Below are 57,671 nucleotides of genomic sequence, written 5' to 3' on the forward strand. Positions count from 1 at the left end.
TTGCAATTCGGACCTTACACTTTCAATTTGCCTTTCAAGCTCGTTTTTGGTGGTTTTCAATTCAGCTCTAACGCTTTCAATTTTTGCATCAAGTTCAGCTCTTGCGGTTTGCAGTTCAGCTCTAACACTTTCAATTTTTGCATCAAGTTCAGCTCTCGTAGATTGCAATTCAGATCTTACATTTTCAATTTGTCTTTCAAGATCTATTCTCGTGTTTTGTAGTTCAACTCTTACATTTTCAATTCTACTTTCAAGTTCGGTTCGCACTAACACGACATCTGCTTTGCTTGCGAGCTCTTTTGTTAACTCATCTTTGAGTTCAAATTTTTTCTCAATTCCGATAGTTTCAGCTCTATGTTTCATCTCATTGATGAAATCCTCAATCATCTTGGTTATTTCAACCGCTTCATCTCTTCCGAACTTCTTCTCAAGTTTTTCATACAAGCTAAAAGGAACGCTCATTAATATCCTCCCCAAAATTATTTAATTTTTTCCGAGATCGCTTTTCCTTGCAAGAACAATAGCAAGTAGTCAGGACCGCCAGCTTTTGAATCAGTTCCGCTCATATTAAATCCGCCAAATGGATGCACACCAACTATTGCGCCTGTGCATTTTCGGTTTATGTAAAGATTTCCGACATGGAAAAGTTTTTTTGCTTTTTCAATCTTTTTTCTGTTTTTTGTATAAACGGAGCCAGTCAAACCGTATTCAGTATCGTTTGCAATTTCAAGCGCATGATCAAAATCTCTCGCTTTTATAACTGCAAGAACAGGACCAAAAATTTCTTCTTGAGCTATCCTTGCTTTAGGATCAACATCTGCGAAAATTGTCGGTTTTATATAATATCCTTCATCTTGGCGAACTGCTTCACCACCTGTTAATAATTTTCCTTCTGATTTCCCAATTTCAATATATGAAAGAATTTTCTGTTGAGCTCCAGCGTTTATTACAGGTCCAACTGGATAGTTATCTTTCGCTGGTCCGATTTCAAGTTTTTCTGTTTCTGCAACAAGTTTTTCAATAAATTTATCATAAATGCTTTCAACAACAATTGCTCTTGAACAAGCGGAGCACTTTTGACCTTGATAACCAAAGGCGGAAACCACAACACCTTTAACAGCTGAATCAAGATCTGCCTCATCGTCAACGATAATTGCGTCTTTACCGCCCATTTCTGCAATCACTCGCTTAAGCCATATTTGTCCTGGTTGAACCTTTGAAGCAAGCTCGTAGATATGAATCCCAACTTCTTTTGAACCAGTGAAGGCAACAAATCTCGTCTTCGGATGCGCAACAAGTGTATCTCCAACGCTTGAGCCTGGACCAGTTATAAAGTTTAGAACACCATCTGGGAGTCCTGCCTCTTTCATTAGTTCATAAAACTTCGCTCCAATAACTGGTGAGTCACTTGATGGTTTCAGAACAACTGTGTTTCCAGTTACAAGTGCACCAACAGTCATACCGAGCAAAATCGCAAGCGGGAAATTCCATGGTGGAATTACTGCGCCAGCTCCGAGAGGAATATATACCATTTCGTTTTTCTCGCCTGGATATTTAACTACAGGAGCTCCTTTTGCATAATGAAGAGCCCATCTGCTGTAATATTCAAGATAATCAATTGCTTCTGCGACATCAGCATCGGCTTCCGCCCAATTTTTCCCTACCTCAAAAACCTGCCAAGATGCAAATTCAAATTTTCTCTTTCTCAATATCTGTGCAGCTTTTAGCATAATTTTAACTCTATATTCTGGCTTTGTCATGCTCCATTCTTTAAAAGCTTCGTTCGCCACTTCAATTGCCTTGTTCGCAAGATCCGCAGTTCCCTTTTGGAGAATACCTACAACCTGATCTTTCTTTGATGGATTATAGGAATAAAATTTCTCGCTTGTTTTGATTCGTTCTCCGCCGATTATGATATCATATTCTTTTCCAAGTTCGCTCTCAACCTTTGCGAGAGCTTTTTCCATCTTTTTACGATTTTCTGGTTTTGAGAAATCGGTAAATGGTTCGTTTTTGAAGCGAGGTAGCTTCATTTTTTCCTCCTGTTTTATTTTTTGCCTGTTAATTTATTAATTATTTCTTTGGCCTTCTCAAAACCACTTTTGATCACTGCCTCATCTGCACCATGTCTATAATACCCCAAAATATGCAGGTTTTCATAAACCGTGTTGAAAGCGTCAATCAATTTTCCATTTTTGGGCAAGCTTCTTAAAAATTTTCTGTATTCAATTACATTTTCTGGGAATTCATCAGGAGAAAGCCCCCTTCTTAACATTTCGCCCTCTATTGCTCTCAACACTGCAATATATGCAGTTCCACACGCCTCTGAAACCTTTTTTATGTTTCTATATCTACCATTTTCTACAGGGGACTCCGAAAGCGTTTTCAGCGCGTTTCGGTACAATTCATTCGCAAATTCAAAAGCTTCTACAAAAGTTTCCTGCGGCTTAAGGAGTTTTTTTATTTTGTTCCTTTTTCGCATTTGAACAAGTGGTAAAAATTTTGCTTTTTATAAAATTTAAAAATTTTTATCGTCAAAACTCAACTTCTGCGCCCATTAAACTTATCAACTAATGCCTGAACCAAATTTCCTACGATTATTGTTGTTCCAGCGCCAATGAATGTATGCCAAGTCCAGGCTATTTTCGTGTTTAAAATTACATAAACCATCATCAAAACTCCGGATATAAATGCAATCAATGCGCTGTTTTCGTTAACATTTTTAGATAAAACCCCGAGGAGAAATGTCCCAAGTAGTCCGCCATATGTAAATGAAGCAATGCTTAAAGCAAGTTCAACTACTGTTCTTTCTGTCCTCATGAAAAACATCGCTGATCCAACAAGAAGAATTGCCCATATCGCAGTTATTATTCTTGAAACAATTAATTCTTTCTTCTCATCTATATTTTTTCCGAAGTATGGTTTATAGATATCAATCATAGCCGATGAAGCAAGGGAACTCATTGAGCCAGCAAGAGTTGACATAGCAGCTGCAAAAAGTCCAGCTATTATCAAACCGGAGATTCCAGATGGCATATATTTCACGATGAAATCAGCGAAAACCTCATTTGGATTCATATTTGCACCATTGTAAAAGGTATAAAGCATTAAACCGAGAAACAGAAACATGAAAAATTGAAGTGCAACGATGAAACCAGTTGTAATTAACGCTTTTTGACTGTTCTTCAAAGAATCGGTTGTAAGAAGTCGCTGGACAATAAGTTGGTCAGCTCCGTGTGAAGCCATTGAAAGGAAGGCACCGCCAATTAAACTTGCAAGCAATGTATATGGTTGGGAGAAGAAATCTTTTAAAGGTTTATCAAAACCCCAATTTATAATTTTGAATTTTTCCGCTGAAAAACTTAACACTTGTGAAATCCCACCATCAATTTTGCTTCCAAGCACTATGATCGCTGCAATAGCTCCACCTATGTAGATAAACATTTGAACGACATCCATCCATATAACTGCTCTAACGCCACCAATAAATGTGTAAAGAAAGGTCACAAACGAAACGACGGCAATTGAGGTTATGTAAATTTGAGCATCTGACCAATTGACGAATTGTCCTGAATTTTTCAAAATTATCGCAAGAGGTATTGCAGTTGTAAAAAGGCGCACACCATCCGCAGCAAGTCGTGTTACCATGAAAACAATTGAGGCAAAATTTCTTACTTTTCGTCCGAATCTTATTCCAAGGAACTGATACGCTGTTGCAAGTTCCCCACGATAGTAAGCTGGAAGGAAAATGAAACTTACAGCAATTCTTCCGAGAATATATCCAAACGCAAGCTGCAGGAAATTTAAGTTTGTTGCATATGCAACCCCTGGTATGCTTAAAAATGTCAACGCGCTCGTCTCTGTTGCAACGACAGCGAAGCAAACCGCAAGCCATGGAATTCGTCTCGCTCCAAGGAAATAATCCGCTGTGTTTTTTTGCTTTCCGCCAGAAATTATTCCAAAGATTAAAACCCCGAGAAGATAGGCAACAACGATTAACCAATCAATTAAACCGAAATTCATAAAGTTCATTTTTTTGTTTTTAAAGAAAGAGCATCTTCAACAGTAGGTAAGACTTGGAAAAGTGAATCAAGTTTCGTTATTTTTAACAAGTTCAAAATCCTATCGCCCACCCCAGTGAGAATTACAACTCCCTTGTTTTCGCGCATCCTTCTTTCACAAAATAAAAGCGAGCTTAGACCAGAGCTATCGCAATATTCAACTTGAGATAAATCAATTATTAATTTCTTCATTCCACTTTGACATAAAGCCAAAAATTCTGCTTTCAATTCAGGCGCTATGATCGCATCAAGTTTTTTCTCGTTCAACTTGAAAACTAATGTATCTTTGACCGGCTTTAATAGTTCAAAGTTCATAAAATTGCGATTTTTATTAGAATATGCTCAAAGATCCTATCATTCCTGAATAAGCTGACTTTAAATCTGTGTTCTTGCCTATTGCAAGTTGAAAATTATAAAACAGATCCGCGTTGTCCCTTTTGAAACCAATTTTAATCCCAGAGTTGAGGTCTTGACAAAGCCATGCATTGAAAATATCAAAGTCAAAGCTCATATCTATTACAATGTCGTATCTAAAGAGAGCAAGTTTTTTAAGAAAATTACTTTTGGGCAAACCAAAAACTGAAACGTTATCCTCGGTTACCTCAATGAAACGATATCTTTTCGTAGTGAAATATTCCTTGAACTTAGAGAGCGCTATGACGGTTATGTTATATTTCCCAGGAATATCTTTGAGCATTTCATATGCAGTTAAAAACTGCTTCTCTTCCCTTGGCATTATTATAGCAATATATCTTGCCCTTTGAAATGCCTGCGTGAAGTTGACAATTTTTCTACCCCTAACTCCGCTTTTTAACTTTGCGAAAGCTATTATTAACTTTTGAAGTAAAGTTTTCATCACGGATCTATCACTTTGATCTTCTTCCTTTTATAAACGCTTGGCGTATGTATTCTTTGTCATAGAAGTAATAAGAAAGTCCAAGTTTCAAGGCAATGAAGCCGTCTTTATCTTTTGTCGTTGGATCTCCATCAAGATCGCCCTTTGTTGTGAGATTATACGAGGCAGAAAAATCAACTGACAAGAAATGTTTCACATACATATTCAATCCAAGCCCAAATCCAGCAGTTGCTGTGTTCCGACCCATATAATTGCTTATGTTCGGTTGATAATGAATTATCCCGCCAGAAATGAAGAAATAGACATCTGACTTGCTTCTTGGAACAATGTGAAATTCACTTTGCAATTCACCAGATATTATCGTAGTCCAATTCTTTAAGTTTGTATTTTTATCTTTAAATCCAACCCATCCTCCTGAAAATTTGCCAACGATTGAGAGAAAATCAAAAACTCCTAATCTTACTTTCGCATTTCCGATTGATTGAATATCTGGTTTTGATTGACCTTGAAAAATTGAAATTCCAGCATCAGCGCCAAAGCCAAATTTACCAGGTAAAGTTTGAGGCAGCAAGGAGTTAGTAACGATAATTAGCAAGATTATAAGCGAAAAGGCTTTTCGCATTTTTCCCTCCAGTTTATTTTATGAGTTCAAGAAATTCTTCCTCTGAAATTATCTTAACACCAAGTTGCCTTGCCTTTTCATATTTTGAGCCGGGGTTTTCGCCAACGACGACATAATCTGTTTTTTTGCTTACGCTGTTGCTTACCTTTCCACCTAATTCCTCAACTTTTTCTTTTGCTTCTTCACGAGTAAAAGTTTTCAATGTGCCAGTAAAAACGAATGTCTTTCCTGCAAGTTTTTTCTTAGCTTTTTCTTCAGGTTTAACTTCAAAATTCAATCCGGCATTTCGCAATCTTTCAATCAGTTCAAGGTTTCTTTGATCTCTGAAAAATTTATAAACGCTCTCAGCTATCCTCGGTCCGATGCCATAAACTGATTCTATTTGAGATGGGGTAGCTTTCATGAGTTTATCAATTGAATTAAAGGAATCGGCGAGAAGTTTTGCGGTTTCAGAACCAACATATCTTATCCCAAGTGCGTAAAGGACGCGATGAAACGGTTGCTTTTTGCTGTTTTCAATTGAATTCAACAGATTTTGGACGCTTTTTTCACCAAATCCTTCAATTTTAACGAGTTTGGCTTTGTGCTTGTGAAGATCGTAAATATCAGCGTAGTTTTTCAAGAAACCAAGCGTCACAAGTTTATCAACGATTGCTTCCCCAAGTCCTTCAATATCCATTGCGCCTCTTGAGGCGAAATGTTCAATTTTCGCTCTAACTTGTGCTGGACATTCTGGATTTTCGCAATAGTAGTTTGCCTCTCCGGATGGTCTTTCAATTGGACCTCCACAAGCAGGACAGGTTTTTGGAAATTCAAATGGTACTGAATCTGGAGGTCGTTTTTCAAGAACAACTCCAACTATTTTAGGAATGACTTCACCACTTCGCTCAACTATTACTGTGTCTCCGATCCTTATGTCTTTTTCTTTAATATAATCTTCGTTATGAAGCGTTGCCCTCGTTATGATAACTCCACCAAGTGGCACAGGTTGAAGTTCAGCGACAGGAGTTATCGTTCCAACTCTCCCAACCTGTAAAGTGATCCCGAGAAGTTTTGTTTGAGCTTGTCTTGGAGTGAATTTAAAAGCGATCGCCCATCTTGGGCTTTTTGCGATTGCACCAAGGATTTCTTGCTGACGAATTGAATCAACTTTTACAACAATTCCATCTATTTCGTAAGGCAATTCATCTCTATGGTCTTCCCAATATCTCCAAAATTCAATCACTTCATCTATGTTTTCACAAAGTTTCGCATGTTCACAAACAGGGAAACCAAGCCGTTTTAGAATTTGTAGGTTTTCGTATTGGCTTTCAAGTTCAACACCTTCCGCTTCAAGATAATAGGCAAAAAATCGCAGTGGTCTTTGGGCAACTAATTTAGGATCCTGAAGCTTCAAAGTTCCAGCGGTTGCATTTCTTGGGTTTGCGAAGATTCTTTCTCCGAGTCGCTCTCTTTCTTCGTTTAATTTTTCAAAATCAATCTTGTTCATATAAACTTCACCACGAACCTCAATGTTTAGAAATTTTTCATCTGGATTTATCAATCGCAAGGGTATTGAACGAATTGTTTTAATGTTATTTGTTATATCATCGCCTTGAATTCCATCGCCACGAGTTGCGCCGAGGACCAAAATTCCGTTTTCATATCTCAATCTGACAGCAACGCCATCAAATTTTAATTCTGCGACATATCTATATTTTTCGCCTTCAAGAAGTTCGGCAACTCTTCTATCAAAATCTTTTATCTCTTCAATCGTGAAAGCATTATTTAAACTTAACATTGGGGTTGGATGTGTGACAGTAGGAAATTCCTTAGTAGGTTGCCCACCTATTCTTTGTGTCGGCGAATCGGGGGTGACAAGTTCTGGATATTGTCTTTCAAGTTCAATTAATTCTCTCATCAACATATCATATTCAAAATCAGAAATAATTGGCTCTGCGAGTACATAATATCTGTAATCGTGTTCTCTTATTTCTTTGCGCAACTGTTCAATTCTTTCAATGATCTTCGGGTCTATTTGCCTCATAGTTTTATATAGACTCAAATTTTGTTTTAACTTATCGTGGGGAGGAAATCGTTTTTAATTTTTCTCTATCAATGATATAATTGCGCACAACTGCCCCCTTTCTACCAACTGGTTCAAGTTCGTATCCATTCAGAATAAATTTTATCCCTCCCGCATTTCCAATTGTGAAATTAAAGTTATTTTTCGCTCTTAAGGTTAAACTTGAATTTGGCAACATTAGAAATTCCTTGACTTGGGCGCTGTCAATTATAACGCTGAACCACACAGAATCGTTTGAAATGATTCTCAAGTCAAGACTATCAATTTCAAATGTCGCCTTGCGTTCTATGTTTTCTGGACTTCTAACTTTTGAAATTTCTTCAACTGCTGTTTCAAATTTTTTTCTCTCAATAGGTTTCTTCTCTTCTGAATCAACTCCAATGAAGACAAAAATTAGCACAAGGATTGTAACGATTGCGCCAATTATCCATAAAACATTTTGAGAGATGAACGAAGCAAGATCAATTTGGGTTTTAATTGTTTCCTTTTTTTCGGTTGTTGGCTTGAGGGAGGCAATTTCGTTTTCAAACTCTTTTATGACATCGTTCGGGTTTAAGCCCACCACTCTTGCGTAGCTTCTGATGAAAGCCCTCACATATGGCTCTGGAGCGAAATCATAGACCCCGCTTTCAATTTTCTCAAGGAATTTTTCACTTATTCTCGTTTTTTTGGAAATATCTTTAAGAGTTAAATTGCGACCCTCGCGTGCTTGTTTCAGGATTTCAGCAACGCTCATTTTTTTCCTTTTTAGTTTTCAGAAAATAATCTAACAAAATTAATCTTTTTAATCAAAATATGCCTTGGGAAAGCACAATGCAGGGTAGCGATTTATCAGAAAGAGAGAATTTAGGAGCTCGTCAAGATTGGAAGTTTAAAAATGATAAATTGTGGGCGCTGCAGGATTCGAACCTGCGACCTCTACCGTGTGAAGGTAGCGCTCTGGACCAACTGAGCTAAGCGCCCCAATGGTTTATATTAATTTAAAAACGAAAAACAATAAACGCAAAATCTAAACTCGGGAGGCGAGATGATTATGAGCGAGCGACTTTATTCTTGATTTTACAGCTTCGTCTGCTGGATTGCGCTCAAGAAGTACTTCATAACACTGAAGGGCTTTGTGAATATCACCTGCGCCTATGTAAGATAAAGCAAGAACTTTAATAGCATCATTAAAAAATGGAGATTCTTTGAGGTTCAAAAATTCTTTCAAAACATCAATTGCCTCGTTGAATTTTCTTAAACCAACAAGGCAAGTTCCGAGGTTGTATTTTATTTCGTCATCGTCCTTAAATTCAAGAGCGAATTTCAAAGTTTTAACTGCATTTTCAAGATCACCCTCAATTTGTTGAATTCCAGCAAGTATCTTAAAAACATCAAATGATGGTTTAACCTCCGCAATATATTTTATGATCTGCACAGCGTTTTTGTTTAGCGATTTGTATTCAGCGACAAGGAAATCAAGTGCCAATTTATAAAATTTTTCACTTGTCAATATCCGCAAAATATACTTTTTTGAGTTTTGAAAGTTCCCGAGTTTAAAGTAGCATATCATCAAGTTAAACATTATAAGTTCGGGTTCAATGAAATTTTCAAGTGCTGTTTCAAGAGGTTTGCCTTTGGATAAAGCGTATAAATTTTTGAGCGCTTTTTCAAGGAAGTTTTTTGCAAATATGAAGTTTGATTGTTTCATATGCGCAAGTCCAGCGGAAAAATAAGCTCCTACTTGATGTGGCGCAATTTTTATTGATTTGACAAAATAGTTGAGCCCCTGCGATATATTACCTTTTTGAATTTCATATTCGCCGAGAGTGTGGTAAATGACAGCTCCAAGAGAATCACTTAAGTTGGAAATTTCCCGTGGAATCTGAATTGATCTTTTTAGATATTCAATCCCTTCATCTTTTTCTCCTTTTAAGATCTTCGTGATACCAATATGATAACATGTGTAAGCATTGTTTGGATTTTGTTTAAATTGGTCAAGCAAAATTTGCAAGTTCCTTTCATATTTTTTGTTCATTATTTCATCGCTTTGACCATAGCCAAGATGAGTAATTGTTATATCTGTCTTTGCTAGTTTCCCGCCACTTCTTAAAATTGATGGTGATATCTGTTCATGTATTTTGCCCTCAAATTTGAATTCATCTTTCCTTCTAAATAATCTCGGATACTCATTTATTACGGAGGGTTTGCCTTCTTTGTCAAGATTTATAACTCGGACATAGAGGCCATCAAAATTTAAATTGATATATTTCTTTATCTTTTTTTCCTGTCCTTGATTTAATCGTTCATCTGCGTCAAGGACTAAAATCCAATCACCAGTTGCGTGTTTTATTGATTCATTTCTTGCAGATGCGAAGTCGTTTTCCCATTTAAAAGAAAAAACCTTAGCATTGTAAGAACGAGCGATATCAATCGTTCTATCGGTTGAACCTGTGTCAACTATGATTATCTCATCAACTATATTTTTCACGCTTTCTAAACATTCTGGGAGAAATTTTTCCTCATTTTTAACAATCATGCAAAGTGAAATTTTGGGCATTTGTGAGGTTCAAGTTTTCTTTTCTTAATAAGATTTATCGGAATAATTTGGAGACTCTTTAGGGGAGCGTGTGTTTCTCTGCTTTTATGTTTTAAGATTAAAGTAACTCGGGATTGAATCCGATAAATAAAAGTGAAATGTCAGGGCAAGGAAGCCCTGACGAATGTAAAACAAACAAAAAACAAGGAGGTTATAAGCCATGGCATTCTCACAGGGAACCCGCATCAACACAAACATCGCAGCGATGAACGCCTACAACGCTCTCAACGATATCAATCGTGAATTGGGCGTTCATCAACTCCGTCTCGCAACGGGGAAGAAGATCAACTCCGTCGCCGATGATCCCTCTGGTTACACGATTGCAAAAAAATTGCAAGCAAGAAGCCGTGGGCTTGCACAGGCAATAAACAATGTCGGCGACGCGAAAAATGTTCTTTCAATTGCTGAAGGCGGTTTGCAGAAAATTAATGACTTGCTTGTTTCAATTAAGGAGCAGGTAACAAGAGCTGTAAACGGTGGCTTGAGCGAAGATGAACTTCAGGCGATTGCTACACAAATCAATGATTACCTTGCTGAAGTTGATGATATCGTGAAACAAACAAAGTTCAACGGAATGCAATTGCTCAGAGGAGCTGGTGGTGGTGACTGGGTTGCAGGTAGAGATTTCCAAGTCGGAAGCGATAATGGCGACACTCTCACAGTTAAATTTGACATAACCGTTGATAGCACACTTGTAAAATCAGGCGCTGTCGCCACATCTGACTTGGTGACCTCGTTTATCACCACAGTTGATAACGCAATAAAGACAGTTACACAGCAACTTCAATATGTTGGTTCTTTAATTAATCGTCTTGATGTTAAAGAGGCAAACTTGATAGTGTCAATGACCAACACTGATGCAGCTGCAAGCAGAATTTTTGACGCCGACATCGCTAAAGAGCAGGTTGAAGTTGCGAAACTTATGATACTCCAGCAAACAGCCACAGCTCAACTTGCTCAAGCAAACGCTGCTCCGCAAGGAGTGCTTGCATTGTTTAGATAATCTTTGGAGACGCTGAACGATAGATAAATGAATCTGGGGGTTGCCTTCAGCGCAACCCCCATTGCGTTTAAAAATAGAAAAAGTTTAACAATGCCAGAAAAAAATAGCTACATAGAAAACGAAATTCTCAACCTTTCACCAGTTGAACTGATCTTAAAAATCTATGATGTTGCGATCGTTAGCTGTAAAAGAAAAGACGCAGAGAGAGCAAACAAAGCTATTACTGAACTTATCGCTTCGTTGAACTTTGATTATAAAGAAATTTCTTTGAGTTTATTTAAACTTTACCACTATTGCCAATACGAGATAAGGCAAGGTAATTTTGATAACGCTGTTAAGGTTTTAAAAGAACTTCGCGATGCGTGGGCGAAAGCTTTCAATTTAAAATAGGAGTTGCAAAATGTCGTTTTATTTCAATACAAATAACAACATTAACCCTATAGATAACTTACTGCAAATATTCAAACGAGCCGAAAGCAATAAACTCATCAAGCCAGTTGAAACACAAAAAGATCTAACCCAAGCTAAAAACTCGGTATTTCTGGAACTAAAAACAAAATTAAATTCACTTCTTTCAATAGTTAAAGATCTGTCAACAAGAGGGGTAAATTCAAGATTTCAAGTTAAAACAGCTGAAGTCTCAGATCAAACTGTTTTATCAGTAAATGTTGAGCCGGTTGCGACACCTGCAAACCATACGATTTTAATTCAACAACTTGCGAAAGAGGATTTAATTCTTTCCTCAAAATTTTCAAATGACGGAATGGAAATTTCAACAGCAGAGGGAACAGGAATAAAAACGATAAGAATCACGGTAAATGGGGTTTCAACTGATGTAAATATCACAATAGGAAACGAAGATACAAATAAAGTGATTTTAAATAAAATTGCATCTGCAATAAATTCTGCTGATTTTGATGTTAAAGCAAGCGTTATATCTGATACTGCATCAACTTCGCGACTTGTTATAAAAAGCAAACATACGGGAAGTCAATACGCAATTTCTCTTGCTGATATTCAAGGAAACTTGCTTGCAAACATTGGGCTTGATTCAAATGTTATTAGCGGTCGCATCACTGCAGGCGATACAACAGGTGGATATCTTTACAATGATATCAATTCGCTTGATGCAAAACTTATCGTTGACGGTATAAATATAATTCGTGGATCAAATAAAATAAACGATGTAATTCCTGGCGTCACAATTGAACTAAAGAAATCTCAAAATCCAAACGATAACCCAGTAACTGTCGCAATTAAAACTGGTACTGCCAGAATTAAAGAGACAATTGATTCGTTTGTGCAAATCTACAATGATTTGATAAAGTTCATAAATGATAAAACGAAAACCACATCGGATGGAACTCGTTCTATTTTAAGTGGTGATTATGTTCTATTAAAGTTGAAAGCAGACCTGCGGCTTATAGTAAGCAGTCCTGTTTCATCAGGAACTTTAAAATTTTTAAGTGATATCGGAATCAAGATTAATCCTGACGGAACGCTTAAGATTTCTGATAACTCAAAACTTGATAAGTTGATCTCTACAAATGTTTCACAGGTAGAGGAACTTTTTAACTCTTCAGACGGGATAGCGATTAAATTAAAGGAATTTATAAATCCTTTTGTCCAAATCGGTGGGGTAATTGAGCAAAGAATTAACTTTGGAAAGGAACAGATAAAACGGTTTGACGAGAGGATAAAATCTTTGAACAAAATCATTGAACAAAGAGCCGAAGATTTGAGAAAGCAATTTGCCCAACTTCAATCTCTTTACACTGCTTTTGCAAGGCAACAAGCAATAGCTCAACAATTAATGCAGATGTTCCTGTCATGATCCAAGAAGTAAAAAACATAGCGACAGTACAAACAATTCACCAAAACAAGCACGATCTGAACGATGCGAGAGTTATACAAAATGAAGATGAAGTTACGCAAAACGAGCGTAAAATCTCAATGGAGGAAGTAGAGAAAATAATAAAAGAATTAAATCAGTTTATTCAAATTTTTAACACCAAGATCACTTTTGAAATTGACAAGGAAGCGAGGAAAACCGTTTTGAAGATCGTTGATGTGGAAACAAACGAGATAATTCGCCAAATCCCACCAAAGGAACTTTTGATAATTTCAAAGCGAATTAGTGAATTACTTGGATTGATAATCAATGAGAAAGTATAACTCAAATACAAAGTTAATTCAATTGATTTTTGATGAACTTCGCGAGACATTAAAGATTACGCTTTTGATTCGGGAGATGATCTCCAGAGGTGAATTCACGAAGTTATCCGAACACCTATTGAAGCGAGAGCAAAAGCTTAAAGAAATGTTCAATCTCTTGGAAAACTTTGAAAAAGTGAAAAATGAAATCCCAGATTTCCAACAAATCAAGTTTGAGGTTAAATCAATTCTTAATGAGATACTAAAGATTGATAGGGAAAGTGCCGATAATATAAAGGAGAAAATGAGAGAAATTTCGGAAGAGCTATCAAAGTTGATTGAACGCAGAAAAATTTTAAATTATTTGAGGTAAAAATGAGGATAAATGAAATAAGCGGAAAAATACCGCTGCCTGAAGAGAACAGCGGGCGGAAAACGCAAAAAACGGAGGAGAAGAAAGATAAAATTGAGATTTCAAGTGAAGCAAGGGAAATCTATAGATTGAAAAGAGCGGAAAGAATTGAAGAAGTTAAAAAGAAGATTGAAACGGGCTTTTATAACTCTGATGATGTGATTGATAAAGTCGCAGAGAAAGTATACAGTCTATTTAAAATAGGCAAGTAGATCCCGTGATCTATCAACCATAGCACCTCCCCCCGCCGTAGTTCAGTGGTAAAAAAACCCGAACTGTGTGTTCGGGTTTTTTTGTTTTGTTTGAAATTTTAAATTATTCCATCTATATTTTTACTGGTTTAGCAAAACGCAACAAATTTTTGATCTTAAATTGCGCGTATACCTTTCGGGCGGAATGGAATATGCAAATGAAAAGATCTTCGTATGGAGATTTGAAATTGAAAGATGGTTGAGGGAAAATTTAAATCATTTCGTTTTTAACCCCGTGATAGAGACGCAAAAGTTTCTTGAGGAGAACTATCCTGATATTTTAAACTTCAGAGAGTTAAAGGTGACCTCGCCAGAAAAGTTTACGGAAATAATTAGACGAATTGTTGAAAAAGATATTGAGGCGGTAAAACAATGCGATTATATCATCTGTTTTTGGGATGAGAGCGCTGAAAAGGGAGCTGGAACCCAAGGTGAAATTACGCTTGCAAAGTTTCTTAACAAGCCTGTTTTCCTTGTATCAAAATTTGAGTTTTCAAAAATTCCGTCATGGATCATAGGTTGTGTGGATAAAATTTTTTACGACTTTGAGCAATTGAAAGATTTCCTTTACAAAAAATTTAAACCTTCCAATGAGAGCAACGAGAGCGGAGATTGACCTTTCTGCTTTTGAGTTTAATTTTAAACAAGTAAGAAAACTGGTGGGTGGGGGCATTAAAATAATGGCCGTTGTGAAAGCAAATGCCTACGGTCATGGTGCAATTGAAATATCAAAATTAGCTATATCGCTTGGTGCTGATTACCTCGCTGTTGCAATTCCTGAGGAGGGAATTGAATTAAGAGAAAATGGAATTGATATACCAATTCTTGTTTTCACCCCAGCGTTTGAATATCAAATGGAACTTTTCTTTAAATATGACTTAACAGCGACAATAACTTCGCTTGAAAGCGCACAGAAATTTAATGTGCTCAGCGACAAATTTGGGAAAAAGGCAAAATGTCACATTAAGGTTGATACAGGGATGGGAAGAATTGGAATAGATTATAAAAACGCATACGAATTTGTTAAGAAGATTTATTACGACTTTAAAAATCTTTACATTGAAGGGATTTACACTCACTTTGCAACATCCGATGAAAGAGACAAATCCTTTGCATATCTTCAATTTGAAAGATTTATTAGCATCATAAGAGAGATCAATATGTCTGGGATTGATATACCACTAAAACATTGTGCAAATTCTGGGGCTATACTTGATATGCCGGAGACATATCTTGATATGGTTAGACCAGGGATCATGCTATACGGTTATCATCCATCGCTTGAGGTCAAAAACAGGATTGAACTAAAACCAGTTATGACATTAAAATCAAAAGTCGCATTTGTTAAAGAGGTTGAGCCTGGGACAAGCATTAGCTACGGACGAAGGTTCATAGCGAAAGAAAAAACTAAAATAGCAACGATACCTATCGGATATGCAGATGGCTTTAGACGCTCACTTACAAATCTTGGGAAAGTTGAAATAAATGGCGTAATTTTCCCAGTCGTTGGAACCGTAACAATGGATCAGATCATGGTTGATGTGGGCTTAAGCACAGATATAAAAGTTGGGGATGATGTAATTTTATTCGGTAATGGAAATATAACAGCGTGGGATGTAGCGAGTTTGCTTGGGACAATACCTTATGAAATCTGTTGCGGTATTTCTTCAAGGGTTCCAAGAATTTATGTGAGAAATTAAAAACAAAAAGGGTTAAATCATGTCAAAAGCATTTGCGGTGATAATGGCAGGTGGCGTCGGCTCAAGATTCTGGCCCAAAAGTAGATCAAGAAAACCGAAACAATTTTTAAACATTCTATCTTCAAAATCTTTAATTGAGCAGACAATAGAACGAATAAATCCACTTATCCCAGAGGAGGACATACTTATTGTTTCAAACAAAAATCAAACAGCCGAACTTGTTCAGGTGTTACCAAAATTTCCAATTCAAAACATAATCCTTGAACCGCTTTCCAAAAACACAGCACCTTGCATAGGGCTCGCAGCTTTGTTTATAAGAAGACGTCAACCTGATGCAGTGATGGTCGTTCTACCATCAGATCATCTCATAAAAAATGAGGAAAAGTTTCTCAACACATTAAAAATAGGGATTGAAACAGCGTATAAAACAAATGGTTTAATAACGATAGGAATTCAACCATCATACCCATCAACTGGCTATGGTTATATTCAATTCATTGAGGATGATGAGAGCGAACTTTCAGAAAAGGGAGTTTATAAAGTAAAAACATTCGCTGAAAAGCCTGATTTAGAAACAGCTAAAAAATTTATAGAAAGCGGAGATTTTCTTTGGAACAGCGGTATGTTCATATGGAGAGTTGATGTGATACTTGACGAAATTCAAACACATTTGCCAGATATATATGAAGAATTAATGACAATTGACAAAACAATTGGAACTGATGAATTCAAAACTGTCCTTGAACAAGCGTATGGAAGAATGAAATCAATCTCCATTGATTATGGAGTTATGGAGAAGACAAACAGAGCCTATGTGATAAAAGCAAATTTTGAATGGAGCGATGTTGGAAGTTGGGAAGAAGTTTATAACCTTGCACCAAAAGATAAAGATGGAAATTATATCTCTTCAAATCCAGAAAATGTAGTTTTAATTGATGTCAAAAATTCACTAATTGAAGGGAACAAAACCTTAATTGCAATGATTGGGGTTGAAGATTTAATAGTTGTCAGCAGCGAGGATGCAATTTTGATTTGTAAGCGTGATAGAGCGCAAGATGTAAGAAACATAGTCAATTACCTTAAACGAAAAAATATGGAAAAGTATCTATGAGGATCTTGAAAACTTCAATCTTCATTTTGATATTTGCCTTTAACTCCTGCACGAGCGCTGTCCGTTATTCAACTCAAGAAACATTCAGAATCTCTGAAAAAGTTCAAATCGGTGTTGCTTCATATTATGGATTAGAATTTCACGGTAGACCAACGACAAGTGGTGAGATATACGATATGAATTCCCTTACAGCAGCTCATCCAACTTTGCCACTTGGGACAATTGTTAAAGTCACGAACCTTGCCAACGATAAAAGTGTCATCGTTAGAATAAACGATAGAGGACCTTTTAAAAAGAATAGAATTATTGATGTTTCGTATGAAGCAGCTAAACAACTTGGTTTTTTAAATGACGGAACAGCACTTGTGAAGATTGAAGTCATAAAACTTCCCGAAGATGAAAAATAAAATCGGATTTGATCGTGAAAAATAGAAAAAGAATAAAGCCACCAGCATTGAAAAAGGGGGATGTAATTGGAATCGTCTCCCCTGCAAGCTCCCCAGATGATTTTTCAAGAATTGACAAAGGAGTTGCTTACCTTGAAAGTTTGGGATATAGGGTTAAGCTAGGTAAACATATCTACAGACGAAATGGGTATCTTTCTGCGAATGATGATGAAAGAGCTGAGGATTTAAATGAAATGTTTTCGGATCCGCAAGTCCGTGCGATAATTTGTGTAAGAGGTGGATATGGCACGCCGAGAATTCTTGATAAAATCAATTACAGCGCGATCCGAAAAAATCCAAAGATTTTCGTTGGCTATAGCGATATAACTGCGCTTCAACTTGCGATTTTCAAAAAAACTGGGCTGATAACTTTCTCAGGTCCGATGCTTGCGGTTGATATTTATTCCGATTTTGATCCATATGCTGAGGAATTTTTTTGGAGAATTTTGACTTCAAAATCGGACAAAATTCAAATAAAAAATCCTGACGATAAAGACATCAGCGTTTTAAGTCATGGAAAATCAACGGGAATCCTGCTTGGAGGAAACTTATCTCTATTGGCTTCGGTAATTGGAACTAAATTTCAACCGGATTTCAGTAATTCGGTCCTTGTAGTTGAGGACATTGGGGAAGAGCCGTATAGAATTGATAGATATTTCTCTCAACTGAAAAACTCGGGAGTACTTAGCAAAATTAAGGCTTGTGTTCTCGGACAGTTTACAGATTGCGCCCCTAAGGAGCCAGAGAAAAGTTTGACCCTTGAACAAATTTTTCAAGATTATTTAGGCAATCTTAAGATTCCTGTTATAGCAAATTTAAGTTACGGGCATATCCCAAAGAAAATCACTCTCCCGATTGGAGCCAAGATAAGAATTGATACAAAGAGAAAAATGATAGCAATAGTTGAAAGCGTTGTGTCTTAAAATAGTGATCTTCATGATTTTAACCTCAACTTTGTCATCGCAAAATCTGCTTCAGTTCAAGTTTAATCGCGAATTTTCAAACTTTTATTGGAATGGTCTTTTAAATTTTCACACATCAAGAGGTTCTTTTGACATTTATATTTACGAGAAGTTTTCAGAAATGATAATAAAAACGGACAGAAAATTTGTTCGTGACGATAACGATTTCAAGTTTAGATTTCATAAAAGCATTTCCTCTCGTTTTAAGATATCGCTTCTTTTAAACTCTGTTTCATTTGTTGATGATAAACTTGTGGGATTCAGCAGGGCATCTTCAACTGATCTATTATCTGGTATTAAGGTGATGCCATTTTCAAATTTCGGTTTTTCTTTTTTAAGTGGATATAAACTTGATTATCAAATGAAACAAAAAGACGATGGCTGGGTTTACAGGATTTCTTCTGATACGACGGATTTATTGATCTCTGATTATCATCTAAAGACAAATATAGAGCACCAGGAGGATTTTATTAAGCCAAGAAAAAACATAACTTCATCGCTCAATCTAACCGTATGGCGAAAATTTACCGCTGATGTTGAAAGCAAAGCGGAAATTTTTATCAAGCGCGTTAAGCGTGACTTTTATTTCTATGCTGATTCAAATATACAAAAAACTTACGGTGTTAATTTAAACATTGAGGGAAGAGATGAGAGGGCAATAACAGGAGTTTTGCTTTTGGACTATCCATTGATCAATAACTTAACTTTAAATTTAAACTTTGCTTTAAACAGACGAAACATAGCGAAGATGGTGCGTTATAAAACGCCTTCGCTTTATGATTCAGATATTGAAGAATTTACACTTAACATGAGCACGGGTTTATCATATTCAACGGAAAAATTTAAAACAAAATTTGAAATAGGATACTCCGAGCGAAACGAAATTCACAAACCTAAAAAACATGAGTTAACAACCGAGAGCATGTTTTTGAGGATAAAACAAAGCGAAGAGCAGAAAAACAATAAAAGTTTGCGGAGGATTGTAAATGGTGAAATTTCTTTTGATCCTTTGGATTGGTTAACAGTAGGCGGGATGTTTTATGTTTCGCTTTTTAGATACGACACACCAAGTGCTTTAAATGATGATGATAGAGATGAGCTCTTACAGATTTTCCGCGTTTTTCTGAAATTAGATATCTCAAGAGAAATTCGGATGGAGATACCGCTTGACCTAAATGGACAACATCTTGTTTATATCTTTGCAACAAGAAGCGTGAATAACAATTGGAACAGAATAATTAAACTTTCCCCTTCAATTATTTTTGAAAACGAGCGCTTGAGGAACAGAGCAAGTTTTTCAGTCCTTGCGAATTACACAGTTTATGATTTTGAGACGATCACACCTATGGTGAAAAGTTATGTTTTCAGACAATTTTATTTTAATGATTCAATTTCCTTTCCAGTGTTTAGTAGGTTGAGTTTTAGCGGAAATTTGCAAGTGATACTTTCAGAAAGCGGGAGATTGAAATGGAGAGAATTTAAAACAAAACCAGTAATTTTTATAAGCAACAGCGAATATAGTTTTAAATTAAACTACTCCTTGAATAAAAGTGCAAGATTTTCGGTAGGTTATCGTTTCTTTAACGAGAGAAGATATAGATTCGTTGAACTTAACAGAGTTCCTGATACGAGGATAATTGCGTCAGGTCCTATATCAGAAATTGAGATAGCAAATGAAAAATTTAAATTAAACTTTGACGGTTGGATGGAGCGTTTGAGGTTGGGTGGCAAGGTAAGTGAAGTGCCAATTTTGAATTTAAATTTGACAATAAACTTATGAAGAAATTTCGTTTCAAGTCCGATATCGCAAGCTTCCCATCCAATATTTCATCTTTGAAAAAGTTTGAAAAATTTCTTGAGAGATTGAAGAAAAAACATAAAATTTCTGATGAAGATTTTTATAGAATTTCTCTCGCTTCAAGTGAGGCTTTTATAAATGCAATTGTCCACGGTAATAAGCTTGATTCTTCCAAAAAGGTAACCGTTAAGTTCAGAGCTTTTAAAAAAAGTTTTGAAATTGAAATTCAAGATGAGGGCGAGGGATTTAAAACTACCATTTTTTTAGATCCAACATCAGCGGAGAATTTGCTTAAAGAGTCCGGCCGTGGAATTTATATCATGAAATCTTTTTCTGATGCTGTAAAATTTTACAAAACTAAAAAGGGTTTCAAAGTAAAAATAAAAATAAAAAAGCGATCGGGCGTCCCTTGAGGGATCGCCCAATCGCCAACGGAGGTGCTACGGCGGGGTATCAATCTAAAGAACGACATTTCATAAAAGTGCTTGTCAAAGTGCTTATTCAGGTGCATCTCTCAATTAAAAACTTATGCAAATACTATGCCAAATCAAATTTGCCGTGTTTGTTAAAATTTCAATAAATTTTTAGCGAATTTTTATAAGTTAAAAGTCATAATTTTGGACAAAAAGTGACAAATTTGACCAATGATCACAAACTATCATACTTTAAAAAACCTGGTTAAGGAAATAAAGTCAAGAATTGAAGGCACAACCATAAATGAATCCTTTACTCAAGAAAAAGATACACTTCACATAAATCTTGAGGGGGAGAATGCTTTTACACTTGAATTAAATGCGACGGGGCAAGGGTATATGTTTTTGCGTCCGAAGCTAGAAAGGGCAAGAAAAAATTCGCTTGATATCTTTCCGGAAATCCAAGGGGATAAAATAGTTAAAATTGAAATTCATAAAGCGGATAGAATTATTGAAGTCCTTCTTTCATCAAAGCATAAACTTCTTTTCCAGTTTTTCACTGGCAAAGTTAATTTCTTTCTTACAACGATTGAAAACGAGATCATAGCTTCATTTAAAAATCCGAAGGAAAACATCGGGAGAAAATTTGAATTTGAAAAGGTTGAAACAAACTATGATGTAATGATAAATAATTTTGAGGTATTTAAAAGTTTTTGGGAGAGTTCAAATGTTGACGAGCCGATATCACGACTTATTAAAATTGTTGATACTATTGATATGTTAATTGCTCGGGAAGTTGTTCACAGATCCGGTGATGCAAATGTTGAAAAAATTTGGCTTTGTTTGAAAGAAATTGATAAAGAGCTTAACAATCCAAAGCCACGAATTTATTACGATGGTGTTTTCCCGAGACATTTCTCAATTATTGAACTTACACATCTGAACTTTAAGAAAGTTGAGTTTGCCGAAATAAATGAGGCTATAAGAAGATTTGTAATTGAGACGAGAATAAACAGGGATTTCTACAACGAGAAAAAATCAATTTTGGAAAAACTTAAACACTTGCTTGATAAAACTATTAGAACCATTGAGAAAGTTGAAAAGGAAATCAACGAAAATCAAAGAGCTCGGATGTATGAGATTTACGGCTCAATTTTGATGGCTAATTTAAATGCATTACACAAAGGTATGAGTGAAGTTGAACTTTTGAATGTGTTTTCGGAAAAAAATGAAAAAGTAAGGATTAAACTTGATCCATCGCTTTCACCTGTTGAAAATGCCGAGAGATATTTTGAAAAGGCAAAGAAAACAAAGGCATCATTGAAAATTGCGGAGGAGCGATTGGAAAGATTGAAAGTTAACAAGGAGAAACTAAACAGTTTGATTCAGAAAGTTGATAAGTGTGAAAATCATAATGATTTGAAAAAATTTAAGGATGAAAACTTTCAAGATTTGAAAGCATTTGGAATCATAAAAGACAAGGTTGCTGAAAAAATCGGAAGCAAATTTAGAAGATTTGTCGTTGATGGCGGGTTTGAGGTTTGGGTTGGGAAAGATGCTAAAAGTAATGATTTGCTAACTTTGAAATTTTCTGATAAAGAAGATTTATGGTTTCACGCTCGTGGTGTTCGTGGGGCACATGTGGTCTTGAAAACGGGAAGAAGACAACCTAGTAAAAAGGCAATTGAACAGGCTGGGGGTATCGCAGCATATTTTAGCGAAGCGAAGACATCCTCGCTTGTCCCTGTTATCGTGACAAAGCGAAAATATGTGAGAAAGCCGAGAGGAGCACCTGAGGGAAGTGTGATAGTTGAGCGTGAGGAAGTCATAATGGTTGAACCAAAATTACCATCGGAAGAAATTGAATGAAGCACATTAAAAATAAACTTATTAACACAATGAAAAAAGAAATACCGCTTGAGAAAGCAAATCGGATTTTAAACATTGGCGGAGTCGTTCTCGTAACAGCTAAATATGAAGAGAAGGACAATATCACGCCGATCGCTTGGAATACTCCTGTGAGTAAAGAACCGCCCCTCGTTGCTGTTGCGATTGGACCAGAGCGATTTATTTATAAGCTGATCCAGAAAAGCAAAGAATTTGCGGTTAACCTTCCAACGCTTGAAATTTTGGAAGAGGTTTATTTCTGTGGGAAAAATTCTGGAAGAGATGTGAACAAATTTGAAAAGACAGGATTAACAAGAGAAAAAGCAAAATTTATTTCAGCACCGTTGATAAAAGAATGTATCGCAAACCTTGAATGTAAAGTTGATGGAATCTATCCAACAGGAGATCACCACTTAATAATCGGCAGAGTTTTAAGAGCGATCGTTGAAGAGGAAGTATTTGATGAATATCTGAAAGTAGATCTTAAAACAGCGAAGACGATACATCATCTCGGCGGGAGTATGTTTACGATTCCAGAGAGAATAATTGATGTGAAGAATCGCTAAAATTTAACGGTTAAACCGATCTGGTGTAGAGAGCCAATTTTACCGAGCGATGTTAATGAGTAATCAAATTTATATTTTTGAATTTTTATCCCGATGCCGAGCGAGAAACCAGTTAAATCAAGTGTCGGTGCTATCTTCATTTCTTGTCTTCTTTCGTTGTTATATCCAAACCTGAAATCAAAATTTTCCGATATGTTGAATTCCCCACCGATTGTGAAGTTTTTAATTCTGTCGTAGACTTTAGGTGTTTCTTCATTTATTTTATTCAAACCGATATTCAAGCGGAGTGGAAGATGTTCAAGTTTTTTTGAAATTGCAAATTTTATCTCAAATGGAAGGTTTTCTTTAAGTGAGATATAGCTGTTTATCTGGGTCCCGATATTGTTTAGCGTAAGCGCTATGTTAAGGTCTTGTTCTTCAATTACATACATTCCGCCGATGTCAAAAGCGATGGCAATTGAGCGAGCACCAGCGATTGATGAATAAATTAGTTTTGAATTAATGCCATATTTAATTTTTTCATATTCTTTTGAAAATCCTGCAACAATTGCGAGTTCACCAGCTGAAAAAGAGCCTAGTTGATTTCCGTACCGATCAGTTTGATTAAAGTTGCCGTAATTTATATAGATTAAGCCAAAACCGATGTTTCCAAAGTTTTCAAGTTTTGTTGTGTAAGCAGAGTAACCGAGGTTTATATCAAGTAAATGTTTAAAGAAGCCAATGCTTGCGTAGGTATTTTTGAGTGTTGATAAGCCAGCTGGGTTGTAGAAAAGTAAGTTTGGGTCATCAAGCATAGCGATGAAATTTCCGCCGATCGCAGAAGCCCTCGGGCTTATGTCAAGTCGTAAAAATTCATATGTGGAGTTTCCACCAGCGATTGAAAACGAAGACAAAAAGATTATAAGCAGAAAGACGCGTTTCATTTTATCATTTTTCTTTTTTCTTTCTGTGTTCAAAAATAGCAAAAATTTAGAAAAGAGCAAATTATTTTGGGCTTGTGCATTTGTATTTGAAAAATTTGTTTCAATTTATTAAATTAATAACGCCATTCGTGAAGCTCTTTTTGGGGCGTCGCCAAGCGGTAAGGCAGCGGTCTTTGGAGCCGCCATTCGGAGGTTCGAATCCTCCCGCCCCAGCAAAAACTTTTTTGTTTATGTTTGGTTAATTTGTAAGTTTTTTTTATCTTTGCTCTTGACTTGATGAAGCGATGGAAAAGTAATAAATAGAATGAATGAGTCAGCTTAAGATTTTCTCTGGTAGGTCAAGTAGAGAGCTTGCTGAAAAAATAGCAAGTGAGATAGGAGAACCGCTTGGAAGCTGTGAGATAAGGAATTTCAGTGATGGTGAAATTTGGGTTAAGTATCTTGAAAATATCCGTGGAAATGATGTATTTATTATCCAATCAACTTTCCCGCCATCGGATAATCTGATGGAGCTTTTAATAATGATTGACGCTGCAAAGAGGGCGTCAGCACGGAGAATTACAGCAGTTATACCTTATTTTGGTTATGCAAGGCAAGATAGGAAAGATCAACCAAGGGTTCCGATAACATCAAAATTAGTCGCGAATTTGATAACAGTTGCAGGCGCAGATAGGATTTTAACAATGGATTTACATGCTCCGCAAATCCAAGGTTTCTTTGATATACCGTTTGATCATCTTTACTCTGCGGTTGTTTTCGTTCCAGCAATAAAAGAGATAGTCGGTGAGGAAGAATTTGTTGTGGTTTCGCCTGATATAGGTGGTGTTAAGTTTGCTCGTGGCTATGCTAAAAGATTGAATGCGGAGCTAGTGTTAATTGATAAAAGAAGATTGCGTGCAAATGAGTCTGAAGTTGTCAATGTAGTTGGAGATGTTAAAGGGAAAACAATAGTAATAGTTGATGACATAATTGACACTGCTGGGACATTTGTTAACGCAGTTAATGCTTTGGTTGATAGGGGAGCGAAGAGAGTTTTTGGCGCGTGCACTCATCCGATTCTGTCAGGCAATGCGATTGAGAAAATTGAAAGCGCTCCAGTTGAGAAAATACTTGTAACCGATACAATTCCACTCAAAAGACAGTCACCAAAAATTGAGGTTCATTCAGTTGCACGAATTTTTGCCGAAGCTATAAAGAGAATTCATTGCAATGAATCAGTGAGTGTTTTGTTTGAAATTGAAAACTAAAAATTCAAAATTTAAAGCATGACAGAGATAACTTTAAATGCAGAGATAAGGAAACCAGGAAAAAGTATCTCAAATCAACTTAGACGTGCTGGGAAAATACCTGGAATTTATTATGCCCCGGGCGATGAACCATTGCCAATTGCTGTGAAAGAAACAGAACTCAAAAAGTTAATTTATACAACAGAGACACATATAATAAAACTGAAATTGGATACCGGGAAGGAAGTTCAGTGTATTTTGAAAGATGTTGAGTTTGATCCTGTGACGGATAAGCCGATTCATTTTGACCTTTATGGGTTGAAGGCAGGTGCAAAAATAACGCTTGAGGTGCCAATTGTTTTAGTTGGTAAAGCCCCCGGGGTTGAAAAAGGTGGAATTATTGAACATCTTCTTCATACTGTTGAAATTGAGTGCTTAAGCGATGCTATCCCAGAGCATATTGAGGTTGATATAAGTAATCTTGATATCGGTGATTCAATTCATGTCCGTGATTTAAATATCCCTGGTGTTAGGATCCTTGAAAGTGAGCTCTCAGTTATTGTTGCTGTTGTTCCACCGAGAGGTGCTGAAATAGCAACTGAAGCTAAGCCAGAGGAAGCTCAACAAGTATCTCAACCTGAAAAGAAATCCGAGTAAAAATAGTTCTTTTAAAAATGATCGCCATCTTTGGGCTTGGAAATCCTGGTTTTGAATATGAGATGACAAGACATAATGTTGGGTTCATGGTAGTTGATGAGATCGCAAAAAGACTTGATGTGAATTTTAAGCCCGGTAAGGGAGAATATCTTATAAGTTCAGGTAAATACAAAGGAAACGAATTTTTGCTCGTTAAGCCGTTAACATATATGAACAACAGCGGATTAGCTGTTAAAGATGTCGTGGAGAGATTTGGTGTTGATCTGAAAGATGTTTTCGTTATATGTGATGATTTAAACTTACCTCTTGGAGTTATAAGGATACGGCAAAAGGGTAGCGACGGTGGACATAATGGACTTTATTCAATAATTTATCACCTGAAGACGATGGAATTTCCAAGGTTAAGATGTGGAATAGGAAATCCTGAAAAGATGAAAAACATGGTTGATTTTGTCCTTTCAAAGTTTGATGAAGATGAGATTGAGAAGCTAAACGAGATGATTAAGCAAGCGGTTGAAGCAACATTTTGTTTTATCTCTGATGGAATTTTGACTGCGATGAACAAGTTCAATAAGAAGGTGAAATTAAAAGATAAAACTCCATGATCCAGGCGTTGTTCCTGGGTCCGAAAAATTTTTAAAAACAAAAAGACCAAATGGAGGTTAATTTAATGGCGAGAAAAATCCCAAAGAATATGATGTCAAGGAGATGGTATGAGACAACATTTTTGATCAATGCCTCGCTTGATGATCCAATAATTGAACAAATTATTAAGAAGTACGAGAACTTTATAAAAGAGCACGGTGGAGAGATAATTTTGATGGAAAGATGGGGCAGAAGAAGGCTTGCTTATCCGATAAACAAGAAGAACAGTGCCTTTTATGTTTATTTTGAATACTTTGCCCCACCGACGATAGTAAGCGAGCTTGAAAGGGCGTTTCAGCTTGATGAAAACATAATGCGATATCTTACTGTTGTCGTTACGAAGAAAGCTCTAAAAGCCAAGGAACAGGAGAAAAGGCGAGGAAGAATCACGATTGAGCATCTTGGGCTTGGAGGCGTTGAATCAGTAGCACAAATGGAAGAAGAGGAAACATTTGAAGAAGGTGAAGAAGAATAGAGTTTCCTTATTTGTAAAAAATTATGTTAAAACTTAAATGGTGGAGGGAACGATCTATGGCAAAAGAACTCAAAATGCCCGAGCTGAACAGCGTTGTTATAGTTGGTAATTTAACTAAAGATCCGGTGTTTCGTCAAACGACCAAAGGGACACCGGTTGTTAACTTTACGATTGCTTCAAATCGCAGATTCCGAGATAGCAAGAGGCAGTGGAAGGAAGATGTCTGTTTTGTAGGCGTTGTTGCGTGGAACAAGCTTGCTGAATCTTGCAGAGGTAGATTGAAAAAATCAAGCGCCGTTCTTGTTGAAGGTGAATTACAAAGCAGAAATTTGAAAACTGCTGATGGTAGAACCAGGACAGTCGTTGAGATCAAGGCAAGAAGAATTCAATTTCTTGATAGGAGAGGAATGGTTTCGGGCAACAATGAAGGTCAATCCTCTTCTTCCCAGAGTCAATCAAATAATTTGAACAAGTATCTCTCAAACGAGGGACCGAAAATTTAACAAAAAATAAATTTTGAATCAGAGCATGATGGAAAATGATGAAAAAGTACTGCGTTTAAGGAAGAAAAAAATATGCCGATTTTGCGAAGCTGGAGAGATCTACATTGATTATAAAGACGAGAAGAAACTTGGGAAATTTCTAACGGAACAAGGCAAGATAATCCCACGCAGGGTTAGTGGAAATTGTGCGATGCATCAGCGTCAATTGACAAGGGCTATTAAACGAGCTAGACATCTTGCTTTGCTTCCGTTCGTTGCTGAAGCAGTGAAATAAGAACAAAATTTAACGGAGAAGGCAAAGATGAAAGTTATATTGCGTCAGGATTTTGAAAATCTTGGAAAATTTGGTGATATTGTTGATGTAAAAGATGGTTATGCGAGAAATTTTTTGATACCGCGAAAAATAGCTCTACCTGCTACACCCGGAAATATAAAAATGATAGAAACAGAGAAAAAGCAAAAAGCGTTTAAACTTGAGAGAGAAAGAGTAACAGCTCAACAACTTGCTGAAAAGCTCGCAGGAGTTGAAATTACAATTGCTATGAGAGCTGGAGAAAATGAACGCTTATTTGGTTCCGTAACAGCGCAAGTGATTGCCAATGAACTTGAAAAACTTGGTTTTGAAATTGACAGAAGAAAAATTTTACTGGATGAGCCGATAAAGATGCTTGGCAAGTATGAGGTGCCAATAAAACTTCATCCTGATATTAGCGCTAAAGTGATGGTTAATGTTGTTAAGTTAGAGGAGGAAGAAAAAAGTAGCGAAAGTTAATTTTTAATGTCCCCGACTAAAGGTCGGGGTTTTTTTATCAAATTTAATGATAGAGAAAGTAAAATGGAAAGCGTTGGATTTTTAACGGCGTTTTTGTTTGGTATCTTGTCATTTCTTTCGCCTTGTGTACTCCCACTTGTTCCTGGCTATATTTCTTTCATATCGGGGCTTTCATTTGAAGAATTAAGGGAACAAGGTGGCTCAAAGAAATTTTTAAGCAAAACTTTTTTAAGTTCTGTTTTTTTTGTAATTGGTTTTTCAATTGTTTTTATTGCCCTCGGGGCTTCGGCGACAGCGATTGGCAAGTTTTTATCTGATAATATGAATATAATTTCTAAAGTTGCTGGTGTTATAATTATCCTTTTTGGTCTGCATATGGTTGGGATTTTCAAGATAGGATTTTTGAACTATGAAGCAAAACTTAAAGTGCGAGGAAAACCTTTGGGGTTGCTTGGAGCTTTTCTAATTGGTTTTGCTTTTGGTTTCGGGTGGACTCCTTGCATCGGTCCGGTGCTTGCAACTATCCTTGTCCTTGCGTCACAGCAAGAGACGATCAAGCAGGGAATTATGCTTCTTACTGTGTATTCCCTTGGTCTTGGGATACCATTTATCATAACAAGCTTGAGTGTTAATTTCTTTTTCAAATGGTTTTCAAAGGTAAGGAAATATTTGAATGTCGTTGAAATAATAAGTGGGGTGATTTTGATTATACTTGGCGTTTTGATTTTCACGAATTCGCTCGGGGTGATTTCATCCTATATTATGAAAGTTTTCCCATTTTTGAGTAAATTTTCTTAAAAACAAAAACCTTTTGAAAAGATGTCGGTTAATGGAAAACTAAACGATATAGTTGTAAGGATTGGTGGGGAAGGTGGAGAAGGTGTGATGAGCGCAGGAGAGATACTGACATATTCTGCAGCGAGATCTTCATACCGTGTTTTTACATTTAGAACTTTCCCTGCCGAAATCAAAGGTGGGCTTGCAATGTATCAATTTCGCGTAAGCCCACACGATATTTATTCAATGGGTGATAAGCTTCATATTTTAATGGCTTTTAATCAAGAGGCATTTGATAATTATGCTTCTTTGCTCGCTGATGATGGAGTATTGTTTTACGATCCAGCAGAGTGCAAACCGCCCGAAAGCTTTACAAAGAAGAAATATGAAGTTCCGCTTAAAGAACTTGCAATGTCTGCTGGGACTCATCTTGCAAAAAATATGGTTGCAACTGGGTTTTTAACCGCTGTGCTTGGGATTCCCGTAGAAAAATCAGAATATCAAATTATTGATAAGTTTAAACGCAAGGGTGAAAAAATTCTTGAGCAGAACCTTACAGCTTTTAGAAGCGGAATTGAATATGCGAATAGATATCTTGATGAATTAAGTAGATTTAAACTTGGAGAACCAGAGGGCAAGGATAAAAGGATAATTCTTTCAGGAAATCAAGCAATTGGTTTTGGAGCAATAGCAGCTGGTTGTAAAGTAGCCGTTGGTTATCCGATCACACCTGCATCTCCAGTGCTTGAGTTTTTAGCGCGATATCTTCCGAGGTTTGGAGGTAAAGTTATTCAAAATGAAGATGAGATCTCAGCTCTTGCAACTTGTATTGGTGCGTCATATGCTGGTGTAAAAGTTATAACTCCAACTTCAGGTCCAGGGCTTGCTCTAATGACAGAACTTATAACATACGCTTCAATGGCAGAATTACCGGTCATTATAGTTGATGTTCAACGAGCAGGACCTTCTACGGGGATGCCAAGCAAAACGGAGCAAACAGATCTTTATCACGCTGTCTTTGGTGGGCCTGGTGAAGCTCCAAGGATAGTCGTTGCCCCTGCTAATGTTAGTGAATGTTTCTATGAGACGGTAAGAGCTTTTAATCTTGCCGAAGAATATCAAATGCCTGTGATTATACTCTCGGATCAGATTCTTGCTTATCAAACTGAGGCAATCCCAAAGCCAGATATTGATTCATTGGAAGTGGTAAATAGAATTGAACCAGATTACGATAATTATAATTCAGAATATCTCCGCTATAAGATCACGGAAACAGGTCTTAATCCAATAGCGACGCCAGGGCATCCAGGCTTTGAATACATAGCACCAGGACTTGAACATAATGAGCGTGGAAATCCAAATTATACTCCTAAAGTTCACACAGAGATGCAAAAGAAGAGGTTTAGAAAGCTTGAAACGCTTGCCCAAAAGCTTGAAAATGAAGATAATGACTATTACAGAGTTGATGGTGCGGAGATATTGTTGATTTCTTGGGGTTCAACTTATGGAGCTATAAGGGAAGCAATAGCAAGAGCGGAAATGGAGGGCGTTAAAGTAAGTCATTATCATCCGAGAATTTTGAATCCATTGCCAAAGCGAAAGGTCAAAGGGATTATTCAAAGTTATAAAAAAGTTATCGTTGTTGAACAGAATTATCACGGTCAGTTTGCAAACATATTGAGAACATTTGTGGATTACAATCCAATTAAACTTAACAATTACGGTGGAATTCCTTTCACATCTGAAGAAATTTACAACAAAATAATAGAGGTCGCAAATGAGCGAAGTAATTGAGAAAATAAAGCAGGCAAAGGTTGAATATAAAAGTGATGTTAAACCAACTTGGTGTCCGGGTTGCGGTGATTATGGAGTGCTTGCAGCTTTTATAAGAGCATTAGGAGAGATGAAAATACCGACACATAAAATAAGCATTGTTTCAGGGATCGGTTGCTCCAGTAGGTTTCCGCATTTTGTAAAAGGATATAATCTTCACACTGTGCATGGTAGAGCCTTACCAGTTGCTCTTGGTGTGAAGGTAGCAAACCCTGATCTTGAAGTTTTTGTTGTCGGTGGAGATGGCGATGGATTCGCAATAGGTGGAGGGCATATTCCGCATGTTGCAAGAAGAAATCCTGATATGGTTTATATAGTTCTTGATAACGCAATTTATGGTTTGACGAAGGGGCAAGTTTCACCGACTTCAACCTTAACGATGATGACGACAACAACTCCATATGGAGCAATTGAACCGCCAATAAATCCTGTTATGCTTTTCCTTGCTTATGGAGCTACTTTCGTGGCGCGTGGATTTTCGTCAAACACGAAACAAATGACACAACTTATAATTGAAGCGACCAAGCATAAGGGCTTCGCTGCTATACATGTGATATCTCCATGTCCGACCTTTAATATGGAAATAACTTTTGACTTTGTCCGAGAGAGAGTTGTTGATATTCCGCCTGATCACGATCCGACGAATAAGCTCAAAGCATTTGAGCTTGCGATGGCTCAGGATAAAATTTACACTGGGATATTTTATCGCGAGGAGAGACCAACCTTTGAGGAAAATCTTGAAAGAATTGTGTCAAAATTTGATGGCACAGCTGATGAGTTGTTAAGAAAAGAACGATTGGAAAAACTCTTTGATCAATTTGCTTAATTAGTTCAACTTGTCCTCACATTTAGCAAGTATTTGAAGACATTTCCTTCCCCCTCTTGACCCAAGAGGGGGATTTTTGTTTTATTGGGGGTGAAATTTAAAGTTGCGATTCTGGATTTTTACCTTTCTGATTCGCACAAAGATTCAAATCTTTGAGCTTTTCATAAGGGATTCGCCTCTTTCGGGCAAAATTATTTATGGAGATTTTGAAAAATTTTTTATATTTAAATCAAAACTCACAAATTCAAAAACCTGATGCGCCCCAGCGAATTTATTCTCATACTTGATTTCGGTTCACAATACACACAATTAATAGCAAGAAGAATAAGAGAGATAGGAGTTTATTCCGAAATTCAACCTTTTAATTTCCCTATCGCTGAGATTGAAAGATTAAAGCCCAAAGGGATAATCCTTTCTGGTGGTCCTGCAAGCGTTTATGCAAATGGTTCGCCACAAGTTGATGTTAAATTGTTTGAACTCGGAATCCCTATCCTTGGAATTTGTTATGGACTCCAACTTATTGCATATAAACTTGGTGGAGAAGTTGATAGGTTTGCGAAAAGAGAATATGGCAAAGCGATTTTAAAAATTGAAAAAGATGACGATCTTTTCTATGGTTTAAATTCAAACACTATTGTTTGGATGAGCCATGGGGATGCGCTTTTGAAAGCACCTGATGGTTTTGATGTCATCGCTCAAACCGAAAATTCTCCTATTTGTGCTATACGAAATAAAGAGAAAAAAATCTACGGCGTCCAATTTCATCCAGAGGTTGCCCATACAGAGAAAGGTAGTGAGATATTGAAAAATTTCGTATACAGAATTTGCGGATGCCAAGGTGGTTGGAACGCTGAATCTTTCATTGAAAACTCAATTAGAGAAATCAAGGAAATCGTCGGGGATAAAAAAGTTATATGTGGAGTAAGTGGAGGAGTTGATTCAACGGTTCTTGCTGTATTGCTTACTAAGGCAATTGATAAAAATTTAATCGCGATTTACATTGACAGCGGATTAATGCGAAAAAATGAAAGTAAAGAAATAGTTGAGATGTTCAATAAGCTCGGTGTCAACCTTCACTATGTTGATGCAGGTGAAATTTTTCTTGATAGATTACGCGGTGTGGTGGATCCCGAAATTAAAAGAAAAATCATAGGACACACTTTTATTGAAATTTTTGAGCAAGAAGCAGAAAAATTTCAAGATGTTGAGTTTCTTGCACAAGGGACTTTATATCCAGATGTGATTGAGTCAGTATCCTACAAAGGGCCTTCTTCTAAAATAAAAACTCATCACAATGTCGGTGGGCTCCCAGAAAAAATGAAGTTTAAGTTAATAGAGCCATTCAAGGAACTCTTCAAAGATGAGGTAAGAAACATTGGGAAAGCACTTGGCCTTGATGATGAGATATTAAATCGTCATCCGTTTCCTGGTCCTGGACTTGCTGTTAGAATTGTTGGTGAGATTACATATGAAAAACTTGAAATTTTAAGAAATGCTGACGAGATTTTTATAGAAGAAATAAAAAAAGCGAATCTTTATGATAAAATTTGGCAGGCATTTGCTGTGCTTTTGCCTGTTAAATCTGTTGGTGTCATGGGCGATGAAAGAAGCTATGAATATGTGGTTGCTTTAAGAGCCGTGACAAGTCAGGATGGCATGACTGCCGATTGGGTAAAATTACCATATGATGTGCTTGAGAGAGTTTCATCAAGGATCGTAAATGAAGTTAAAGGAGTTAACAGAGTTGTCTACGATATAACGACAAAACCACCGGCAACAATTGAATGGGAATGATATATGGCGATTACAAGTATAAAAAAATCGCTTGAGAAGGCAAGACGATATTTTGAGTCAGGAAAATTTTTGCATTCAATCCAGATTTATCACAAACTTATAAACGAATTCCCAAATTTTGTTGATGTCTACACGGAACTTGCATTTGTTTATACTAAACTTGGCAAAGAATCTTTCGCTGAAAAATTATTGAGACGAGCTTATGAAATTGAGCCAGGGAACGAAGAAGTTTTATTCATGCTTGGAAATATTTGTCTAAAGACAAAAAAATTTGATGAAGCAATAAAATTTTTCACTCCGCTTGCAAAGATTGACTATCCAATTGTTCATTATAACCTTGGCTTAGCTTTTTATTACAAAGGAAATCATCTTGAAGCAGAAGCAGAGTTTAAAAAAGTTTTAAAACTTGATCCTAACTTTCCTAAAGTTTTTGAATCCCTTGGAGAAGTGCTTATAAAGCGCGGGAGCTATGAAGAAGCAGTGGAATACCTTCAACGAGGTATTAAAAAAGAACCGTTTAATCATTTGCTTTATTATCTTCTTGCAATTTCACATTGGAACCTCGGGAATCTATCAGAAGCCAGAAAAGCAATTGAAACAGCAATTGATTTAGAGCCTGAAAAGGCAATCCTCTGGCAAACATGCGGTGAGATATTGCTTGAACTCGGAGAAGTTGATGAAGCGGAAAGATATTTTAATCGCGCTATACGACTTGATAAAAACCTTGTTGATTCGTTTATAAACCTTGGCTTGATCTACACATATCGCGGTAGAAAAGAAGAAGCAGATAAGTTTTTCAGCGAAGCTTTGAGAATTGATCCAGATGTTAAACCGAAAATAGAAGAAAAACTCAACCTGCTAAAAAATGGTTAAATTTTTTCGGGTAATCGTATTTCTCATCTTTTTCAGTGGTTATCTGTTAAGTCAGGGTGAGAGAATTTATAATCCAATTGCTGATTCGCTCTTTAAAAATGGGGTTGAATTTTTCAAACTCGGTTTAAACGCGAGGATTCTAAGCGGGGATACAGCTGGGTTGCCTTATTTTTATAACGCTTATTTAAACTTTGATTCGGTCGTTTCGCTTGGCTTAAACCATCGCACAACGGCAAGTTATTTAATGGTGGCAAAATCGCTTTGCTATCTTAATAGATTTGACATCGCTGAAAAAATTTTGAAAAATTTTATCTCAGGATTTCCAGAAAGCGAATATATTGAAGATGCCTTTTATACGCTTGGTCTAATTTATGCTAAAATTGGCGACTACAAACAAAGCTTGCTATCCCTTGATAAAGCAATTGCGAAGGCAAAAGATGATAAATCAAAGTATGTTGAGGTTATTTCAGTTGTAATTGATTCAATAAGAGACGCTGATTTAGGGAATTTAGAAAAATTGGAGTTAACAGCAGACACGAGATATTTAATAGTGCGGAAGGTATCTGATAATCTTGTTTCCGCTGGAAAAATTGAGAGCGCAAAAAGATATATCTCGGAACGGTTGAGATATTTTCAGAGAACTGAGTTTTATGAAAAGCTAATTTTCCAAATCAATTACTTTGACAGATTGCTTGTTCGTCCCAAGGTGAAAATTGGGGTTTTGCTTCCAGAAAAGCAAAGCTTAAGCGATGCGATTTTAAAAGGGATTGAAATTGCCGTTGACGAGCATAATATAAATTCAAATCCCAAAGTAGGAGTTGAGGTTAAGTATTATACAAGTCGGGATGTTGATCAAAAATTGTTAAGTTTTAGAAACTCACCTGATGTTATCGGCATAATAGGACCAATTTATAGCGAAGATGTTGAACTGTGTGCAAGATTTGGGGATCAAGTGAAGATACCAATAATTTCCCCAACTGCGACATCTGATGGTTTAACAAAATTGAGCAATTACATTTTCCAGTTTAACTCAAATCATACAATTCGTTCAAGAGCACTTGCCCAGTTTGCGATTTTTGCTCTTGGTTTAAAAACTTTCATCATTCTTGCCCCAAATGACAGAGCGATAAAACCATTTGTTGATGCGTTCGTTGATGAAGTTACAAAGAATTCCGGTAAGATCGTCGCAGTTCAATTTTACAATCCTGATGAAACCGACCTTCGTCCTCGCTTCCGAAACTTAATTTTAAAGCTTGACTCTCTTAAAATCCCGATAAGCGAGGTTGGTTTTGAAGGCGTTGGTTTGTTTGCTCCGATTTCAAATCCAGATTTCATTGGTATAATTTCTTCGCAGGTTTATTATCATGACCTTAAAGTTAAAATTCTTGGCAATGATGTTTGGAACAACTTTGATGAACTTTATCTCAACAGAAGATATACTGATGGGGTTATATTTACAAGCGGGCAATATGTTGATTATGAAAGTTTTTCCTTTAAAAATTTTGCGAAATTGTTTAAAGAAAAATTTGGCACCGAACCAAGTGAGTTCTCGGTTTACGGATATGACGCGGCGAAGATAATTTTGAAAATAGCAAGCGAAGGTAAATTGACATCATCCGAGGTTTATGATAGGCTTAAAAATTGTGAGAACCTTGGCGTTGGTCGTGATGTGATCTTTGATGGAGAAAGAGTTAACAAGTCGGTTTCAATTCTTGTTTTCAAAGATAATTTAGTGAGGCGATTATCTCAATGGACGGTAAATCAATAAAGTATGAAATCAACACAGATTATAAAATCAGGATAAAAGATTTACCTCCTGAGACAAGACCGCGGGAGAAATTTATAAAGTACGGACCTCGTTTTGTTTCAAACGCTGAACTACTTGCGATTTTGATCGGCTCTGGAACTAAAAAAATATCCGCTTTGGATCTCGCAAATAAAATACTGTCCGATGCTGGAAGTTTGCGTGAACTTGCTCGTAAGGATTTAGGAGATCTGAAAAAATACAAAGGTATAGGTTTGAAAAAAGCGGTTGTTATATCAGCGGCATTTGAACTTTCAAGAAGACTTCAATCGGAACCAATATCAGAGCGACCTCAAATCACATCGCCTGAAGACATCGCTAAAATTTTCATCCCTCGGCTTTCGGATTTAACAAAGGAAATTTTAATAGTTGTGCTTCTTAACACTGCAAACAGGATAATAAAAGAAGTAGTGGTATCGGAGGGAAATTTGAACTCAAGTGTAATTCATCCAAGGGAAGTTTTTAAACCAGCTATTGATGAGCTTTCAGCAAGCATCATCCTTGTTCATAATCATCCAAGCGGTAATCCAGAACCAAGCAGGATAGATATTGAAGTGACAAAACAAATTTATCAAGCGGGCGAGATTCTTGGAATAAAACTTCTTGATCATATCATAATTGCTGGCGATAAATTTAGTAGCATGGCACGACTTGGATTATTAAAATAAAAACAAAATCAGTGGTAAAACTATGGAGTTAAAAATTGTAAAGATTGAGAAACCTGACAACATCAACTTTATTTTGGGTCAGGCGCATTTCATAAAAACTGTTGAAGATTTATACGAGGCAATTGTCACAACTCAGCCACATCTGAAGTTTGGCATTGCTTTTTGTGAGTCCTCTGGTCCAGCTCTTGTTAGATGGGCTGGGAATGATGAAGCAATGATTGAACTTGCGAAGAAGAATGCATTGAATCTTTCCGCTGGGCATTCATTTATTATATTTATGGATAATGGCTATCCGATAAATATCTTGAATGCCGTTAAAATGGTGCCCGAAGTGTGCAGGATTTTCTGTGCAACTGCTAATCCAGTGGAAGTGATAATCGCAGAAACAGAACAAGGACGCGGAATTCTTGGGGTGATAGATGGAGTTAAAACAAAGGGAATTGAAACAGAAGAAGATATTCAGAAGAGGAAAGAGTTCTTGAGAAAAATTGGATATAAATTTTAATTTTGTGGGCGGTAGAGGATTCGAACCTCTGGCCTCCACCTTGTAAGGGTGGCGCTCTGAACCAACTGAGCTAACCGCCCAAAATTCAGTTTAAAAATAATAAAAAAGTCGCTTTAAACAAAATTTAAAACTAATCCCATGCAGCAATGAGAAAAACCATAACATTTGTTGTTTTCTTTTTATTCTTTTCGTTGCTTTTCTCACAAGAAAAACGATATGAGAGTTTGATCCACGAAATTTCCCAAAAGTATGCTCCAGACAAAAGGGTTGCTGTTTTTGACATTGTGGTTCACGAATTTGGAAACACTTTGATATTAAAGGGTGAAACAACTATAATGGAAGCAAAGATGGAATTGCTTTCAAAAATTAAATCAATTTCTACAAATGTAATTGACAGCGTTGTTGTTTTACCATCGCCTGAACTTGGGGATAAAATTTTTGGGGTCGTTTCAGTAAGTGTTGGAAACATGAGGGCAAAACCATCACATCAATCTGAATTGGTGAATCAAATTTTAATGGGACATAGTGTTAAGATATTAAAACGCCAAGGTTATTGGTATTTCGTTCAAACTGAAGCACCGGAAAATTATCTTGGTTGGATTGAGGAGGGTGGCTTGAAAGTTTTTGGTTCAAACGAGTTTGAAAATTGGAATAAAGGGAAGAAACTTATCTTCATAGATTACTTTGGATTTGTATACTCTCAGAAAGATAAAGAATCAGTTCCCGTAAGTGATCTCGTTATGGGTGATGTTTTTCTGTTTAAAAAGGATGAAGGGAAGTGGATTAATGTTATTCTACCAGATGGAAGGACAGGATATGTTAGGAAAGAACAAGTTAAGGATTTTGATAAATGGAAGAAGGAAGTAATTTTGAGTGTTGATAATTTGATTAAAACTGCGATGAAATTCGTAGGTTTTCCTTATTTGTGGGGTGGCACAAGCATTAAGGGATTTGATTGTTCTGGTTTTACAAAGATCGTTTTTAAAATGAATGGGTTTGAATTACCAAGGGACGCCGATCAGCAATCGCGCCTTGGTGTTGAGGTGGAGCCAGGTAAAGATTTTGAGAATTTAAAACCTGGAGATCTAGTATTTTTTGGTCAGAAAGCTGAGGAGGGGAAACCAGAGAGAATCACACATGTTGGAATTTATTTAGGAAACAAAGAATTTATTCACTCTTCTGGAAAAGTTAGCATTGATAGTTTTGATCCGAGAGCACCGAATTTCAATGAATACAGGTATAGAACATTTGTCAAGGCAAAACGATTGATAAAAAACGAAAACAAATGATGATTAAAAATCCAACTGAAATTTTTGTTTATCTCGTTTTATTAATTTTCGCAATATACAAAGCAAGCCAGATAAAATTTTTATCAAAGTTTTTCAGATACTTGCCACCAGTTATTTGGGTTTATTTCCTTCCGATGCTTTCATCGGCGTTAGGGTTGATCCCGCGTGAGTCTGAATTTTATACTTGGGCGAGAACTTACCTTTTACCATCTGCTCTCGTTTTGCTTTTGCTTTCTGCAAATATACCAGTTATAATGAAGCTTGGTCTCAAAGCAATAGTTATGTTTTTGACTGGTTCATTCGGTATAATCATTGGAGGTCCGATAGTTTTGTTAATTTTTGAGCGCTGGTTACCTCCTGATGCGTGGAAGGGTTTGGGAGCTTTATCTGGGAGTTGGATGGGTGGAAGTGCAACGATGCTTGCCATAGCACAAAGCATTGGGACTCCTGAGTCATTGCTTGCTCCCTTAATAGTTGTTGATACCGTCGTTGGATATGGATGGATGGGGATTGTGATATTTTTGTCAGCATATCAAGACAAGGTGGACGAATTCAATCGCGTTGATAAAGCGATTCTAGTGGAGTTAAACAAAAGAATGCAAGAAGTAAAGGAATCAAAGCGAAGATTTTTGAGTTTTATTGATTTCGCAACAATGATTTCTATTTCGTTCGTAATTGGAATTATATCTTTAAAGATGGGTTCTATCTTACCAGAGATTGGAGTAATAATATCTCACTATACTTGGGGAATTATAATCGCAACCGCTATTGGTGTTGTTTTGTCTTTTACAAAGTTGTCGGAGCTTGAGCATTCTGGCTCAACCCATGTTGGAAATTTCATGCTATATCTTTTGCTCGCATCGGTTGGTGCAAGAGCAAATATCTATGGAATTTTTGAAACCCCCATTTTCATGCTTGTTGGGATCGTTTGGATAATGATCCATGCTATATGTTTGTTTGTGGTTGGAAGATTGATAAAAGCGCCAATGTTCTTAATGGCAACAAGTAGCCAAGCAAACATAGGCGGACCAGTTACAGCTCCAATTGTTGCATCAGTTTATCAAAGTGCTCTTGCACCGGTTGGACTTCTAATGGCTGTAGCTGGAAATATCATTGGAATTTACGGCGGTCTTTTATGTTCGCAACTTTGCTACATAGTGTCAAGATTCTAATTCTTGTGGATCAATTTTACAAAGCAAAAACTTATGAATATCCGCCTTTACTTGATAATCCATTGAGATAAGCATAACAATCGCCCTTGTATTGTTAATTTTTTCAATTATCCCAATAAATCCTTTTAGTGGTCCGTTTATTACAACGACATAGTCACCTGGCCGAAGTTCTGAATCAGTTTCAGGTTTATCAGGTATATAGATGTGATTGTTCCAGTTCACTCTTTCTTTTATTTCTTCTATTATTGTTTCTTTTATTGGCTTTGGTTTTCCGTTGACTCCTAAGATTTTTCTTACCCCCCGTGTGTATATTACAAGATCAAACAAACTCGGTTTTAATTTTGCAAATACGTAATTTGGAAATAACGGGACGATAACTTTTTTTCTTTTTTCTTTAACTATGCGAATTTCTTGAATTTTGGGATTGAAAACCTCAATGTTTGCAGAATTTAAATATAATTCAACGAGATTTTCTTGTTTTGGTTTAGTCTGCAAGACGTACCAACTTAAATCCATCTTTTTAAGAGCACCTCCCACTCGTAATTTGTTTTTAAAAGAAAAAAGAATCCATTACTAAATTTTAAAAAATTGCCCCGCCGTAATGTTAATAGGGTTTAAGATGATTAATTCAAAAATGTAACTCTTCTTTTTCGCCCTTAGCTTTTATCTCTATCAGCCCCGTAGTAATCGTAATATCTATAGTACCGATAGTATCTATAATATGTTCCATAGGTTGCGCTTGCATCAAAGTTATTTAGAAGAACACCAATTACATTTCCTCCCACGCGATGAATCATTTCTCTTGCTTTATCAACGACATCAATTTCTGTCTTTCCAGCTGATGCTACAAGCAAAACTCCATCAACCTGATTTGCAAGTATTAAAGCGTCTGTTACGGCAACAAGCGGTGGCGTATCAAAGATGATGAAATCATAGTTTAATTTAAGGTATTCAATAAATTCTTTCATCTTCTCAGAACCAAGAAGCTCGGATGGATTCGGAGGAACAACTCCACATGGAACTAAATAAAGATTATCAACATCAGTTTGTTTGAAAATTGTATCAATTTCTGCTCTTCCAAATAAATAATCTGTAAGTCCTGGCTCTCTTTTTACACTAAAAACTCTATGAAGAACTGGGCGCCTTAGGTCTGTATCAAGTAGAACTGTTTTCAAATCTGCTTTAGCCATTGTAATTGCAAGATTTGAAGCTGTAGTTGATTTTCCTTCTTTTGGCGCACTGCTTGCAACAATGATTGATTTAATTTTTCTATCAAGTTTAGCAAATTGTATCCCTGTTCTTAAAACTCTATATGCTTCAGCAACTGGTGATTTAGGGCTTAAGTGGGTTATTAGGTGAGCGGCGATATTTCTACCTTCATCTTTTTTAAGTTGCTTTCCATCAAGTTTAGTTTCAATTTCAATGATGGGTATCGCTGAAAGAACTGTAAACCCTTTCTTTTCGAGCTGTTCGGGGGTTTTTACCGATCTGTCAAAGAATTCTCTTATAAAAACAATTCCAACTCCAAGTCCAAGTCCAATTATAACACTTAAAATTAAATTTAAATGAACTTTCGGACTTACTGGTTTTGGTTCGGGAGTTGCATAATCAATTATTTGAACATAGCCAAACTGTGACTGTTCAGCAATCATTGCCTCTTGATATTTTTCCTCAATTAAAAGATATAATTTTTCGCTACTCATCCTTGCACGCTCAAGTCGTGCGTAGTCGATCAGTTTTGAGGGTATTGTTTCAAACTTTTGGTTTAGCTGTGCGATTAATTTATCAAGTTCCTTTTTCTTTGCTTCATAGGCTGTTAATTCAATTTCCGTTAAGAGAATTTTTTGCTTTAATTCTTTTACGAACCCAGTTGGATCATAAGTTTGGGTGCCTGGCGTTCCTGAACTTGCAAAACCCGTTTTTAAGAACTCAGATATTTTTTCTTGCAGCTTCTTTCTCAATGAGGCTAGTTGTTCATCTATTTCACGAAGACTTTTATCTAAAACTTCTTTGCTTCCAACTTTTGGATTTTGCGCAACAATTTGGTCTCTCGTCACCTCAAGCTTTGCGATTTCCTCTTGCAAGTATTTGATATAAGGATCAAGCGCTTCTGTTGCAACTTTTACAAATTCAGGTTCAATTTGCTTTATTTGTTCAAGATATGCATTTAATTTTTTCTGGGCTGTAGAAATTTCAACAATTGCTTCCCCGCGCTTTGATTCTAAATCAGAAAGCTGCTCTATTAATTTTCTTGATTCTTCATCAAGGGCGACAACCCCAGCGGATTTCATATATGTTTCAAGTTGACTTTCGGCTTGATCAAGTATTTTCTTCTTGTCTGCGAGTTGTTCCTCAAGAAACTTTCTCACGCTTCTTGATTCATTTCTGCTCATCAAAAGATTTCGTTCATAGTAAGCGTCCGCAAAAGTATTGGCAATTAAAGCTGCTTCTTTAGGATTTTTGCTTCTTGCTGTGATTTTTATTATATCTGCATCGCGCGGTGATTCAACTTTGACATTTTTTTCAAACCTTTCAAGTATCGTTTCTATGCTTGCGAAGGGTTTTATTCCTTCCCTAAGATCTTTACGAGATGGAAGTATTACGAGAATCGTATCTTTTTTATTCTCTGGATCAATATAAACTCTGTTAATTAGCTTCTTTGCAACTGCTTCAGCAAGAGAACGGCTTTTCAGTATCTCAATTTCATTTTTTATGTTTCTTTGTTCCGATAAACCCGTAATGTCAAATGCTTCACTTAAGCCAAGTCCTTTTTTACCCTTCTCTATCAAGATAACAGCGGTTGATTCATAAATTGGATCTTGCATAAATGTAAAAATTGCTGTTGCTAATACAACAAGAATAAAAACAAGAATTATAAGCCACTTACCCCTGTAAAGAACTTGTATGACTTCATATAAATTTATTGTTTCCTCCTCAGGCTGAAAAAAAGGTTGCCCATTAGTACCTAATTTTTCCATGATGTTAAGAACAAAATTTGTTTTTTACCCGTGAACTAACAATTCATCTTCAATATAAAAATTCAAACAATAAAAGTCAAGCTTTATCTGTGTGATGTGGATTACAGACTTAAAATTTATTGTATAATAATCCACACCATTTGTTTAATATTAGCCATTTGCTCTTAAAACTTGTGGCTTTAGGTAACTTAAAGATTTGAAAATTGCAAGAGCATATTAATGGCACAGGGTTTGAATATAACTAAATCTGGAAAAGTTTAAACAAAAAGAATGCTGAAGTCTGATGAAAATTAAAAAGTTTGTAGCACCAACATTGAAAGAAGCTACTGAGATGATGAAGAAAGAATTCGGGGATGACGCCATAATTCTCGGAACGAGAAGAATTAAGCAACCTGGAATTTGGGGTTTTTTGAAACCGGAGTTAATTGAAATTGTTGGGGCAATAGAAGAGAATAGATTTCAAGAATCAAGAGTTGCTTCATACGAAGCTCCGAAAAATACGGTTGATTTGCTGCGAAGAATGACCGAAGAAATTGAAACAAAACAAAGGAGATTAGATGAAGACGAAAAAAATGAGGTTTTTGAAAAATATAACTATAGCATAATTAAAAGCGATCTTGAGGAGGTAAAGCAAGCACTAAATCAAATAACAGAACATCTAAAATATAGAAATTCAATTCAATATCCCCCTCTTTTGAAAAAAGCCTTTGTGAACCTCTTGGAAAAAGAGGTTGATGAAGATTTAGCTAATAAGATTGTGCGCACTGTTCTTACAAAATTAAGCGGAGAGGAATTAAAGAGCGAGAAAATAATTGAAAATGAGATAATAAATGTGATAGCTGACATTATTAAGTTTTCAAAACCTGTAAAGCCGATCCGAAGGAAAAGCTTTGTGCTTGCCTTTGTTGGACCAACAGGGGTTGGGAAAACAACAACGGTTGCAAAGTTAGCTGCTATCTATAAATTGTTTGAAAATGCCAAAGTTGCATTGATATCAGCAGATACCTACCGAATAGCAGCAATTGAGCAGCTTCAAACCTTTGCCAACATCGCTAATATTCCAATGGATGTCGCTTATACACCAGAAGATATTGCAAGAATCATCCGAAAACATCAGGATAAAGACATAATTCTTATTGATACCGTTGGAAGAAATCAGAGACAAACTGAGCATATCTCTGAACTTGCAAAATTTATAAAGAGCGCTGATCCAGATGAAGTTCACTTGGTTTTAAGTGCAACATCAAGTTACAAAAATATGATAGATGTTTATAATAGATTTAAAGCCTTGGTGCCGAACCGATTGATATTTTCTAAAGTTGACGAGGCTGTTAGTTTAGGTTACATTCTTAATATCGCCTATAAAACTAAACTACCCCTTTCATATATCACGACGGGACAAAATGTTCCAGATGATATAGCTGTTGCTGAACCTAAAGTAGTAGCAAACTTAATTTATAAGGAAGTTTTGCTATGATAGCTGATCAAGCGGAAAAGTTAAGAAGTGTCGTTCGGGAAAAGATAGAAAAGCGAAGTGGCTTAGCTCATGTGATCGCCGTAGGAAGTGGGAAGGGAGGAAGTGGAAAAACGAATATAACTTTAAATCTTGGATTAATTCTGAGCAAAAATGGGAAAAAAGTTCTACTTTATGATGCGGATCTAAACCTCGCAAATATTGATATTTTGCTTGGAATTACACCTAAATTTAGATTCCTTGACTTTATTAACGGAGATGTTCAGATAAGAGACATCTTAATTGAGGTCAGAGAAAACCTGGTTCTTATACCTGCAAATTCTGGGGTTGTGAATTTCCCAAAGATCCCGGGCGAAAGGTTAATTCAAGTGCTTGATGAAATTTTAACACTTGAACGAAATTTTGATTTCATTCTCATAGATACTCCAGCTGGAATATCTGATGAAGTTATAAAACTTCTCGGTTATTCGGACGATTACATACTTGTCGTCACGCCCGAGCCAACCTCAATAATGGATGCATATGCAGTGATAAAACTTGTCTATTACCAAACTGGGAAAGCAAATGTTAAGTTAATTGTTAACAATGTTAATAACTCTATAAATCCAATTGAAATTGCAAATAGACTATCTCTCGTCGCAGAAAAATTCTTGGGTGTGAAAATAAATTACATCGGTTCAATTCCAAGTGATCCATTCATCCCAAAATCAGTAATGATGCAGAAACCATTTGTTGAAGCATTCCCGAGATCTGGGGCTTCAATTGCTCTGAATAAAATTGCAATGAATCTTTTATCCCTTGATAAAGTTAAAAAACAAAAATCATTTTGGGAGAGGTTTATAGAACTATGCGGGCTTTGATTCTACAAATTGGACTTCTTTTGTTTTTCGTTTCAATAATAACTCTCTGGTTGCAAGGGATAGATATAATAATTGCTGTTGCGAGATCGTTCGTTCTATTTGTCGCTGTAACTGGGCTCTTGTCTTTAGTTATGTATTTATTTGTCTTTCTGAAAAAGAGCGAGAAAAAAGAAGAAATTTCAACTCAAGAAGCATCAAAGAATTAAGAGCTTTAAAACTTTTACGGAGGGCTTAATATGTCCGTGAACTTTGCTAAAAGAGAACAAAATGAAACGGTTGAAAACCTTTTCGCAATATACAAAAAGACGCGTGATCCAGAAGTTAAGAAGAAGTTGATCACTCTTTATATTGATTTCGTTCGGGGCATTGTCAGAAAAATGGGCTTGAATTATTCTGGTGCATTGCTTGGTGAAGAAGATCTCGTTGATATCGGGATAATAGGTTTGAGCGATGCAATTGACAAGTTTGATCCAAAAATTGGTGTTAAGTTTGAAACATATGCTTATACGCGAATTAGGGGAAGCATAATTGATGAGATAAGAAAAATAGACAATCTTCCGAGATCGGTTAGAAATAAACTTGATCAAATAGACAAGGCAAGGATAAAAATTGAGAACAAAGTTGGAGATAGAGCAGGAGATTGGCTTGTTGCTGACGAAGCTGGGTTAACCATTGAGGAGTATAATCAAATCACAACGCTTGAGCATTCTTCTAAAAATGTATCTTTCAATTTAATGATAGGTGAGAACACGGAGCTCGGGGAAATGATAGAAAGCGATGATAAAAATCCAGAAGAAATTTTAATTGAAAATGAAATTAAACAGGCGATAGCGGATGAGTTGAAAAAGCTTTCGGAGAAAGAGCGTCTTGTCATGGTGCTTTACTATTATGAGGAATTGACATTTAGAGAAATTGCCGATGTTTTAAAGTTAAGTGAATCAAGAGTATCACAATTACATACGAGCGCATTGAGGAAAATTCGTGAATCTCTGAAAAGTAAATTTTCATTTTAAACTATGCCGAAGATAAAGCAAAAAATTCAAAACATACTTCAACTTGTTCCGTTTCCAGCGGTAGCGATGGAAGTCATTCGGCTTGTGGATAACCCCAAGACGAGCGCATCTAAGCTTGGTGAGGTAATATCGCAAGATCAGGCGCTTGCGGCAAAAGTTTTAAGAGTCGCAAACTCTCCATTTTATGGTTTCCCGAAGCAGATCTCAACAATTAATTTTGCGATAGTTGTTCTCGGATTTGAAACATTGAAGGAAATTGTTTTAAGTGTTTCGCTTACGAGCTCTCTTGCGAGTAAACTTGATGGTAGTTTTGAACTTGAAAAATTCTGGCGTCATTCGCTTCTCGTCGGGATAACAACAAAACATCTTGCCAAAGATTTCGGCTACAGGGTTTCTGGTGAAGCTTTTACAGCGGGGCTTTTGCACGATATCGGAATCCTTGTAATAGCACAGTATTTTAACAAGGAATTTCAACAAATAGCTCAACTTGGCAAGAGGAGAGAATTTCCCTTTGATCAAATTGAGAGAAGATTTTTGGATAATTCAACTCACTATGAGATCGGTTCGTGGCTTGCAGAGAGGTGGAATTTCCCAGATCAACTTGTTGAAGCAATAGCGTTCCATCACCAGCCACATTTAGCTCCAAAAAATCCAATTCTCCCAGCTCTAATTTATCTTGCTGAATATATATGTTTTAGATCAGGGATTTTAAACATTGAGTATGGTGACCACGATGAATCTTTCAATGAAAATCTTAATCCCGTACTTGAAATTTTAAAACTTGATATTAATTTCCTTAACGATGGCTTCTTTGAATTGTATAAATCTAAAGTTCAAACTGACTTTATCAAGAACCAAATTTTTTCCAATGAACTGTGATGCAAAAGAGAAATTTCGTGAAGTTAAATCCGGACATAATAGAAGAACTTATTCCACAAATTGAAAAGTTCATTGAATCACGGGAAGTATATATCAAAGCACTTGAAAAAACGATTGATCTTTTGAAAAGAGAAATTGACTTGAAGACGAGAACAAATACCGACTTCAAAGATTCAATTGATGAAATTCTCTTAATTCAGCGACTTTCAACAAAGATAAGCACCGCGCTAAACTACGAAGATATAATAACAGAATTGATAGAACTTACAAGACAGATAATACCTGTGATAGATTGCAATGTCTATGTATATGATGACGAAGCAAAAAATTTTAAAAAGCTCTCTGAACGAGGGGCAAACTATCTTGATGCGATAATGGAAACTTATGTTGAAGATGGGATAATTGACTATGTTTTGAGAGAAAAAAGAAGCATTGTCTTGCCGGATATAAACACGACGCTTGATGAATTTGATGAAAAAAATTTCGTTATAGTTCCTCTTGTATTGAGAAATGAGGGAATCGGCGTTTACTTGATCCATACCGATAAAAAACAAAAAGATTTCACAAACCAAATTTTGCTTCTGCTTTCAATTCTTGCGAATCAAACCGCTGTAGCTGTTGAAAACTCAAGAAACTACAATGCTCTTTTAAAAGCAAATGAAGAATTGAAGATAACGCAATCACAAATGATTCAAGCAGCTAAGCTCGCAGCGGTTGGCGAGCTTGCAGGCGGAATTGCACATGAGATTAATAATCCACTTCAGATCTTGCTTGGACATGTTCAACTTATGCAGCTTGGACGAGATCTGCCGAAGAGAATTGAAATTATAAAGGAACAAATTGAAAAGATATCCCAAATTACACGACGACTTTTGAACTTTTCAAGGAAAGTCCCCGAGGATTTTAAGTTTGAACTTGTTAATGTCAATTTCGCAATTCAGGAGATGCTCACGCTTGTTAGTTATCAGTTTAAATACAATGACATTGAATTGATCTTGAAACTTGATCCAGCTTTGCCTTTGATCTATGGTAATAAAGTTTATTTACAGCAGGTCTTTTTAAATTTGATGATAAATGCTAAGGATGCAATGCCTAATGGTGGGAAACTTATAATAGAAACTCTTTCTGAATGTGACAGGATAGTTATAAAGTTTACTGATACGGGCGTTGGGATACCACCAGAGATAAAAGAAAAGATATTTGAAGCATTTTTCACAACAAAAGGAAGCAAGGGAACTGGGCTTGGTCTCTCAATAAGTAGATGGATCATAAAAAAGCATAATGGCGAAATAAAAGTTGAAAGCGAGGTCGGGAAAGGTTCAACATTTACGATAACTTTGCCGTTAAATCCAGAGCAAGGTTTAAAATAAGTTTTAAATACACAACGAATTTGAAAATATAACTTGGATTGAAATGATGGAAAAACTGGATGTTTACTATCCGCTAATTTTAATCATAACTTTGACAACTACTTTTGTAGTTTTAGGTTTGTGGTTCATTTTTAAGTTTCTCAAAAAAATTGATGGTTCTCCAAGATTGGTTAAAGAAAAAGAAATTCCTACCGATAAAAAATTTGTGGATTATCTAATTGAAGAAAGTTTGTCGGAGGATCCAAAATATATTCCTCAATTTAATGAAAAATTTGAAGTTTATCAGGAAGATGTGAAGGAAGTTAGCAATGAAAAAGATAGTTCAGGCGAAAACGAGGTTTTGAAGCTTGCAAGAAAATATAATGTCGTGCAAGGTGAAGTTGAACTGCTTTTGAATTTAAGGTCAAGAATTAAGAAGGAGAACAACTATAATAAAATCTTGGAGGAGATTGAGAAAGGAGCGGATATTAAAAAAGTGGCCAAAAAACACAAAGTAGGGTGTGGTGAGATCTTGGTTATTTTAAGTTTAAAAAATAAAGAACGGCGCTCGCTATGGCAAACAAAAATGGAGTGAAAATATGATTAAAGGAATTTATGCTTCCGCAATTGGTATGATACCAAATAAATTGAAGATTGAAATCATCGCAAATAATCTTGCTAACATTGATACAACAGGCTTTAAGAAGGATGATATCTTCATAAGAATTCTTGAAAACGCCGTTCTTGATATTAATAAAAGCGGAGGAGATGAATTAAGCGGACTTTTGATAACGAAATATACAAGTTTTGAACAAGGAAATTTGAAACAAACTGGAAATCCGTTTGATCTTGCTTTAAATGGTAAAGGCTTTTTCGTTATTCAAACGCCAAATGGTTTGAGATACACAAGAAATGGAAGCTTCACAATCGCTGAGGATGGAACAATTGTTAACTCTAATGGTCACGCCTTAATTGGATCAAACGGGGCAATAAAATTTCCAGATATTACGAAGTTGGAAAATCTTGAGATAAAGATCACAAAAAATGGTGAAATTTATGTTGGGGATAGACTAATTGATAAAATAAGAGTTGTATGGTTTGAAGATTTGTCAAGATTGAAAAAGGAGGAATCAAATTATTTCTTTGTTGACGAAAGCTCAGGCGAAGTAGAATTGGCAAAGGAATTTGAAATTTTTCAGGGGTTCCTTGAGGGATCAAATGTAAATCCAATTGAGGAGATGGTAAAAATGATTGAGGCGAGCAGAATTTATGAGGCAAATTATAAAATGGTTCAACATCAGGATGAAACTCTTACAAAGATAAATGAAGCTGGAAAATTGTAAGGGAGGAAAAGTGCTTTATTTAACAAGTTACAAAAATGGTGAAAAGTTTTATTGTAGCATAAGGTTTTCTGGAGATGGTTTTGAGGTTCAAAGTTTATCCAATTCCTTTTGGAAAGCGTTGTTAATTTGCTTTGTTAAAGGTTTGATCTTTGAAATGAAATTAAAACTAAAAAAGATATTCAGGATATGGAAAGAGCACTGAGGACAGCGGCTTCTGGTATGTTTGCGCAACAAATTAACATTGATATTATTGCTCATAATCTCGCAAATGTTAATACGACTTCTTTTAAGCGAAGTAGGGCGGAATTTCAGGATTTGATGTATCAGATTCTTAAAGCTCCGTCTTCTTCATCGGCGCAAGATAGAGGCGTTGAAAATGTGTCAGAGATACAAGTTGGAACTGGTGTTCAAACAGTTGCAACTTTGAGAGATTTCAAGCAAGGCGATCTTCAACCAACCAATAATCCGCTTGATATTGCAATAAATGGTGAAGGTTTCTTTCAAGTGAGGAAAACAGATGGCACAATCGCTTACACACGAGATGGCTCTTTTAAACTTTCAAGAGATGGGCGACTTGTCAATTCGTCTGGATATGTGCTTGAACCTGAAATTATAATTCCAGAGACAGCAGTTGCAATAAGCATAAGCAGAGACGGAATAGTGGAAGTATTAAACGCAGGCGAGACGGAACCAATTGAAATTGGTAGAATTGAACTTGTAAGGTTTGTTAATCCGGCAGGATTGAGAAGCATTGGAAATAACCTTTATGTTGAAACTCAGGCATCTGGGCAACCGATTTTTGGAACGCCAGGTAGCGAAAGCTTTGGGGAACTAATGCAAGGTTATCTTGAAGCTTCAAATGTTGATATAGTTGAAGAAATGGTCAATATGATAATTGCTCAGCGTGCTTATGAAATTAACTCAAAGACGATAAAAACCGTTGAAGAAATGCTACAAATGGCAAACAATTTGAAACGATAAAAAATTAGTTTAAGTGTAAAGTGCTTTTGATAGTTATAAAAATCTATCTGATCATTTTGCTTCAAGCTCCAAGTTCTGGATTTAGCGAAAAGCTCAAAAACGAGATAGTGAACTATCTAACAAAAAAATTTTCAGATAGACAAGTTGAATATTTGGTTGAATTGAAAAGCAAATTTACAAATTTCGGAAATTTTGAGAATTGCGATGTTAAAGTTATTCAAGGTCCCGATGACTTCAGAGGATATCAAACATTTAAAGTCAAAGTTTCAGGCAAAGATGGTTCAAAGGAATTTTTTGTAAGTGCACTTTTGCGAACTTTTGAGAATGTCGTCGTTGCAAGAAGAGATCTAAATCGTGGTGAAGTCGTAGATTCAGGGAGAGTTTTTGATTTATTTTCGTTTGAAAGAATTGAGACAACTTTTTTGAAAGACGGTTATTTGTGCAGTGTTTCGGGAGTTTATGGTAAGAAGCTTAAAAAAGCGGTAAGAAGAGGAGAGATAGTTTTTGAAAGTTATTTTGATGTCTTACCTCTTGTGAAAGGCGGTGAAACAGTTCGTGTGATTGCGAAAGTGGGAAATGTCAAAGTTGAAACGATGGGAATTGCCAAGAGCGATGGACATTTGAATGAAATTATTATGGTTGTTAACCCGAGATCTGGAAAGTTATTCCCAGGTAAGGTCGTAAGGAAAGGTGTTGTTGCAGTTGAGATTGAAAATTAAAAGGTTATATAAAAATGTTTATACTCGTTTTTCTATTGGTGGCTTTGAGTTCTGTTAATTTATTTAGTCAGGAAGTGATACAGCGTTCGCTTTTTTCTGATCAAAAGGCGTTAAAGAAAGGTGATGTAATAACAGTAATAATAATTGAAGTTTCATCTGCCGAAAGCAAAGCTGAAAGAGATGCTTCAAGAGGTGGTTCTATAAACGGTTCTGTTTCAGGAAGCGGAGCGCTTGGATTTATACCTGAAAGTGGATTTTCAATATCAAGTGGAAATGAATTTAAAGGTCAGGGAGCAACCTCAGCAAGAGGAGCTGTTAAGGCTAAGCTTAGTGCAAGAGTTGTCGGAATTGATTCATCAGGTAATTTGATAATTGAGGGGAAAAGAAAGGTAAATGTTAATGGAGATGAACAGATAATCAAATTAAGAGGGATTGTAAGACCAAGCGATGTAAACTGGGATAATACGGTTTATTCGTATAACATCGCAGATGCAGAAATTGAGTTTACTGGAAAAGGAATGATTTACAGAAGTCAAAATCCAAGTTGGATCACGCGATTTTTGCATTGGTTGTTTTAAATAGGTAAAAATTAAATTTTTCGGCGTATATGAGAGCGCTAATTTTAGTTTTTCTTATCTTTCAAAGTTTGAGCTTCGGAACGAGAATAAAAGATATTGCTTATATCAAAGGTTCAGGAGGTTATCAAGTTATTGGTTATGGACTCGTGGTTGGATTAAATGGGACGGGCGATTCAAGAAGGGCGAGCTTTACAATTCAATCTGTTGTAAGTATGTTGAGAAGATTTGGTATAACTGTTACAGATGAAAATTTGAGAACCAGAAATGTTGCAGCGGTGATGGTTACCGCGACAATACCATCTTTTGCAAAGGAAGGAACAACAGTTGATGTAATTGTTTCTTCAATTGGTGATGCAACAAGTCTGCATGGTGGAAGTTTGCTTATGACTCCTTTGATTGGTCAAGATGGTTTGGTATATGCTGTCGCTCAAGGTCCTCTTTCAGTAGGTGGTTTTGATGTGAGAACAGCGACTGGAACAGAATACAGAAGAAATATCACGACAACAGGGCGAATTCCGAATGGTGCGATAGTTGAAAGAGCCGTTTCCACAGGTTTCTTTAAGTCAAATTATAAAATTGAGATAGTCCTTCGCCAACCTGATTTCACAACTGCGAAAAGGATCGCTGATGCTGTGAACTCAAAATTTAACTCAAGCATAGCTTTTGCAGTTGATGCCTCCGAAGTTGTGGTTAATGTTCCAGATGAATTTAAAGCAGATGATAAAATCGTTGATTTCATTTCTCAAATTGAGAGCATAGAAATTAAACCTGATGCAATTGCGAAAGTTGTGATAAATGAAAGAACAGGAACGATAGTCGTTGGTGAGAATGTCACAATTTCACCAGTTGCTATCTCACATGGGGCGATTCATATAGAAATTCAAGCAGTTCCTGTCATCTCACAACCTGCCCCATTTTCTCGTGGTCAAACAGTTGTAACGCAATTAACGACAATAAATGTCTATCAAGATTCAACAATTGTAACAGCAATTGAAGGAGCAGCAACTGTGCAAGACATCGCAAGGGCTTTGAATGCTCTGAAAGTTTTGCCGAGAGATATAATTGCTATATTCCAAGCGCTCAAGGAAGCTGGGGCTTTAAAGGCTGAATTGATAATTATGTAGGGTTAAGGATATGAAAGTTGAAGTGAAAAGCATTCATAAATTATCAAATATAAATGTAAACCAAAACGACATAAGGAAAGCGAAGTTAAGAGAAGCAGCTGAGAGTTTTGAGGCAGTTTTTTTGAATTTTATGCTTAGGTCAATGTTAAAAGTTTTTTCGGATAAAGAAAACTCTATTTTTGATGGTGACAATTTTGGGGGAGATGTGCTTGATGGTATTTTCTATCTTGAAATTTCAAAGCATATCGCAAAGAATGGGAAATTCGGGATAGCGGAGTTAATATATGATCACTTTTCAAAAATGGATTCGGTTGACTTTAAAATAAATCAGCCAGAAGAAAATAAAAAAATTGAAATTAAGCGGGAAAATAACAAGGTTGAATTTGAAAACAAGCAAAAGAAGAAACTGATCAATAGATATGGGGAATCTTTAATAGATAAGATAAACAGGTTCAGCGACCTAATTAAGAAAGCATCTAAGGAATTGGATGTCCCAGAAGAGTTGATAAAAGCAGTAATAGCCGTTGAATCAGCTGGAAATGTCTTTGCTGTTTCACCTAAAGGAGCAAAAGGGTTGATGCAGCTTATGGACTCTACTGCTGAGTTTGTTGGTGTGAAGAACATTTGGCATCCTGCCGAAAATATATATGGTGGCGTTAAATATCTGCGCCATCTTCTTGAAAAATTCAATGGAGATGTAAAATTAGCTTTAGCTGGATACAACGCCGGACCCGAAAATGTTGAGAAATACAGAGGAATTCCGCCATTCCCAGAAACAATTGAATATGTTAGCAAAGTGATGAGATATATGAAAATTTTTGAACAAAATAAAAATTTGAGTTCTAATGAAGAGTGAAGAAATCAAGTCGTTGTTATTTGAGTTTAGAGAAAAGTTAAAACTTCTTAAATCAATCCTAATTCAAAAGCAGACAGCGATACTTGAATTTGATTACGAAATGCTTGAGGATATCATTGAAAGTGAGGAACTTTTGCTTAAGGAGATCGCATCAATTCGTGGAAAATTTGATTTTAGCGGTGATACTTTAAAGGTATTTATTGAAACCGATGTCCAATTAAAATCTTTGAGAGATGAGGTTGATCAAGAAATTGAAATTATCAAAAGATTGAACAACGAGGTGAGATATTTAATTACTCATTCTCTTCTCTTCGTGAGAAAGCTGCTTGATTTATATCATGGGCAAAATAAAATAAACACAAGGATCTGAAAAATGGCTGGTCTATTTGGTATAATTGAGACGGCAAAGAAAGCAATACATTCATCAAGAACGGGAATGGAGGTGACAAGCCACAATGTTTCAAATGTCAATACCCCCGGTTATACAAGGCAAAGAGTTAATTTGACATCAACGGATGCGCTAAGTTCAAATAGTGGGATGATAAATGCAGGCGTTAAAATTACTGGGATAAAACAAATACGCAATGAGTTTATTGAAGGGGAAATAAGAAGAGTTTCAAATTTGCTTAGTAGTTATTCGGCTGAAAAGGAAATTCTTACTCGTATTGAATCGCTATTGAATGAACCAAGTGATGTAGGGCTCGGACAGTTATTGGAAAATTTTTTTAATGCGTTTGACGATCTTTCAAAGAACCCAGAAGATAGATCTATAAGGGTTTCAGTTGCGCAAACCGGAAGGGCACTTGCACAGAGGTTTAATGATATTTTCTATGGCTTGCTCGGAATAAAAAAGGATATAATTGCTGATCTTGAGGCAAAGATTAAAAATATAAATCAAATAATTGAGGATCTTGGAAAATTGAATCAATCTGCAATAAATCAACATAATTCTGGTTTTGAGACGAATGATGTTAGGGATAAAATAAATCAAAAATTAAAGGAACTTTCAAACCTGGCTGACATTGTCGTTTCCTATGATGAATCTGGAAGCGTGAGAGTAAGCATAGGTGGTGTCACGGTTGTGGAAAGAAATTTTGTGCAAGCTATTGATTTAAAATTTAGCGATGGGGTTGTGAAAATCGTATCTACTCAAACTGAGAGCGAGCTAAGGTTAAATTCGGGTGAAGTTTTTGTGTTGCAAAACATGTTCAATAGACAGGTTCCAGAGATAATTCAAAGATTTGATGAACTTGCTAAAAACTTGAGCAAGAAAGTAAATGAAATTCACAAGGTCGGATATTCAATTGATGGAACGACGGGGCTTGATTTTTTTGTTGGAACAAGCATCGGAAGCATTCAAGTTAATAAGATCATAATAGACAATCCATTGAAAATTTCTGCATCAATAAATAAAGATGCTGGAAACAATCAAGTCGCTCTCGCAATTTCTGCATTGAGAAATGATGGGCAAATTTCCGGGGTTTACAATTCAATCGTAAGTGACATTGGATTAAAAGCAAAGATAAGTTCAGATAACGAGAATTTACATCGTATGATTTTAAAGCAGCTTGAAACCCAGAGAGACGCATTTTCTGGAGTGTCAATTGATGAAGAGATGCTTAATATGATAAAGTTTCAGAAGATGTTTGAAGCATCTGCTAAAGTCATACAGACGGTTAATGAAATGATTGACACCATTCTTTCAATGGTAAGATAAAAAATAAAATTTGAGCCACTATGAGAATCACTGAGCTAGCGGTTATAAAAAATTTAATTGAAAACATAAATGGAGCAAGGGAAAGGATTATCAGAACTCAGCTAAAAATCGCAACTGGGAAAAATGTAAATGTGGTTTCTGATAATCCGTATATCGCAAACTCAATAATGAATTTGCGTAGCATGATAAATAGAAATGAACAATTTCAGAAAAATATAAGTGATGCGATTGATTTTTTAACCGCGACCGCTGATGCGCTTGATAACTTCATAGATACATTGATTGATATTAAATCTCTTCTTGTTGAAATTTCAAATTCAGCTCGTCAACCGGATTATAACACATATGCATCCAGATTGAACGAACTTTTTGGTCAATTACTTGATTCTGTGAACACAAAATTTAGAGAAAAATATATTTTCAACGGGACGAAGACAAATGTCAAGCCCTTTGAGTATTTTGAAAGCACGGATTTTTTGAATGTTGATTTATCAGATGAAGCGATAAAGTTTGAGGTTAACTATGGAGTTTATGAAAAGATCAATTTCACTGTTTCAGAACTATTTGGAGGACGAGAGATCTTTGATTTGGTGCTTCAGATCAAAAATTCACTTAAAAGCCAGAAAAAACCCGATGATTCAGTTTTACAGAGATTCAATGAGCTTTTTGACTTCATAGTAAGTCAAGCGTCAAGCGTTGGAGCTGTAATGAATAGATTTAGATTGTTGCAAAAGCAAATTGAAAAGCAAAACATAATTTTGAAAGAACTCTTATCCATACGTCAGGACGCGGATATGGCACAACAGGCAATAGATTTACAGAGGGATCAATTAATTCTTGAATCAGCTTATGCGATCGCTGGAAAAATAGTCCCTAAAACAATAATTGATTATCTCCGATGAAAAATAACTCAACATTTGAATTTGGAACTATTGGTGGACTTATACTTGGTGTCTTGTCAATTTTTGGATCGTTTTTACTTGAAGGTGGAACTCTTGGGGCTTTGATTTTAATTCCAGCGATGTTAATTGTTTTCGGTGGAACGATAGCGACGGCGATGATTGGAGCTCCAGCTAAGGTATTTTTCAAGATTCCAAGTTTTATTAAACTTGCCCTTGTTCCCCCCAAATTTAACATAGTTGATACAATTGAAACAATCGTAAATTATGCTATCATAGCAAGAAAAGATGGCATTCTTGCTCTTGAAAAAGAAGTTAATAATGTATCACATCCATTTTTGAAAAAGATGTTGCGTCTTGCTATTGATGGAACGGATCCTGAAACAATCCGTGAGATTGCGGATATTGAAATTAATTATATAACAGAGCGACATATGACAAATGCTATGATTTTTCAAAAAATGGGAGGATATGCACCTACGATGGGAATAATTGGAACAGTTATGGGTTTAATTTCAACGCTTGCTAATGCAGGTGGTGATCCGAACGAGTTAATTCGGCACATAGCAAGTGCTTTTATAGCAACGCTTTGGGGGGTATTCACAGCAAATTTAATTTGGCTTCCGATTTCAGACCGACTAAAATCAATACATGCAGAGGAAAAAATTTTGCTTGAAATTATTGTGGAAGGTGTTCTGGCAATTCAGGCTGGTGAAGTTCCAACGATAATAAAGACAAAACTTTATTCTATGTTTCCAATAAGTGAACAAGCAATAGAAAGTTAAATTATGGCAAGAAGAAAGAAAACACATCATGAAGAGCATGAAAATCTTGAAAGATGGCTCATAACTTACGCTGATCTTATAACTCTTCTGCTTGGGCTTTTTGTTGTTTTGTATTCAATGTCGCAAATTGATTTAAATAAATATCAACAGTGGATTTCAGCTTTTAGTCAACTCTTCGGTGGAGGTGGAGTTTTATCCGGGGGAAAGGGTGTTCTTGTGACACCAATGCCTCCAAGCTCGGCCACAGATGGAAGCACGACGCAAACATCGCAAAAGAAACTTGAAGTTCAAATAAACGCAATTTTAAGTTCAAACATTCAATCAAAAAAAGTTATAGTAACCACATCTCCAGAGGGTTTAACTATTCATCTTCTTGAAAGGTTACTTTTTGAATCTGGGAGCGCAGATTTAAAACCAGAAGCGATGACAGTTCTTGATACGCTTGCTGAAATATTAAAGTTTTTGCCAAATAAAATTAGGATTGAGGGA

62 protein-coding genes, 3 tRNA genes and 1 pseudogene (2 of these 66 cut by a window edge) are annotated in these 57,671 nt (G+C 36.2%); 51 read left to right on the top strand and 15 right to left on the bottom strand.

Annotated features, from left to right (window positions below):
* The 11 genes from NZ923_02725 to NZ923_02775 form a co-directional block, all read right to left on the bottom strand.
* Positions 1-462, bottom strand: the 5' portion of a protein-coding gene (locus NZ923_02725; protein ID MCS7228935.1) for a hypothetical protein. The gene continues 249 nt to the left of window position 1, outside the view; the window shows 462 of its 711 coding nt (coding positions 1-462); it begins with the start codon at positions 460-462; its stop codon lies off the left edge, out of view.
* Positions 463-479: 17 nt separating this feature from the next.
* The gene (gene pruA / locus NZ923_02730; protein ID MCS7228936.1) at positions 480-2,033 is read right to left on the bottom strand and encodes an L-glutamate gamma-semialdehyde dehydrogenase; all 1,554 of its coding nucleotides are present in this window, start codon (positions 2,031-2,033) and stop codon (positions 480-482) included.
* A 14-nt stretch (positions 2,034-2,047) separates the two neighbouring features.
* On the bottom strand, positions 2,048-2,482 hold the full coding sequence (locus tag NZ923_02735) for a DUF5618 family protein (protein ID MCS7228937.1): 435 nt from the start codon (positions 2,480-2,482) through the stop codon (positions 2,048-2,050).
* A 59-nt stretch (positions 2,483-2,541) separates the two neighbouring features.
* On the bottom strand, positions 2,542-4,023 hold the full coding sequence (locus NZ923_02740) for a sodium:solute symporter (GenBank protein ID MCS7228938.1): 1,482 nt from the start codon (positions 4,021-4,023) through the stop codon (positions 2,542-2,544).
* 5 nt (positions 4,024-4,028) lie between these two features.
* Positions 4,029-4,376 carry an STAS domain-containing protein gene (locus NZ923_02745; GenBank protein ID MCS7228939.1) on the bottom strand — a complete coding sequence of 116 codons (348 nt, stop codon included), beginning with the start codon at positions 4,374-4,376 and terminating at the stop codon, positions 4,029-4,031.
* Positions 4,377-4,392: 16 nt separating this feature from the next.
* Positions 4,393-4,917 carry a hypothetical protein gene (locus tag NZ923_02750; GenBank protein ID MCS7228940.1) on the bottom strand — a complete coding sequence of 175 codons (525 nt, stop codon included), beginning with the start codon at positions 4,915-4,917 and terminating at the stop codon, positions 4,393-4,395.
* Between the two features lie 10 nt (positions 4,918-4,927).
* Positions 4,928-5,539: a hypothetical protein gene (locus NZ923_02755; GenBank protein MCS7228941.1), complete on the bottom strand. Its 612-nt coding sequence runs from the start codon at positions 5,537-5,539 to the stop codon at positions 4,928-4,930.
* 13 nt (positions 5,540-5,552) lie between these two features.
* Positions 5,553-7,556 (bottom strand): NAD-dependent DNA ligase LigA, encoded by a 2,004-nt coding sequence (gene ligA, locus NZ923_02760; GenBank protein ID MCS7228942.1) that lies wholly within the window; start codon positions 7,554-7,556, stop codon positions 5,553-5,555.
* A gap of 40 nt (positions 7,557-7,596) precedes the next feature.
* A complete protein-coding gene (locus tag NZ923_02765; GenBank protein MCS7228943.1) occupies positions 7,597-8,340 on the bottom strand; it encodes a DUF4115 domain-containing protein in 744 nt (247 codons plus the stop codon).
* A gap of 152 nt (positions 8,341-8,492) precedes the next feature.
* Positions 8,493-8,567, bottom strand: a tRNA-Val gene (locus tag NZ923_02770).
* A 46-nt stretch (positions 8,568-8,613) separates the two neighbouring features.
* A complete protein-coding gene (locus NZ923_02775) occupies positions 8,614-10,122 on the bottom strand; it encodes a glycosyltransferase (protein MCS7228944.1) in 1,509 nt (502 codons plus the stop codon).
* Positions 10,123-10,342: 220 nt separating this feature from the next.
* On the opposite strand from NZ923_02775, the gene NZ923_02780 reads away from it, so the two are divergent.
* The 15 genes and pseudogenes from NZ923_02780 to NZ923_02850 all read left to right on the top strand — a co-directional run bounded on the left by NZ923_02780 (position 10,343) and on the right by NZ923_02850 (position 22,885).
* Positions 10,343-11,185: a flagellin gene (locus tag NZ923_02780; protein ID MCS7228945.1), complete on the top strand. Its 843-nt coding sequence runs from the start codon at positions 10,343-10,345 to the stop codon at positions 11,183-11,185.
* Between the two features lie 90 nt (positions 11,186-11,275).
* The gene (locus NZ923_02785) at positions 11,276-11,575 is read left to right on the top strand and encodes a flagellar protein FliS (GenBank protein ID MCS7228946.1); all 300 of its coding nucleotides are present in this window, start codon (positions 11,276-11,278) and stop codon (positions 11,573-11,575) included.
* Positions 11,576-11,585: 10 nt separating this feature from the next.
* Entirely contained in the window at positions 11,586-13,019 is a 1,434-nt protein-coding gene (gene fliD / locus NZ923_02790; protein ID MCS7228947.1) for a flagellar filament capping protein FliD, read from the top strand.
* Entirely contained in the window at positions 13,016-13,360 is a 345-nt protein-coding gene (locus NZ923_02795; protein ID MCS7228948.1) for a flagellar protein FlaG, read from the top strand. Before fliD ends, NZ923_02795 begins: the two co-directional genes overlap by 4 nt.
* A complete protein-coding gene (locus NZ923_02800) occupies positions 13,347-13,712 on the top strand; it encodes a hypothetical protein (protein ID MCS7228949.1) in 366 nt (121 codons plus the stop codon). The genes NZ923_02795 and NZ923_02800 overlap by 14 nt, the downstream gene beginning before the upstream one ends.
* Before the next feature lie 2 nt (positions 13,713-13,714).
* Positions 13,715-13,963, top strand: coding sequence for a flagellar biosynthesis anti-sigma factor FlgM (locus NZ923_02805; GenBank protein ID MCS7228950.1), 249 nt, complete (start codon positions 13,715-13,717; stop codon positions 13,961-13,963).
* A gap of 160 nt (positions 13,964-14,123) precedes the next feature.
* Complete coding sequence (locus tag NZ923_02810; GenBank protein ID MCS7228951.1) at positions 14,124-14,618, top strand: hypothetical protein; 495 nt, start codon at positions 14,124-14,126, stop codon at positions 14,616-14,618.
* Positions 14,593-15,702, top strand: a complete 1,110-nt coding sequence (gene alr, locus NZ923_02815; GenBank protein MCS7228952.1) for an alanine racemase — start codon at positions 14,593-14,595, stop codon at positions 15,700-15,702. The genes NZ923_02810 and alr overlap by 26 nt, the downstream gene beginning before the upstream one ends.
* 19 nt (positions 15,703-15,721) lie before the next feature.
* Complete coding sequence (locus NZ923_02820) at positions 15,722-16,813, top strand: sugar phosphate nucleotidyltransferase (GenBank protein MCS7228953.1); 1,092 nt, start codon at positions 15,722-15,724, stop codon at positions 16,811-16,813.
* Positions 16,814-16,917: 104 nt separating this feature from the next.
* A pseudogene (locus NZ923_02825) lies at positions 16,918-17,196 on the top strand (septal ring lytic transglycosylase RlpA family protein).
* A 38-nt stretch (positions 17,197-17,234) separates the two neighbouring features.
* Positions 17,235-18,182: an LD-carboxypeptidase gene (locus NZ923_02830; protein ID MCS7228954.1), complete on the top strand. Its 948-nt coding sequence runs from the start codon at positions 17,235-17,237 to the stop codon at positions 18,180-18,182.
* Between the two features lie 160 nt (positions 18,183-18,342).
* Positions 18,343-20,001: a hypothetical protein gene (locus tag NZ923_02835; GenBank protein ID MCS7228955.1), complete on the top strand. Its 1,659-nt coding sequence runs from the start codon at positions 18,343-18,345 to the stop codon at positions 19,999-20,001.
* Complete coding sequence (locus tag NZ923_02840; protein MCS7228956.1) at positions 19,998-20,432, top strand: ATP-binding protein; 435 nt, start codon at positions 19,998-20,000, stop codon at positions 20,430-20,432. The genes NZ923_02835 and NZ923_02840 overlap by 4 nt, the downstream gene beginning before the upstream one ends.
* Positions 20,433-20,663: 231 nt before the next feature.
* Entirely contained in the window at positions 20,664-22,301 is a 1,638-nt protein-coding gene (locus tag NZ923_02845; GenBank protein ID MCS7228957.1) for an NFACT RNA binding domain-containing protein, read from the top strand.
* Positions 22,298-22,885, top strand: coding sequence for a flavin reductase family protein (locus tag NZ923_02850; protein MCS7228958.1), 588 nt, complete (start codon positions 22,298-22,300; stop codon positions 22,883-22,885). Before NZ923_02845 ends, NZ923_02850 begins: the two co-directional genes overlap by 4 nt.
* Here NZ923_02850 and porQ read toward each other — a convergent pair.
* Complete coding sequence (gene porQ, locus NZ923_02855) at positions 22,882-23,808, bottom strand: type IX secretion system protein PorQ (GenBank protein MCS7228959.1); 927 nt, start codon at positions 23,806-23,808, stop codon at positions 22,882-22,884. The two genes, NZ923_02850 and porQ, sit on opposite strands and share 4 nt — an antisense overlap.
* Before the next feature lie 141 nt (positions 23,809-23,949).
* Here porQ and NZ923_02860 point away from each other — a divergent pair.
* From NZ923_02860 to NZ923_02935, 16 genes are all read left to right on the top strand, one after another.
* Positions 23,950-24,021: transfer RNA gene (locus tag NZ923_02860), tRNA-Gln, on the top strand.
* Between the two features lie 95 nt (positions 24,022-24,116).
* Positions 24,117-25,055, top strand: coding sequence for a ribose-phosphate pyrophosphokinase (locus NZ923_02865; GenBank protein MCS7228960.1), 939 nt, complete (start codon positions 24,117-24,119; stop codon positions 25,053-25,055).
* Positions 25,056-25,073: 18 nt separating this feature from the next.
* Complete coding sequence (locus NZ923_02870) at positions 25,074-25,691, top strand: 50S ribosomal protein L25 (GenBank protein ID MCS7228961.1); 618 nt, start codon at positions 25,074-25,076, stop codon at positions 25,689-25,691.
* A 17-nt stretch (positions 25,692-25,708) separates the two neighbouring features.
* Positions 25,709-26,296 (top strand): aminoacyl-tRNA hydrolase, encoded by a 588-nt coding sequence (gene pth, locus NZ923_02875; GenBank protein MCS7228962.1) that lies wholly within the window; start codon positions 25,709-25,711, stop codon positions 26,294-26,296.
* Between the two features lie 65 nt (positions 26,297-26,361).
* Positions 26,362-26,811, top strand: coding sequence for a 30S ribosomal protein S6 (gene rpsF / locus NZ923_02880; GenBank protein ID MCS7228963.1), 450 nt, complete (start codon positions 26,362-26,364; stop codon positions 26,809-26,811).
* A 56-nt stretch (positions 26,812-26,867) separates the two neighbouring features.
* A complete protein-coding gene (gene ssb, locus NZ923_02885) occupies positions 26,868-27,314 on the top strand; it encodes a single-stranded DNA-binding protein (GenBank protein MCS7228964.1) in 447 nt (148 codons plus the stop codon).
* A gap of 28 nt (positions 27,315-27,342) precedes the next feature.
* A complete protein-coding gene (rpsR, locus tag NZ923_02890; protein MCS7228965.1) occupies positions 27,343-27,588 on the top strand; it encodes a 30S ribosomal protein S18 in 246 nt (81 codons plus the stop codon).
* A 27-nt stretch (positions 27,589-27,615) separates the two neighbouring features.
* Entirely contained in the window at positions 27,616-28,086 is a 471-nt protein-coding gene (gene rplI / locus NZ923_02895) for a 50S ribosomal protein L9 (protein MCS7228966.1), read from the top strand.
* Positions 28,087-28,149: 63 nt separating this feature from the next.
* Complete coding sequence (locus NZ923_02900; GenBank protein ID MCS7228967.1) at positions 28,150-28,884, top strand: cytochrome c biogenesis protein CcdA; 735 nt, start codon at positions 28,150-28,152, stop codon at positions 28,882-28,884.
* Positions 28,885-28,905: 21 nt separating this feature from the next.
* Positions 28,906-30,657 carry a 2-oxoacid:acceptor oxidoreductase subunit alpha gene (locus NZ923_02905; protein MCS7228968.1) on the top strand — a complete coding sequence of 584 codons (1,752 nt, stop codon included), beginning with the start codon at positions 28,906-28,908 and terminating at the stop codon, positions 30,655-30,657.
* Entirely contained in the window at positions 30,641-31,522 is an 882-nt protein-coding gene (locus NZ923_02910; GenBank protein MCS7228969.1) for a 2-oxoacid:ferredoxin oxidoreductase subunit beta, read from the top strand. Before NZ923_02905 ends, NZ923_02910 begins: the two co-directional genes overlap by 17 nt.
* A 252-nt stretch (positions 31,523-31,774) precedes the next feature.
* On the top strand, positions 31,775-33,316 hold the full coding sequence (gene guaA / locus NZ923_02915; GenBank protein ID MCS7228970.1) for a glutamine-hydrolyzing GMP synthase: 1,542 nt from the start codon (positions 31,775-31,777) through the stop codon (positions 33,314-33,316).
* 3 nt (positions 33,317-33,319) lie between these two features.
* The gene (locus tag NZ923_02920) at positions 33,320-34,189 is read left to right on the top strand and encodes a tetratricopeptide repeat protein (GenBank protein ID MCS7228971.1); all 870 of its coding nucleotides are present in this window, start codon (positions 33,320-33,322) and stop codon (positions 34,187-34,189) included.
* Positions 34,182-35,957, top strand: a complete 1,776-nt coding sequence (locus NZ923_02925) for an ABC transporter substrate-binding protein (protein ID MCS7228972.1) — start codon at positions 34,182-34,184, stop codon at positions 35,955-35,957. Before NZ923_02920 ends, NZ923_02925 begins: the two co-directional genes overlap by 8 nt.
* Positions 35,939-36,661: a DNA repair protein RadC gene (gene radC / locus NZ923_02930; protein MCS7228973.1), complete on the top strand. Its 723-nt coding sequence runs from the start codon at positions 35,939-35,941 to the stop codon at positions 36,659-36,661. Before NZ923_02925 ends, radC begins: the two co-directional genes overlap by 19 nt.
* A 22-nt stretch (positions 36,662-36,683) precedes the next feature.
* Positions 36,684-37,166, top strand: a complete 483-nt coding sequence (locus tag NZ923_02935) for an adenosine-specific kinase (protein ID MCS7228974.1) — start codon at positions 36,684-36,686, stop codon at positions 37,164-37,166.
* A gap of 5 nt (positions 37,167-37,171) precedes the next feature.
* On the opposite strand, the gene NZ923_02940 is transcribed toward NZ923_02935, so the two are convergent.
* A tRNA-Val gene (locus NZ923_02940) sits at positions 37,172-37,246 on the bottom strand.
* 66 nt (positions 37,247-37,312) lie between these two features.
* Between NZ923_02940 and NZ923_02945 the strand changes: the two genes are divergently transcribed.
* Positions 37,313-38,455 carry a C40 family peptidase gene (locus NZ923_02945; GenBank protein MCS7228975.1) on the top strand — a complete coding sequence of 381 codons (1,143 nt, stop codon included), beginning with the start codon at positions 37,313-37,315 and terminating at the stop codon, positions 38,453-38,455.
* Positions 38,455-39,627, top strand: a complete 1,173-nt coding sequence (locus NZ923_02950; protein MCS7228976.1) for a DUF819 family protein — start codon at positions 38,455-38,457, stop codon at positions 39,625-39,627. Before NZ923_02945 ends, NZ923_02950 begins: the two co-directional genes overlap by 1 nt.
* Here the strand turns inward: NZ923_02950 and NZ923_02955 are convergent.
* Together NZ923_02955 and NZ923_02960 are read right to left on the bottom strand one after the other, a co-directional pair.
* Positions 39,616-40,143 (bottom strand): KOW motif-containing protein, encoded by a 528-nt coding sequence (locus NZ923_02955; GenBank protein ID MCS7228977.1) that lies wholly within the window; start codon positions 40,141-40,143, stop codon positions 39,616-39,618. The two genes, NZ923_02950 and NZ923_02955, sit on opposite strands and share 12 nt — an antisense overlap.
* A 140-nt stretch (positions 40,144-40,283) precedes the next feature.
* Positions 40,284-42,605, bottom strand: a complete 2,322-nt coding sequence (locus tag NZ923_02960) for a polysaccharide biosynthesis tyrosine autokinase (protein ID MCS7228978.1) — start codon at positions 42,603-42,605, stop codon at positions 40,284-40,286.
* A 283-nt stretch (positions 42,606-42,888) separates the two neighbouring features.
* Here NZ923_02960 and flhF point away from each other — a divergent pair, with 283 nt between their 5' ends.
* The 18 genes from flhF to NZ923_03050 all read left to right on the top strand — a co-directional run.
* Positions 42,889-44,082, top strand: coding sequence for a flagellar biosynthesis protein FlhF (gene flhF / locus NZ923_02965; GenBank protein ID MCS7228979.1), 1,194 nt, complete (start codon positions 42,889-42,891; stop codon positions 44,080-44,082).
* Positions 44,079-44,939 (top strand): P-loop NTPase, encoded by an 861-nt coding sequence (locus NZ923_02970; protein MCS7228980.1) that lies wholly within the window; start codon positions 44,079-44,081, stop codon positions 44,937-44,939. The genes flhF and NZ923_02970 overlap by 4 nt, the downstream gene beginning before the upstream one ends.
* Complete coding sequence (locus NZ923_02975) at positions 44,927-45,145, top strand: hypothetical protein (GenBank protein MCS7228981.1); 219 nt, start codon at positions 44,927-44,929, stop codon at positions 45,143-45,145. Before NZ923_02970 ends, NZ923_02975 begins: the two co-directional genes overlap by 13 nt.
* A 30-nt stretch (positions 45,146-45,175) precedes the next feature.
* Positions 45,176-45,952, top strand: coding sequence for a FliA/WhiG family RNA polymerase sigma factor (locus NZ923_02980; GenBank protein ID MCS7228982.1), 777 nt, complete (start codon positions 45,176-45,178; stop codon positions 45,950-45,952).
* Positions 45,953-45,955: 3 nt separating this feature from the next.
* Positions 45,956-46,831, top strand: coding sequence for an HDOD domain-containing protein (locus NZ923_02985; GenBank protein ID MCS7228983.1), 876 nt, complete (start codon positions 45,956-45,958; stop codon positions 46,829-46,831).
* Positions 46,831-48,201 carry an ATP-binding protein gene (locus tag NZ923_02990; protein MCS7228984.1) on the top strand — a complete coding sequence of 457 codons (1,371 nt, stop codon included), beginning with the start codon at positions 46,831-46,833 and terminating at the stop codon, positions 48,199-48,201. Before NZ923_02985 ends, NZ923_02990 begins: the two co-directional genes overlap by 1 nt.
* Positions 48,202-48,244: 43 nt before the next feature.
* Positions 48,245-48,775 carry a hypothetical protein gene (locus tag NZ923_02995; protein MCS7228985.1) on the top strand — a complete coding sequence of 177 codons (531 nt, stop codon included), beginning with the start codon at positions 48,245-48,247 and terminating at the stop codon, positions 48,773-48,775.
* A 4-nt stretch (positions 48,776-48,779) separates the two neighbouring features.
* Positions 48,780-49,523 (top strand): flagellar basal-body rod protein FlgF, encoded by a 744-nt coding sequence (flgF, locus tag NZ923_03000; GenBank protein MCS7228986.1) that lies wholly within the window; start codon positions 48,780-48,782, stop codon positions 49,521-49,523.
* A gap of 186 nt (positions 49,524-49,709) precedes the next feature.
* A complete protein-coding gene (flgG, locus tag NZ923_03005; protein MCS7228987.1) occupies positions 49,710-50,504 on the top strand; it encodes a flagellar basal-body rod protein FlgG in 795 nt (264 codons plus the stop codon).
* A gap of 20 nt (positions 50,505-50,524) precedes the next feature.
* The gene (flgA, locus tag NZ923_03010; GenBank protein ID MCS7228988.1) at positions 50,525-51,223 is read left to right on the top strand and encodes a flagellar basal body P-ring formation chaperone FlgA; all 699 of its coding nucleotides are present in this window, start codon (positions 50,525-50,527) and stop codon (positions 51,221-51,223) included.
* A 14-nt stretch (positions 51,224-51,237) separates the two neighbouring features.
* Positions 51,238-51,801 (top strand): flagellar basal body L-ring protein FlgH, encoded by a 564-nt coding sequence (locus NZ923_03015; GenBank protein MCS7228989.1) that lies wholly within the window; start codon positions 51,238-51,240, stop codon positions 51,799-51,801.
* 29 nt (positions 51,802-51,830) lie between these two features.
* On the top strand, positions 51,831-52,925 hold the full coding sequence (locus NZ923_03020) for a flagellar basal body P-ring protein FlgI (protein MCS7228990.1): 1,095 nt from the start codon (positions 51,831-51,833) through the stop codon (positions 52,923-52,925).
* A 10-nt stretch (positions 52,926-52,935) separates the two neighbouring features.
* A complete protein-coding gene (locus NZ923_03025; GenBank protein MCS7228991.1) occupies positions 52,936-53,781 on the top strand; it encodes a transglycosylase SLT domain-containing protein in 846 nt (281 codons plus the stop codon).
* Positions 53,771-54,151: a flagellar protein FlgN gene (locus tag NZ923_03030; protein ID MCS7228992.1), complete on the top strand. Its 381-nt coding sequence runs from the start codon at positions 53,771-53,773 to the stop codon at positions 54,149-54,151. The genes NZ923_03025 and NZ923_03030 overlap by 11 nt, the downstream gene beginning before the upstream one ends.
* A 3-nt stretch (positions 54,152-54,154) precedes the next feature.
* Positions 54,155-55,498: a flagellar hook-associated protein FlgK gene (gene flgK, locus NZ923_03035; GenBank protein ID MCS7228993.1), complete on the top strand. Its 1,344-nt coding sequence runs from the start codon at positions 54,155-54,157 to the stop codon at positions 55,496-55,498.
* A 20-nt stretch (positions 55,499-55,518) separates the two neighbouring features.
* Positions 55,519-56,400: a flagellin gene (locus NZ923_03040; protein MCS7228994.1), complete on the top strand. Its 882-nt coding sequence runs from the start codon at positions 55,519-55,521 to the stop codon at positions 56,398-56,400.
* Positions 56,397-57,182 carry a motility protein A gene (locus NZ923_03045; protein ID MCS7228995.1) on the top strand — a complete coding sequence of 262 codons (786 nt, stop codon included), beginning with the start codon at positions 56,397-56,399 and terminating at the stop codon, positions 57,180-57,182. Before NZ923_03040 ends, NZ923_03045 begins: the two co-directional genes overlap by 4 nt.
* A 3-nt stretch (positions 57,183-57,185) precedes the next feature.
* Positions 57,186-57,671, top strand: partial view of an OmpA family protein gene (locus tag NZ923_03050; GenBank protein ID MCS7228996.1) — the 5' portion only. 267 nt of this gene lie beyond the right edge of the window; only the first 486 of its 753 coding nucleotides appear in the window; its start codon is at positions 57,186-57,188; its stop codon lies beyond the right edge, outside the window.

It is taken from the genome of Candidatus Kryptonium sp. (assembly GCA_025060635.1).
Taxonomy (GTDB): domain Bacteria; phylum Bacteroidota; class Ignavibacteria; order Kryptoniales; family Kryptoniaceae; genus Kryptonium.

Coding starts and splice junctions, on each gene's coding strand:
- NZ923_02835 (MCS7228955.1), top strand. CDS start 18,343: ATGATAATAAAAACGGACAGAAAATTTGTTCGTGACGATAACGATTTC.
- NZ923_03045 (MCS7228995.1), top strand. CDS start 56,397: ATGAAAAATAACTCAACATTTGAATTTGGAACTATTGGTGGACTTATA.
- rpsF (MCS7228963.1), top strand. CDS start 26,362: ATGGCGAGAAAAATCCCAAAGAATATGATGTCAAGGAGATGGTATGAG.
- NZ923_03030 (MCS7228992.1), top strand. CDS start 53,771: ATGAAGAGTGAAGAAATCAAGTCGTTGTTATTTGAGTTTAGAGAAAAG.
- NZ923_02920 (MCS7228971.1), top strand. CDS start 33,320: ATGGCGATTACAAGTATAAAAAAATCGCTTGAGAAGGCAAGACGATAT.
- NZ923_02990 (MCS7228984.1), top strand. CDS start 46,831: ATGCAAAAGAGAAATTTCGTGAAGTTAAATCCGGACATAATAGAAGAA.
- NZ923_02805 (MCS7228950.1), top strand. CDS start 13,715: ATGAGGATAAATGAAATAAGCGGAAAAATACCGCTGCCTGAAGAGAAC.
- flhF (MCS7228979.1), top strand. CDS start 42,889: ATGAAAATTAAAAAGTTTGTAGCACCAACATTGAAAGAAGCTACTGAG.
- flgK (MCS7228993.1), top strand. CDS start 54,155: ATGGCTGGTCTATTTGGTATAATTGAGACGGCAAAGAAAGCAATACAT.
- NZ923_02850 (MCS7228958.1), top strand. CDS start 22,298: ATGAAGCACATTAAAAATAAACTTATTAACACAATGAAAAAAGAAATA.
- NZ923_02750 (MCS7228940.1), bottom strand. CDS start 4,917: ATGAAAACTTTACTTCAAAAGTTAATAATAGCTTTCGCAAAGTTAAAA.
- NZ923_02955 (MCS7228977.1), bottom strand. CDS start 40,143: ATGGATTTAAGTTGGTACGTCTTGCAGACTAAACCAAAACAAGAAAAT.
- NZ923_02745 (MCS7228939.1), bottom strand. CDS start 4,376: ATGAACTTTGAACTATTAAAGCCGGTCAAAGATACATTAGTTTTCAAG.
- NZ923_02755 (MCS7228941.1), bottom strand. CDS start 5,539: ATGCGAAAAGCCTTTTCGCTTATAATCTTGCTAATTATCGTTACTAAC.
- NZ923_02960 (MCS7228978.1), bottom strand. CDS start 42,605: ATGGAAAAATTAGGTACTAATGGGCAACCTTTTTTTCAGCCTGAGGAG.
- flgF (MCS7228986.1), top strand. CDS start 48,780: ATGATTAAAGGAATTTATGCTTCCGCAATTGGTATGATACCAAATAAA.
- NZ923_02765 (MCS7228943.1), bottom strand. CDS start 8,340: ATGAGCGTTGCTGAAATCCTGAAACAAGCACGCGAGGGTCGCAATTTA.
- fliD (MCS7228947.1), top strand. CDS start 11,586: ATGTCGTTTTATTTCAATACAAATAACAACATTAACCCTATAGATAAC.
- NZ923_03040 (MCS7228994.1), top strand. CDS start 55,519: ATGAGAATCACTGAGCTAGCGGTTATAAAAAATTTAATTGAAAACATA.
- rplI (MCS7228966.1), top strand. CDS start 27,616: ATGAAAGTTATATTGCGTCAGGATTTTGAAAATCTTGGAAAATTTGGT.
- NZ923_02780 (MCS7228945.1), top strand. CDS start 10,343: ATGGCATTCTCACAGGGAACCCGCATCAACACAAACATCGCAGCGATG.
- NZ923_02840 (MCS7228956.1), top strand. CDS start 19,998: ATGAAGAAATTTCGTTTCAAGTCCGATATCGCAAGCTTCCCATCCAAT.
- NZ923_02910 (MCS7228969.1), top strand. CDS start 30,641: ATGAGCGAAGTAATTGAGAAAATAAAGCAGGCAAAGGTTGAATATAAA.
- NZ923_02900 (MCS7228967.1), top strand. CDS start 28,150: ATGGAAAGCGTTGGATTTTTAACGGCGTTTTTGTTTGGTATCTTGTCA.
- NZ923_02995 (MCS7228985.1), top strand. CDS start 48,245: ATGATGGAAAAACTGGATGTTTACTATCCGCTAATTTTAATCATAACT.
- rpsR (MCS7228965.1), top strand. CDS start 27,343: ATGGAAAATGATGAAAAAGTACTGCGTTTAAGGAAGAAAAAAATATGC.
- ssb (MCS7228964.1), top strand. CDS start 26,868: ATGGCAAAAGAACTCAAAATGCCCGAGCTGAACAGCGTTGTTATAGTT.
- NZ923_02870 (MCS7228961.1), top strand. CDS start 25,074: ATGACAGAGATAACTTTAAATGCAGAGATAAGGAAACCAGGAAAAAGT.
- NZ923_02970 (MCS7228980.1), top strand. CDS start 44,079: ATGATAGCTGATCAAGCGGAAAAGTTAAGAAGTGTCGTTCGGGAAAAG.
- NZ923_02950 (MCS7228976.1), top strand. CDS start 38,455: ATGATTAAAAATCCAACTGAAATTTTTGTTTATCTCGTTTTATTAATT.
- NZ923_02775 (MCS7228944.1), bottom strand. CDS start 10,122: ATGATTGTTAAAAATGAGGAAAAATTTCTCCCAGAATGTTTAGAAAGC.
- pruA (MCS7228936.1), bottom strand. CDS start 2,033: ATGAAGCTACCTCGCTTCAAAAACGAACCATTTACCGATTTCTCAAAA.
- NZ923_02785 (MCS7228946.1), top strand. CDS start 11,276: ATGCCAGAAAAAAATAGCTACATAGAAAACGAAATTCTCAACCTTTCA.
- radC (MCS7228973.1), top strand. CDS start 35,939: ATGGACGGTAAATCAATAAAGTATGAAATCAACACAGATTATAAAATC.
- porQ (MCS7228959.1), bottom strand. CDS start 23,808: ATGAAACGCGTCTTTCTGCTTATAATCTTTTTGTCTTCGTTTTCAATC.
- NZ923_03025 (MCS7228991.1), top strand. CDS start 52,936: ATGAAAGTTGAAGTGAAAAGCATTCATAAATTATCAAATATAAATGTA.
- NZ923_02735 (MCS7228937.1), bottom strand. CDS start 2,482: ATGCGAAAAAGGAACAAAATAAAAAAACTCCTTAAGCCGCAGGAAACT.
- NZ923_02985 (MCS7228983.1), top strand. CDS start 45,956: ATGCCGAAGATAAAGCAAAAAATTCAAAACATACTTCAACTTGTTCCG.
- NZ923_02945 (MCS7228975.1), top strand. CDS start 37,313: ATGAGAAAAACCATAACATTTGTTGTTTTCTTTTTATTCTTTTCGTTG.
- NZ923_02925 (MCS7228972.1), top strand. CDS start 34,182: ATGGTTAAATTTTTTCGGGTAATCGTATTTCTCATCTTTTTCAGTGGT.
- NZ923_02935 (MCS7228974.1), top strand. CDS start 36,684: ATGGAGTTAAAAATTGTAAAGATTGAGAAACCTGACAACATCAACTTT.
- pth (MCS7228962.1), top strand. CDS start 25,709: ATGATCGCCATCTTTGGGCTTGGAAATCCTGGTTTTGAATATGAGATG.
- alr (MCS7228952.1), top strand. CDS start 14,593: ATGAGAGCAACGAGAGCGGAGATTGACCTTTCTGCTTTTGAGTTTAAT.
- NZ923_02740 (MCS7228938.1), bottom strand. CDS start 4,023: ATGAATTTCGGTTTAATTGATTGGTTAATCGTTGTTGCCTATCTTCTC.
- NZ923_02820 (MCS7228953.1), top strand. CDS start 15,722: ATGTCAAAAGCATTTGCGGTGATAATGGCAGGTGGCGTCGGCTCAAGA.
- NZ923_03020 (MCS7228990.1), top strand. CDS start 51,831: ATGAGAGCGCTAATTTTAGTTTTTCTTATCTTTCAAAGTTTGAGCTTC.
- NZ923_02795 (MCS7228948.1), top strand. CDS start 13,016: ATGATCCAAGAAGTAAAAAACATAGCGACAGTACAAACAATTCACCAA.
- NZ923_02845 (MCS7228957.1), top strand. CDS start 20,664: ATGATCACAAACTATCATACTTTAAAAAACCTGGTTAAGGAAATAAAG.
- NZ923_02905 (MCS7228968.1), top strand. CDS start 28,906: ATGTCGGTTAATGGAAAACTAAACGATATAGTTGTAAGGATTGGTGGG.
- NZ923_02975 (MCS7228981.1), top strand. CDS start 44,927: ATGCGGGCTTTGATTCTACAAATTGGACTTCTTTTGTTTTTCGTTTCA.
- flgG (MCS7228987.1), top strand. CDS start 49,710: ATGGAAAGAGCACTGAGGACAGCGGCTTCTGGTATGTTTGCGCAACAA.
- NZ923_02865 (MCS7228960.1), top strand. CDS start 24,117: ATGAGTCAGCTTAAGATTTTCTCTGGTAGGTCAAGTAGAGAGCTTGCT.
- NZ923_03015 (MCS7228989.1), top strand. CDS start 51,238: ATGTTTATACTCGTTTTTCTATTGGTGGCTTTGAGTTCTGTTAATTTA.
- NZ923_02980 (MCS7228982.1), top strand. CDS start 45,176: ATGTCCGTGAACTTTGCTAAAAGAGAACAAAATGAAACGGTTGAAAAC.
- NZ923_02800 (MCS7228949.1), top strand. CDS start 13,347: ATGAGAAAGTATAACTCAAATACAAAGTTAATTCAATTGATTTTTGAT.